This is a genomic window from Halobacteria archaeon AArc-dxtr1, from assembly GCA_025517425.1.
Lineage (GTDB): Archaea > Halobacteriota > Halobacteria > Halobacteriales > Natrialbaceae > Halostagnicola.
In genome coordinates, this window is the sequence record JAOPJY010000001.1 from 606,217 (window position 1) to 663,351 (window position 57,135).

The window sequence follows — 57,135 nt, forward strand, 5'->3', positions numbered from 1 at the left end:
CCTGGCTGGCTTCTTGGTTGTTGTCGTTGGCCTCGCTGGATGCGTCGCCACCGTCGCCGCCGTCACCGCCGAAGATGATGCCGTCGGCGCCATCCGCACCGTCCTTGCCGTCGTTGGTGCTTTCGACGCTCTGGTCGGTCTCCTGGCTCGTTTCCTGCTCGCTGTCGACGACATGCACGTTGAAGGCGCCGTCAGCCTCCTGACTTTGACTACTCTCGTGATCGCTGCTCTGATCACTCGTCTGCGTGTTACCGTCGCCGCCGGAGACGGACTGCTCCTGGCTGCTCTCGTGGGTCGAGCTCTGGTCGCCGAACAGGAAGTTCAGCAGGCCGTTCGCCTGCTGCTCGCGGTCCAGGTCGGTTTCCTGTGAGCTCTCGGCGCTCTGGTAGTTGTCGTCACCGTCCTCGATAGTCTGGGTCTGGGTACTGTCCTGGACCGCGTCCTGATCACTGAACAGGACGTTCCACAGGCCGCTCGCCTGATGATCGCTGTCCAAATATGCCTCCTGTGTGATACTAGCATTTTGCGTGTTGTCCGCACCGGCAGTGACGCCTTGCTGTTGATCAGCGGAGTGGACAATACTCGACTCACCGAACAGGAAGTTCAGCAGGCCGGTACCATCGGTCCGCTCTGTTTCAGCCGTTCGTTCAAGCCCCTGGTTCTGTTCGTTCTGTTCGTTGGCCGAGACAGTCATCGCGGCCCCGCCAACGATCATCCCCGTCATGACGAAGAGGGCCACAAATCCGATTACGGTTCGCTGTAGTTTACGTCTCATATTTTATTACCTCGTTGTGGCAACGCACCGACAGCCGGAGGCGTGATCACTCGTGAAACGAACGTTGGTACCGGTAGCTCGTGACACACCCCGTAGCCCGGGACATACTCAGTGGCTTCCTCGGACCCAGACGGCTGTGACGCGTTGTCCGCTGGCTACCTATCACAGTCGACTATATGAATCGGGGCTATGATTTCGCGATGAATACGCCCATTAGAACCCTCTCTAAACGAATCTCGACTAGTTGTCTTACCTGTCAGAATAGTCATATACCTTCCCAAGACTGTTGTTGCGGTGTGAGATGGTGATTTCCGCTCGATAATTCGCTGTATTTATCTCACTCTCCATAGTGTGTAATTATAAGCGTGGGCTGATTTGCGTCATCGCCGTCCCCGGCTATCGCGGTATTTCGGTTTTGAAACGGTAACTGGGCGTGTCACGTTCTATATCCGTACTGTTCACGAATCGCCGCCCCCGGCTATCGCGGTATTTCGGTTTTGAAACGGTAACTCGGCGTGTCACGTTCTATATCCGTACTGTTCGCGAACTCGTGTTACAACAGCGGAGACCCCGTCCCCGGCTGAGTGGGTTGCGAACTAACCCTGCCAACGCTCCGTCAGGCGATCGAACCGTTTTTGCGACGCCGGCGGGTAGGAGCGGGCGATGGACGTACTGATCGTCGGCGCGGGCGCGATGGGGACCTGGTTCGGCGACGCGGTCGAGGCCACGGTGGCCTACGCCGACGTCGACCCGGACGCGGCCATAGCCGCAGCCGAGGCCACCGACGGTCACGCGGTCGCACTCACCGAAGACGACGATCGACGCTACGACGCGGTCTGTCTCGCGGTTCCGATGGGAGCCGTCGCGGACGCGATCGAGGCCTACGCCCACCGCGCCGAGGGTGCGGTGCTCGACGTGTCTGGCGTGATGGAACCCGCGCTGGAGGCGATGGCGACGCACGCTCCCGACCAGGAACGCGTGAGTCTCCACCCGTTGTTCGCCCCCGAGCGCGCCCCCGGTTCGATCCCGTTCGTCCGCGGACAGGCCGGCCCCGTTTCCGATGCCGTGCTCGCAGATCTCGCGGCGGCTGGCAACGACCTGTTCGAGACGACGGCGGCCGAGCACGACGAGGCGATGGAGACCGTACAGGCGGCCACCCACGCGGCGGTGCTCGCCTTCGCGCTCGCTGCCGAGCCGGTTCCAGAGGTGTTTGAAACCCCAGTGTCGGCACAACTCGAGGCGCTAGTGCGGACGATGACCGGCGGCACGCCCCGCGTCTACGCGGATATTCAACGCACCTTCGACGGCGCCGAGGACGTTGCCGACGCCGCAGCGCGGATCGCCGAGGCCGACGCCGAGGAGTTTGCAACGCTGTACGAGGACGCGAGCCGACGCTGGCACGGCGACGCCGCTGTTCCGGAGTCGGGAGTCGAAAACGCGGCGGAATCTGGGGCGACTTCCAGCGACGACGGGGGTGTCTCGAAGTGACTGACCACCGGCGGGCCGTCCGGGAGAACGCCCAGTACCTGCGCAACGTGCGCCCTATCGATCCCGAGGAGATCTGCGAGTACGTCGAGGGGTCACCCCACCCGGCCGTCGTCAGGCAGTTGCTCCGCGAGGAGGCGCCCGATCTCGACCTGCGAGAGCGCGAGGACGGCACCTTCGTCCCGGTCGGCGAGGATCCGGTACGGCCGCGAACCGACCCAGTCGAGCGGTTTCCGGACCGCTACGTGACACAACTCGACGACTGGCTCGTCGATCGGTACGGCCCCGACTGGGAGCGGGGAGCCTCCGGAGACTTGCTCCGGTCGACGATTCGAGGATTCAAGGCCCAATACCTCGAGGGATCGTCTGTCGAGTACGACGCCGACGCAGCCGCCGGATACGCGATCTACCACCTGCCCGGCTACTACGCGGCGGTACAGTACGCACTGGACGACCTAGCCGACCGCGCCCTCCTCGGGCGTTCGCTGCGCGTTCTCGATATCGGAGCGGGCGTCGGCGGGCCCGCGCTCGGATTGGCCGACTACCTTCCAGAGGATTCCCTGCTGGAGTACCACGCAGTCGAACCCAGCGCCGCAGCGGACGTACTCGAGGCGATGCTCACAGAAACCGATCGAAACGTCCACGCGACGGTCCACCGATCCACAGTCGAGGCGTTCGACCCCGCCGATATCGACGACGACCGAGCGGTAGCCGAGGCCGACACCGACGCGGACGGATCGACAGCCGACGACGGCTTCGACCTCGTGCTCGCCTGTAACGTCCTGAGCGAACTCGACGACCCCGAGGCGGTGCTCCGGTCCGCACTTGACTGGCTCGCCCCGGACGGCACGCTCCTGGCGATGGCGCCCGCCGACAGAGAGACGAGCATCCAGCTGCGACGACTCGAACGGGCCGTCGAGGGCGACTCGGTGGCTGGAACCGATCAGGTCACCGTCTACGGTCCCGCCGTTCGATTCTGGCCCGGCAAAACGCCCTCCGATCGGGGCTGGTCGTTCGACGTGCGACCCGATCTGGAGGTGCCGGCCTTCCAGCGCCGACTCGACGACGCTGCCGGGGGCGACGCGGACCACTCGCCCGGCGAGTTCGTCAACGTCGACGTTCAGTTTTCGTACTCGATCCTGCGCCGGGACAACACGCGGCGGATCGATCTGCAGCCAGATCCGGACTCGTGGGCGACGATGGCGGAGATGGATCGCCACGTCACGAACCGGATCGACCTCGTCGCCGCCAAGTTCAGCCGGTCGCTTTCGAGGCGGGAAGACGACGCCGGCGGCCGGCGACACGGTGGGGACCCCAATCCGCTGTTCAAGATCACCGACGGCAGCGAGGCGGTCGATCACTACGCCGTGCTCACCGACGAAACCGCGCTGAACCGCCCCCTGCTCGAGGCCGACTACGGCGACGTCCTCTCGTTCGAGGGGGCGCTTGTCCTCTGGAACGACGACGAGGAGGCGTACAACGTAGTCGTCGACGAGGAGACGATCGTCGATCGGCTGGTGTGAGTCTCGCAACGGACAGCTGCCCATCGGGGCGCCGAGAGGCCTCGGGGGCCTGTCTGAATGGAGACGCTCTCCATGCAGAAACGCAACACCAATGGGTGACGAACGAAAGTAGCCGAACGAGACGATGACCGTCGCCACAGAGCGGATCGAGCGCCTCGAGGAACTGGCCAGCGTGGCGACGGCCGATGGCGAAGAGGAACGTGCCCGCGAGTACGTCAGACTCGCCCGTCGGGTCGCCGAGCGAAATCGGCTGCGACTCCCACGGACGTTCCGCCGTCGAACGTGCGACCGCTGTGATCGGTACCTACTTCCCGGAACGAACGCCCGTGTTCGTCTACAGAACGGCCACGTGGTCATCACCTGCGAATGCGGCTCGCAAGCTCGATACCCCTACTGAGACACGCACTACAATCAGCCCCGAGCATCGATGGTCCCTGTTTGGCGCCGCCGGCTGGCCGTGTATAAAAGACACGCAGCGAAGAACCGGAACTGACGGCTCGTATCGCGAAGATTCAAAACGGTGCCCTCGTTAGTGCCACCATGGACGAACAAGAACGCAAGCGTCGTGCACACGATCTCGACGTGACCGTCTGGGTCGGCAAAGGTGGTCCCGAAGCCGTCGTCGATGAACTCGATGACCAGTTGGCAGACCGGGATCTCGTGAAAGTCAAGTTTCTCCGAGCCGGCCGAGCCGGCGGCTCGGTCGAAGAACACGCTACGGACCTCGCAGAACAGGTCAGCGCTGAACTGTTCGAGACGCGTGGTCACACCGCAGTACTGTACCGATGACGGGTCTGTCCGTCGCCGGACTCCTGTTGCAAGGCCCCATCGAAACGACACTACAGGATCTGGGGTGGGTCGACGAGGCGATCGCGGCGAGTCTGGCCGGCTTCATTCGGTTCGTGCTCGGGTTCCTCATCGTCTACACGGTCGGTCGGCTCGTCGTGATCCCGCTTCTTGGGCGCGGAATGGACCGTCGATCGCTCGACAAACACGCCCGAAAGCCACTCGTTCTGATCGCCCGCTTTGGCGTCGCGTTCGTCGCCATCGCCGTCGCGTTCGGATTCGCCGGCTACGGAAACTTCTTAGTCTCGATGGCCGGCATCGCCGCCGCCGGCGCGCTCGCGGTCGGACTCGCCCTCCAGAACGTCATCGCGAACTTCGTCGCCGGCGTCTTCATCTACACCGATGAACCGTTCCGCATCGGCGACTGGATCGAGTGGGACGGCCACTCTGGCGTCGTCGAGGACATCAGCCTCCGGGTGACGCGCGTTCGGACGTTCGACAACGAGTTGCTGACGGTTCCAAACGCCGAACTCACCGGTGGGGTGATCAAAAATCCGGTCGACGGCGACCGGCTCCGCCTGAAGTTCGACTTCGGTATCGGCTACGACGACGACATCGAGTCTGCCTCGGAGATCATCGTCCGCGAGGCAGAGAGACATCCGGAGATCATGGACGATCCCGCCCCCTCGGTTCGCCTGACCGAACTCGGCGACTCCGACGTCGGCCTCCAGTCGCGCTTCTGGATCGAACAGCCCTCGCGCGCTGACTTCGTGCGGATCAAAGGCGAGTACGTCCAGACTGTCAAAGAACGGTTCGACGAGGAAGGAATCGACATCCCCTACCCAGTCCGAACCGTCGAGGGTGGACTCGACATCGCCGGCCAACAACAGATCGTCGAGTCGACACCGTAGATTCCCGTACTCCTCTCGGCTCACGTGAGCGTGACGGACACCGTTCGAACGGTGTGAGGTTGTGTTACGTGGACTGAGAGTCTCAACCCCCGAGCCTTGTTACCGGTCGGGAACGCTGATAATATCGGAGTACAACTCTTCGTACGAATAGAACGTTTCAACCTCGTCCGAGAGGCGTGCCTCGTACTCTTCTACCCGTTCGACCACCTCCGGCTCGTAATCGACATCGATCTCGTCGTAGAAGTTGGATCGAACTCCGAGACCGTGGAGAACCCGATAGTGGATCAAATGCGGGAACCGACCCGCAGCGTTGGGCCGCAAAAGCGTATTATCCGCTCTATCGATAAGTGAAAAGCCGTACGTTTGGTAATTTTCGTACTCTGGGATACTGCTCAGATCGTACGCATCGTCACTGGAGACGGAATCCCAGAACTCGGTTCCGCCAGGCGCACACCGGTAGTGTATCTGGACGAACGTGTTAATATTCTCCCAGACGGTCTGTACGTGCGTATTGTACATCTCGCGCGTACCGTCGTAGTTTAGATGCGAACTCCCTTCGATGATGTCTGCCAAATCCAGTGCCAGTAACGCGTTCGACGTGAGCGCCGTCGATTGAATCGGTTCGACGAAACCGAGGGCGTTTCCGACCGCGATACAGTTCCCAGTCCACGCGTTCGGATGGTAGCCGGCTGTAAACTCGTAGTGATCGACCGACCGGCTCAACTCGGCGTCCCCGATGTGTTCGAGAAGTTCCTCAGTTGCCGCCTCCTCGGAGAGATAGTCGGAGGCGTAGACGTATCCGATATCGCGGTAGTCGACGGTGTCGATCTGCCAGAACCATCCCGCAGTACCCGTTGTGATTACGGTTGCCGGGACGATCTCGGAGAGGTCGATATCCGTTCCGGCGACGACTGCCGAGTCAAGCGGGAGGTCGAACTGCGTGAACGACGACGGCAGTTCCCCGATCAGCGTCCGTCTAAATCCGGTGGCATCGAGATAGAGGTCCGCCTCGTAGGTCGCCGTCTCACTCGAGACCTGCTGTATCTGTCCCGCAGAGACCGAGACGGAGTCGATGAGATCGTCGACCAGCGTGATTCCTCGCTCCTCACAGAGAGTTCGAAGAAACCCGTTGAAGCGATCGACATCCAGGTGGTACGCGAAGTGCCAATATTTGTCCAATCCTCTGTCCTCACTCTCGGATGGTTTAAACGGCGTCTTTCGCTGAGAAACCATCTCCGTGTTGACCGTCTCGAACCGGTCCTGGGCGTATCGATAGTGCATCTCCTCGAACTGTTCGGCTGTGTCCGAGGCGAGCGGGTAGTTTCCACTGTCGAACTCGATGTGGAACGGCTCGCAGTCCCGCCACGATTTAAAGTATACCGACGATTTCCAGACGGGAGCGACCATACTGACGAACCGAGCTTCGTCGATCGATAAGTCGTCGTGGAGCACCGAAACCAGTGTGTCGAACGTACTTTTCCCGATGTTCGGAACCGGCGTCGAAAAGTCGTCGATTACACGAATCTCGAGCCCGGTCGTTTTTGCTTCGAGCGCGAGAGCGGTGAGCAAGCCAACATCCCCTCCCCCAACGATCGTTACGTCCCGTATAGGTTGCGTGGAGACACCCATTATCTGCTGTGTGAAGCACACCTGTATAACGTTTTTTCAGGTGTGTTGTCGAGAACGGTTGTTCAGATGACCTACCTCCACCCACTGTCTCCAACGGCGGGATATCGGTCGGCCGACTACGCTCTGTACTGGCGCTCGTCGAAAGGAATGATGAAATATGAATGTGGACGCCCGCGGTTGCCCGGCGTTCCGGCCGGGGGAGTCCCGATTGCCTCCTCCACCCCGCGACCCGTCGAGCGACAGGTGTCCGGCGGTCCACTGCTCGCTTCCGCGCCTGATGGGCTGTCGCCGGCTAACCGCGATGGGGCGTCCCTGCGGACGGCCACCGCGGACCGCTGTCCCCGACGGACGAGGCTTCTGCGTTGGCTCTCGGGGCCCCGGCCGGTCTGACCGGACGCCCACGGGATTCGGCCCCCGCTGAAGACCATACTGCGGGTGTCGAGCAGGGCCTAACTGCCCGACCTAGTCCAATTCAGTATAGACGAGTCACGGTTAAGGGCCTTTCGTCTCTGACCGGTATTCCAGAGAATACACGCAGGAGCGTTCGCGAACGGGAAGCATGAAGTTAAGTACGACGACCGCACAACTCAGGCCATGAGCCTGGGACAGCGCGTCTCGACCGACCACCAACTCATTCGACTGCTCCAGATCGGAGTCGTCTTGGAGGAGGTCGTCGAGTCACGTGCCGCCCACCACCTCGAGTCGCTGCCGCCCGAAGAGCGGGCGGACGTCGACGAAGAGGTACGGGAACTGCTTGCTGACGCTGCCAACGAATCGGCCGATCACCGGGAGCGTCTCGAAGATCTGATCGACGAGTTCGAGGCCGAGACGGTCGGCTACGAGGAGATCAACGCCCTCGTCGATGCACGATACGGTCCGCCGGAGGACACCGACGGCGTGCTCTACGATCAGCTCTGCAACGAGGAGACAGCCTACAAGTTCTACGACGACCTCATCGCCGCAATCGAGTCCTCGGATGTCGAGTTCGCCGTCGACCGAGAGCGACTCATAGCGACGCTCGTATCGATCCGGGAGGAAGAACGCGACGGCGTCGAGGAAGTGACCGAGCTGATGGAGCGACGAGCATGATCGACGCACACTGGAACCCGGACCGACGAGAGGAGGGGCAGCGATGAACACGGCAGACCAGTACCTGAAGGCGATCTATCTCGCCCAGCGGATGGAAGACGGACCAGCATCGACTGGTACACTCGCTGACATCCTCGGCGTGAGCCCTGCAAGTGTAAACGAGATGATTGGGAAGCTCGAGGAGCGCGAACTCGTCGAGCACGAAAAGTACAAGGGAGCGACCCTGACCGACGAAGGCCTGGGGCGCGCTCACGAGGCGCTCCAGACGTACTGCATCATCGAGCGGTTTCTCGCGAACGTTCTCGAGGTCGAAGAGTTTCGCGAGGAAGCCCGCGTCTTAGAGAGCGTCATCGACGAGACAGTCGCCGAACGCCTGGATACGATCATCGACCGACCCGAACAGTGTCCCGATTGCTTCGATCCCGAGGCCGACTGCTGTCGACTCCTCGAGGTTAGCGGACAGGCAGACTAGGTTATTCTTCTGTCTCGTTCGTCGCCTCCGAGCTGGATGTTGAATCGAGCCAGTTCGTCTCAGCGGTCTCAGCGGTCCGTTCGTCCGTCTCCACGGTCGGTAGCGTTCGTACAGCCGCTTCCGGCACCGTTTCCGTCTGAATGGATGTATCGCTCGCGTTGGCCGTCTCTATCCGAGCGTCGGCATCGGTCGGCTGGATTGGATCCAATTCGTCGGCACCCTCTCGGCTGGTGTCACACCTGTGCTCGTGGCTCGCTTCTGTCACCGGCTCGTCGCCAAACTGGAGGTAGCGGTGTCCGACGAGCGCTGCACCAGCCAGCGTGACCGCGACGCCTAATCCGAGTTCGATTGGGAGCGAGCGGCTCGCTTCCGACCAGTCGCCGTCGAACACCGCCGTATAGTACGCTGCGGCTTCTTGACCATGGAGCACCAGGAGTACCTCACGGTTGTTTTCGAAGGCGTTCTCGTTCCAGTTGGCACTGCCGACGACCGCCGTTTCGCCGTCGATGACCACGCTCTTCGCGTGAATCTTTTCGAATCGGTCATCGGGCTCGACGAGTCGGACCTCGATCGGAATCTCTTCTGTGGATGCGACTTCCTCGAGTTCGTCAGCGACCGCCTGATTTTCGTCCTCGACGTACCACTCCGAGTCCAGCAGTATTCGGACGTCGACGCCACGTCGAGCGGCATCGACGACTTTCTCGATTAGCGAGAGGTCGGTTCCGCCGAGGCTCGCCTGTTTGAGGAGGATCTCGTCTTCGGCGTCGGCGAGCAGTTCTCGGAGCCGACCCTCAGCATTGTCGGGTGCAACTAACAGTTCGGCCGAGTCGATCGGAACGGTCTCGGGGCCGTACTCGCTCGGAAACGAGGTCTCTGAGGAGCCGTCATCCTCGACGAACGTGGCCTGCTCGCGATACTCCGTGACGGAGTCGGTGTCCCAACCCGCGAAATCCGCGGCGAATACCGTCTCGAGCGCGCTCGCCAGGTCGCCATCTTCCAAAGCCACGCCCCAGCCGCGACTCGCTTCGCCGCCGATTCCGGCGGGTTTCCAGTTCTCGGAGGTGACGACGACCGTGTCGTCTGCGACGGCGTACTTCGGATGGTGAAATCGGTACCGTGCGCCCTCGCCGCCGAGGGCTCGAACCTCGACGCCAGCAGCAGCGAGTTCCTCCAGAATCGATGCCGTTTCCGCTGGCGTTCCACCGACCGGCTGGGAGTCGAGCAAGACGCGTACTTCGACACCCCGCTGGGCGGCGTTTTGGAGAGCGCTTGCGACGGACTCGTCGGTGAACGTGTAGCCCCCGAGTAGAATTCGCTCGTCTGCCGCGTCGATCGCTTCGAGCGCGGGATCCGGCGAGTCGGGAAGCACGAACGTCGTCGCTTCGTCTGCTGTCCCGGTAACGGGCGGCAGACAGGTTGCATCCCGTGGCCACCAGCTTCCGTTGACAGGTGTGACTGTCTCCCCGGGCTCGGATTCCGACTCGGACTGTCCGTTCGTCCGGTACCAGCGGTCTGCGGTCGGCGCGTGCTCGTAGGTGACCGCATCGAGTGTGTGGTTCCCGTCCGACAGGGTCAGGGTGTCGCCGTCGGCTGCGAGACGGAGATGCCCCGTTAGTTCGACGACCGGATCGTCGGTGAGGTCGGCGGTGATCTCCGGGTCCATGGTCAGCGCCACTCGTCCCTCGACGGTCTCATTGGGAAACGACGCGGTCGTATGGCCATCGGTGAGCGTCCAGTTTCCGACTGCCGTCTCGTTCGGGACGTCGAGGACGGCGTACTCCCCGACGTTGCCGTCGGTCGTCGGGTTCGGATACAGTTCGACGATCGCGGGGCCAGCAGGGCGCTCGGTGGGTGGCTGGCGGTTGTGGTCGGTATCGCTGGAGAGAGACGCGTCGGCTGGACACGCCGTCCCCTCGCGGGCGGACTCGTCGGACGGTGGGACGGTCTGGCTCTGTGGAGTCGGTGGTTCGTCGGGTCGCTCGTGGCCTGCGTCCGTCGCGCCCGGACCGACAACGATGCCGAGGAATACAGAGAGAAGGAGAACGGCGCCTAAAAGCGTCCGTCCGGCTGGCCAGAGACGCATTGCCCGATCTGGCCTCGTGATCGGACATAAACTCTCGGCGACGAGAATCGGCTGTCGGGGTCGGTACCGACGTCAGGCTGTCGGTTCGAGAGTGGCCTTTTTCGCTTCGGCCTGGACCAGTGCGGCTCGGTCGTCGGCGTGGTCGGCGACGGCTTCGAGGGCTTCGCGGGTACCGATCTGATTCAGTGCCCAGGCGGCACTCGCTCGGACGGTATCCTCCTCGTCGTCGTCGAGGACGTCTGCCAGGGGAGCGATCGCGCGTGTATCGCCGATTAACCCGAGTGCACGGGCCGCCGAACTTCTGACGATGGGCTCGTCGGAGACGAGTTGGTTTGCGATCGGCTGGACCGCATCAGTCGCGCCGACCTCTCCCAGCGCGCGCATCGCGGGCCGCTGGAGCGTCGGGTTCGAGTCGACGTAGTCGAGCAGGGCGTCGACGATCTCCTCGTCGGCTCGGCCGATCTTCCCGAGGATGCTCATCGCCTTGGTATCGCGGCGGTTGGCCCGCTGAAGCATCGGCTCGATCGCCTCCTCGGGCCCCATTCGCTCTAAGGCGTCGAGGCAGTGTTCTTCCATGAAGTCGGAGTCGAGGGAGTCGAGGGCGAGCAACACCATTTCGACGTTGCCGCGCTTCTCGTGGACCTTGAGTGCGTGCCACTCCGGCGGAAAGTCCTTGACGTGGTCGAGGACGTCGTAGTACTCCTCACGACGGAGCTGTTCACGAACCTGGAGGTCGTCCCAGGCCGTCGCGTCGTCGACCGCCGTCTGCAACGCGTCGGTCGTCTCGAGCAGCGCCGCGATCTCCGAATCGTCCTCGTCGGGGTCGAGTTCGGCCGCCTCGATTTCGGACTCGGCCGTCTCGAGTGTTGTGAGTAGGCGGTCGAGAAGCTCTGTGTCGTCAGTGACCGAAAGCGACGTGCCGAGAACCTCGTTGATATCGGCGAGGGCGACCTCCACGCCCTCGCGTAGCTCCGTCCGTCCCTCCTCGGTCCAGCGGGTGCTCTCGACATCGTCTTTTGCTCCGTTCAAGTCGTCGATTACGTCCTCGGCGTAGGGTCCACGCTGGTCCTCGACGCCAGACTCGATCTCGTCGACGGTCTCCTCAGCTGCCTCGATCGTCTCGTCGACGTCGTCGAGGGTCGCCTCGAGCGAGTCGCGCTCTTCTTCCAGTTCCTCGAGGGCGGCCGTCGGAATCGCGTCGTCATCCGATTCAGCCTCGGCGGTCTCATCTGACTCGTCGTCGGGCTCGGGCAGTTCGATCTCGTCGAACGAATCTCTGAGCGAGTCAAAATCGTCGCGAACGACGTCGACGTCCGCGGCGGCTGGCTCGAGGCGCTCCTCGACGCCGTCGAGATCAGCTTCTGTCTCGGCGGCGTCGAGGGCGTCTGCCGCCGGTTCGAGTGACGCTGCGAGAGGGGCGGCGTCCTCCCGGACGCCGTCGAGATCGGTCCGGATCTCGTCGAACCGTACCCGAATCTCGGCAACGTCGGGCACGGACTCGTCGTCGCTCACGGTCCCACCCGGCGGAGCGTCGCCGTCTTCCTGACGAGTTGCATACGTACTCGTCGTGTCAGGATCGCCCTAAGCGTTTCCATGCCCGTTGACCTACGCCTCGGCGGGCTCCTCGCCGTCCTCGGATCCACCCCCGACGATTATGCTGCCGGGGACGTCCTCGCGCCAGTAGAGCCACGGACTGAACACCAGGTACGCGATGCCGAGCGTCAGGAGCGCGTACGGGAAGGTGCGACCGGCCGCGTAGGGGATCAGGATCGCGAGCGCGTGGACGATCCCCATGATGGCCGCGTCGCGGACGAGCAGGTCGGGGTACCGGACCGGCGAGACCATCAGGTAACAGAAGGCGCCGGTGATCGCGAGTACGAGCCACGGTTCGGCAATCCCGGCCAGAATCGCCGCGCCAAGAATGGTGCCGGCGAGCGTCGTCTGGACACCCTGGGTGTAGTTTTCGGCCGTGTCGTAAGCCGTGTACAGCCCCAGGCGCGCGACCGCCATCGCGACGAACAGTCCACAGATACCGGCTACCAGCAACAACGCGGGAGTGACAGCGTCGAACCCGATCGCGAGGCCGTCGGTGACGACCACGAATGCGAGAACGGCGGGTGCGATGGCGAACGAGACGACGTCGGCAAGCGAGTCGAGGTAGGGGCCGGAGGGCGTTCCACCGTACCGCCTGGCGAGGATCCCGTCGACGCCGTCTGCGATGGCGGCGAGCAACACAAGTCGAGCAGCGAGACTGACGTCGACGAACGCGACGACGACGGCGACGAATCCCAGGACGGCGTTAGCAATCGTCACCGCGTCGGCGACCCCGAACCGGCCGACGAACCGCGGGAGCATTACTCCCGGTTTCTGCCGGCCGACACCTTACGTGTTTTCGTTTGCCCGCCGACAACAACCCGAACGTTCGTCGGGAAGAGAAACTGGAGGACCTAGACAAGAGACCACATCGACCGCGAGCCACCGTCACGTTCCCATCGTCGGTTTCGTCGATCGTACCAGATTGCCCTTATTCCTCCGGGCGCAAGGTCGAGTATGGAACGCCGACCTCTCGAACACGAAACCGACCAGTTGACGACTCGCCGAACAGTCCTCGCGGGGACAGCCGTGGCCGGCCTCGGTGTGGTGGCCGGCTGTATCGGCGGTGAGTCGGAAGCAGACGTCCCTTCCCCGATCACGATCGAATCGGGCCAACCCTGTGATAACTGTACGATGGAGATCGTCAACTACCCTGGACCAGTCGGACAGTCCTTCTACGACGATCCCGCTGCGGTTCTGTCGGGTGGAGGGGAAAACGGTGGTCACATGGACGATGAGATGGACGACGGAAATGGTGGCCACGACGGAATGGAGGACGAAGACAGCGATGGAGAAATGGACGATACAGGGGGTGACGACGAGGAAGACCGTCCAGCCCAGTTTTGCAGTTCGGTCTGTACGTACACATTCCTGTTCGACAACGAGGACGACCAGGAACCAGACGTCGTCTACCTAACGGACTACTCGACGGTCGAGTACACGGTCAGTGACGATGGTGACACCCCTGAGATCAGCAGCCACGTCCAGGCGGACGACTTCGAGCGCGCAAGCGAACTCACGCTGGTCGTCGATAGCGAGGTCGAGGGGGCGATGGGACGATCGATGATCGGATTCTCGGACCCGGATGACGCCGACGAGTTCCAGAGCGAACACGGTGGCGATCGCTACGAGCACGACGACGTCACTCGCGATCTCGTCATGTCGCTTATGTAATCGATCCGTTCGGACAGTGTTGAGTAACTGAATAGCGTCGATCTACCGTTTTACCGCCCACGTCGCGATGGCGAGCGATGCAATCATCCAGACTGCAAGCCCGAGAACGCTGGCCAGCGGCGAGGCCGTTCGAGGACCAGTTCCCGTCGCAGTGACGATAACGCTCTCGAAGACGAGGCCTCGATACGCGCTGAGCGGGCTCACTGCCAGTGCGTGGACTAGCGAGCCGTCACTGATGTAGCCAGCAGTGAGCCCGAAGACGAGTGCCAGGTCGAGACCGACCAGCAACAGGAGTAACGCGACGACCGAGAGCGCGAGCGCGCTTCGGGTTCCGCTGACCAGCGCCGAAACGGCGAGTGCGACGGCGAGGATCACCAGCGCGAACACCACGGTCAGGACGACGAACCGCGCAAACAGCAACGGTGAATCGGCGCCCATGTGTGAGGCGTAGCGCCCGAGCGGTTCCTCGCGGGCCGCAAACACCCACGCACCGGCGTAGAAGAGCGGGACGACCACGGCAACGATGAGGCCGATAGCCCGGCCCAGATAGACCCCGAAGACGAGTTCGCGAGCCGAGACGGGATACGTCCGGAGGACGTCGAGTTCGCCCCGTTGCTGATCACCGACAATCGCCCGGTAGCCAAACGCGATCGCGAGGATCGGGACGAGCAACTCCAGGGGCGTCTGGAGGTCGACGACGGTCGGTACGAATCCCGAGCTGACCCCGCCGACCCACGCAATCCCGATCACGACAGCAGCGAACGCCGCTGCGAGCACGAAAAACGTCCAGGTTCGGACGACGGTTCGAAGCTCGCGAGCGACGATTCGCAGCGTCCGTGACGTTGCTCCAGGTGCGGTGTTCGCCTCGTCCAATTCGCTCGCCTCCTGTGTGGACGCAGTCATGTACTCTCACCGTGGACCTGAACGGTGCGTAAGTCACCCGAAACCGATGCTTCGTAGACCTCACGCAACGAGTCGACACCCAGTTCTGCCCGGATCGATGCCGGCTCGCCGTGCTCGGCAACGGTACCGGCATCGAGCAAGAGCACCTCGTCGGCCAGTTGTTCGACGAGCGCAAGGTCGTGCGAACTCAACAGCACCGCCGTTCCGCTGGCAGCGAGGGCGTTGGCTACCTCGAATACGTGCATGCTCATCCCCGGATCGAGCCCGGATGCCGGTTCGTCGAGGATGACGACTGGTGGATCGCCGATCGTCGCCTGAGCGATCCCGACCAGACGCGTCATTCCTCCAGAGAGCGCCTCTACCTTCCGGTCAGCGGCGTCAGCGAGTCCAACCAGTTCGAGGCGGTCTCTTGCACTGCCGTGATCAGCCCCGACGAGTGAGGCGTAAAACTGGAGCGTCTCGAGAACGGTGAATCCGGGACGAAACGCGGGATGTTGCGGGAGATATCCGATCTCCCGAACTGTCTCGGGGCCGTGGTAGGTAATCGTCCCCTCAGTGGGCTCCTGAAGGCTCGCGAGTGCACGAAGCAACGTCGTTTTTCCCGTCCCGTTTGGCCCGATCAGTGCTGTTACCGTTCCGGCCGGAATAGAGACGGAGACGTCGTGTAAGATCTGGACATCGCCGTAGGCGAATCCGACGGCTGACGCCTCTATCAGGCTCGTCTCCTGGCTCGTTGCTGTCGTCATCGACGCGTTGGCACCCGTCGTAGTGGAGTCATCAGTCATAGCTGGTGTGGCGTTCGTCATGGTGGTGAGTCGCTCGCAGGTGTTCCGTCGCACGTCCACGCTGTTTCTTCCCAGTCGGTCCGCTCTAGCAACTCCGGAACGTTGGGCTCGCACGTCGGTGCTGTATCGACGATGCTTCCAGTTTGCATTCCGGAGACGGACTCTTCGAGCCCGGCCAGAGCGTCGAGAGCGGGCGCACGAGCGAGCGTAGCCGCGCCGTCAGTCGTGTGGAGTCGTCCGTCGACCGCGTCTGTCGGCGAGTACGATCGAGACGGCGGATCGCCGTCGACGATGCTGGTCGCACCCTGCCAGTAGTTCCCGTGTCCATCGTGGCTCCAGACGCGCAGGGGTCCAGCGCCAGCGGTCGCGTGCTCGTCGTTTCCAACGAAATCGTTTCCGACGACCCGATTGGTTGGGAGGAGCGCCCGGTCGTCGGCGCCGAGTTGATTCCCTGCAAGGAGGTTGTCTTCGTAGATCGAGCCGGTCGCATCCATCCGTAGTCCGACGTCGTTTGCCTCGAAGGTGTTCCCTGCGACGTAAGAGTTAGAACCACCGACGTTAGCAGCGACGTCCGAACTCGAAATTTCGTTTCCGACGACTGCGTTCCGTTCGGGTCCGGTCATGATGAACAGACCTGTGTTCATCACATCCGTGATCTGGTTGTCAGCGACCAGCGCACCGTCCGTGTGCATAAGATGGATACCGAGAATGCCCCCGCTGACTGTGTTGTCACGAACGACGATCCCTTCCGATCGATACGGATAGATCGAGTCTCGACCGTCGAAGAAGGTGCTCGATTCGATCACTCCTGGCGAGCGAAACGCCATCACACCGGCAAAGCCATCTTGCCAGTTCTCATTACCCTGGACCGTGACGTTTCGCACAACGGCGTCGGGACTGTCGCGAAGGATGATCCCATTCGACGGTGTTTCGACTGTGACGTCCTCGATCAACAGCCCGTCTGCGACGTGTGCGGAGACGGCGGCGTCCGCGCCCGTGTAGTACATCTGAAAGTCGTCGTCCCAGTCGTCGACGCTCTCTCCGGGGACCTCCTCAGCACCCTGTATCACTGGTCCAACGCCAGTTAGTTCGACGTTTTGGACCGCGACGTCGGGTTCGGTAATCGTCACGACGGACCCGTTTTCATCACCCTGAATTGTGGGCTCCCCCACCCCTTCGAGGGTGATCGGTCGGTCAATCTCGAGTGTCTCGTTGTACGTCCCGTCAGGGATGACGACGGTCGTATTTTCGGGTGCCTCGTCGATTCCTTCTTGGATCGTGTCGACCTCGTCGCCCACGACGGTCGACACCGGACGGTCGGCCCGTTCCGACGCCGACTCGACGAGCGTGTCGGCGTGCTGATGTTGCTCGTCGATCCGGTCGCGGACGACCGCCGCGTCGTTGGTTTCGAACGGTTCGTCAAGCGTCTCCTCCCAGGTTCGGATCTCGCCGCCATGGGCCGCAGCGAACGTCTCAGCGTCGTTGCGATCGGAGAACGGGACCACAGTTTCACCGGACGGCGTTCGAGCGTCACTGCCGACGACGAACCACGCGTCTGTCGCGTCGGTCCACCCGACTGCCTCGTCGGTCGTCGGATAGCCGTCCTCGTTTAGCGCAACCGACGTGTCGCTGTAGTCGGTAACGTACACCGCGAGGGTGTAGCCAAACCGCTGCTCGTGGCCGTCCTGGCGCTGTTCGTCGACGAACGTCTCGACGCCATAGTAGCCCACGACGTACTGATACTGTGAGTAAAACGCCTGCGTCCGGGGCAGCGAGACATCGTCGTCATCGCTAAGTTCCAGCTCGGATTCGAGAGTGAGACCAACGGAGACGGTTTCGTCGAACGGGACCGGCTCTGGCGCGCTCGCACCGGTATCGGCGACGAACAACGCACCACCGCCGAGCAGAACGGCAAGTGCTAAAATCCAGATAACGGCGTGTCGTGACACTCGAAACACAGTCCAACTAGCGGGCTCGAAAAAATATACGGTCTGGTTCAGCTGTCGAATGGCAGTCGACTCACTCACCCATGGGATGGATGGAGCTGCGTTGTTGGGACGCGGGCCAGACAGGGAGCGGACCGAACCGGTGAGAACGAGAATCCTTATGCGCGGCCGAGCGCAATCGCTGTCCAATGACGACGCTACAGTCGCCGGGACCGACGGTGGGAGTCGTCGGTGGCGGACAGCTCGGTCGGATGCTCGGGGAGGCGGCCGCGCCCCTGGGTGTCGAACTGATCGTTCTCGATCCGACGCCGGACTGCCCGGCTGCACCCGTTGCCCGCGATCAGATTGTCGCCGATTTCGACGACGCAGAGGGCATTCGCGAACTCGCGACGCGGTCGGATGTGCTCACCTTCGAGATCGAACTTGCCGACCAGGATTTACTCGAGCGCACGGGCGAGGAGACAGGGACGCCGGTCCACCCCCGCCCCGGCACGCTCCGAACGATCCACGATAAGCTCGTCCAGAAGTTAGAACTCAGCGACGCCGGTGTTCCGGTGCCGCCGTTCCGGGCTGTCGAGGACGCCGCCGACGTCCGGGCCGCGATCGACGAGTACGGCGCGCCGGTCATGCTAAAGGCCCGTACCGGTGGGTACGATGGCCGCGGGAACGTCCCGGTCGCGTCGAAAGCTGACGCCGAAGACGCCCTCGAAGCCGTGGCTGGCCCCGCAATGGTCGAGGCATTCGTCGACTTCGAACGCGAGATTTCGGTTATCGCTGCGAAGGGAGCTGACGAGATCGCCACCTTCCCAATCGGCGAGAACGTCCACGTAGACGAGATTCTCCGGGAGACGATCGTGCCCGCCGGGTCGGGCGAGTCGGTTTCAGAGCGCGCTCGCGAGGTCGCGAGCGACGTTCTCGAGGTGATGGGGGGTCGTGGAATCTACGGCATCGAACTCTTTGAATCGCCGGACGGCGAGGTACTGCTCAACGAGATCGCTCCTCGCCCACACAACTCGGGCCACTGGACGATCGAGGGCGCACAGACCTCGCAGTTCGAACAGCATATTCGGGCCGTCCTCGGGTGGCCACTGGGCTCGACCGAGCTCCGGTCGCCGACCGTCTCGACGAACCTACTGGCTGACGTCGAGGAGCCCCGCCAGGCCGCTCTCTCGAACGTCGACCGCATCCTCGAGGCGCCCGGCGCGAACCTCCACTGGTACGGCAAGCGCGAGGCCAGACCGCTGCGAAAGATGGGACACGTTACCCTCTCGGGTCGCGAGGGAGAGACGACCGACGACCTGCTCGAAACCGCACGCGATCTGCAGGACGCGGTCACCTTCGAGGAATAGCGGGCGTGAGTCGCTCTCGTGGATCGGCGTACGGGTAGTTGCTGCGACCGGGATCGATCGGAACCATACCGTTTCTTTGTCGCCCGGGAGCAACCCCGCGATATGACCGCGAACTCGGTTTCGGACCTGATCGATCGATTGCACGAGGAGGCCAGCCAGGATCGACCGGCGGCGGAGACGCCGGACGTCGGCATCGTGATGGGCAGCGACTCCGACCTTGAGACGATGATGACCGGCGGCCGACGGCGGGGCGCCTACGACGCGTTCGTCGAGGAGTTGGGGTTCGCTGAGCAAACTGACTTCGAGAACCCCCCCGAGGAGCGCTTTACCTTCGAGACGTACGTCACCTCCGCCCACCGGACGCCGGAGCTGATGACAGCTTACGCCGAGACTGCCGAGGATCGCGGGATCGATGTGATCATCGCGGGCGCGGGCGGGAAATCCGCCGACCTGCCGAACATGACGGCCTCCATCGCGTATCCGCTGCCGACCATCGGTGTCCCTGTCCAGGAGAAGTCTGTCGACTCCGTGATCGGGATGCCGACGGGAGCGCCCCTGGTCGCCGTCGACGCCGGCAAATCGTTCAACGCCGCCCTCTCTGCCGCACAGATTCTCGCCCGTCAGCACGAGACGGTTCGCGACCGGCTGGTCGCCTACCACGAGTCGCTTCGAGAAGACGTTGGGCGAGTTTCACGAGAGCTTCACGACGGTGGCATCTCGTCCTACCGATCGGAGTGAATCGGATCGGTGTGTTGGAGCGTCTGCAAACAACACCATTGATCATCTGCAAAAACAGCGCCGATAGCGTCGTGGTCTGGTGAATTCAGCAGGGGTGTCAAGAATCAACCCTTATATGGGTGCGGTTTTAAGCTTCGAACGGTACGGAGATGAACGAATGGATCGCAGTCGGGGCGCTTGCGCTCGTGGGAGTGCTGATTCCGGTCGGCATGATGGTGGTGTCGTACCTCTTGCGACCGAGCGTGCCCGAAACGAGCAAACGCGCCACCTACGAGAGCGGTGAAGTTCCGACAGGTGGGACGCGCATCCGGTTCAATATACAGTACTACATGGTCGCGCTTCTGTTTCTCGTCTTCGACATCGAGACCGTGTTGCTGTTTCCCTGGGTGCTCGTCTACCTGGACGCGATCGAACACCCCGACATCGCGATGATCGAGATTCTCGGTCCGATGTTGGTGTTCGTCGCCATCCTGATGGTCGGACTCGCGTGGGCGTGGCGCACCGGTGCCGTCCAGTGGGCGCGAAGTCCGCTGCAGGTCGACCGCGAGACAGAGACTGATCGACCATGAGTAACCAACCACGCCAGGACATCTACGAGAGCACCGCACCGCAGACCGACACGCGCGACGCGCGGATGGGGGCCGGCCCCGACGATCGGTTCAACTCGAAGCTCAGAGAGGCCTTTGGCGCTTCGCCGTTCATCCTCACGAAGTTCGACCAGTTCATGAACTGGGTTCGGGGAAACTCGATGTTCATGCTGCAGTTCGGGATCGCCTGTTGCAGCATCGAAATGATCCACACGTACGCGATCAAACACGACTTGGACCGGTTTGGCGCCGGCGTTCCACGCGCCTCGCCGCGCCAGGCCGACGTCATGATTGTCCCCGGGACGATCGTTTCGAAGTTCGGGCCGCGCATGAAGCGCGTCTACGACCAGATGCCCGAGCCCAAGTTCGTCGTCGGCATGGGCTCGTGTACGATCTCCGGTGGCCCCTTCCAGGAGGGATACAACGTTGTGAAGGGCGCCGAGGAGATCATCCCGGTGGATATTCACGTTCCAGGCTGTCCGCCCCGACCCGAGGCGCTGGTGTACGGCGTTCTCAAACTCCAAGAGCGGATCAAGAACGGTGAGTCCTCACCGGTCGTCGTCAAACCCTACGAGTTAGAGCGCTTTGGCGACCTACCGAAAGACGAACTCGTCCAGAAGCTCGCAAAAGAGATCGACGAGGACGACCTCGTCATGCGGTATAACTGGGCTGATTCGCCATGAGCACGGGACTGACGCGACCGGCCGCGGCCGACGCCGGCGAGACTGACGAGGAGGACCTTGAGGCGCTGCTTGGCGACCGGGCGATCGGTCGCGACGACCACCTGAACGCGCCCGGGTTCGTCATCAATCCCGACGACGTCCAGGCCGTCCTCTCCGATCTGCGCGAGGAGGCCGGCTTCGACCACCTCTCGTGTCTCACCGCCCAGCAGTACGAAGACCGGTACGAGTCGATCTACCACCTGAAGAAGTACGCCGATCCGACCCAGGAGGTCTCGATCGTCGTGCCGACATCGGTCGACGACCCGACCAGCCAGTCTGCAGAACCGGTCTTCCGAACCGCCGACTGGCACGAGCGCGAGGCGTTCGACCTCGTCGGCATCGACTACGAGGGCCACCCCGACCCTCGCCGGATCCTGCTGCCCGAGACCTGGCAGGGACACCCGCTTTCACTCGAGTACAACCAGACGAAGCCACAGGTCGTCACGCTCGCAGAGCACGCCAATCCGATCCAGCCCGACCACCGAGACGCAGCGTCAGACACGATGTTCTTGAACGTCGGCCCACACCACCCTGCGACTCACGGCGTTCTCCACATCAAGGCGGTGCTGGACGGCGAGACGGTCCTCGACGTCGATCCGGACGTCGGCTACCTCCACCGCTGCGAGGAACAGATGTGCCAGCAGGGGACCTACCGACACCAGATCATGCCCTACCCCGACCGCTGGGACTACGTTTCGGCGGGGCTGCTAAACGAGTGGGCCTACGCCCGCGCGGCGGAGGATCTGGCTGACATCGAGGTACCCGAGTACGCCCAGATCATCCGGACGATGGGTGCCGAGCTCTGTCGGATGGCCTCGCACTTCTTGGCGCTTGGCACCTTCGCGCTCGACGTCTACGGCGACTTCACTGCGATCTTCCAGTACGCCTTCCGCGACCGCGAGGTCGTCCAGGACATCCTGGAAGATCTGACGGGTCAGCGGCTGATGTTCAACTACTTCCGGCTGGGCGGGCTCGCCTGGGACCTGCCCGAACCTCGCGAGGAATTCTTCGCGAAATCCCGGGATTTCCTCGCGGAGCTCCCGGCCAAACTCGACGAGTACGAGTCGCTGTTGACCACCAACGAAATCTTCCAGATCCGCTGTGTCGACACCGGAATTATCGAACCCGAAGTCGCAAAGCAGTACGGCTGTACCGGGCCGGTCGCACGAGGTTCGGGTGTTGACTACGACCTTCGCCGGGACGATCCCTACGGCTACTACCCCGAACTCGACTGGGACGTCGTCACCGAAGACGGGATGGACAACTACTCGCGCGTGCTCGTCCGGATGCAAGAAGTCGAGGAGTCCGCAAAGATCGTCGAGCAGTGTCTCGACCTCCTCGAAGAGTGGCCCGAAGACGACCGCGAGATCCAGTCGAACGTTCCACGCACCCTCAAACCGGACGCCGGCACGGAGACCTACCGCGCCGTCGAGGGCGCGAAGGGTGAGCTGGGTATCTACATTCGATCGGACGGCACCGACAAACCCGCCCGGTTCAAGATCCGCAGCCCCTGTTTCCACAACCTCTCGGCGTTAGAACAGATGGTCGAAGGCGAGTACATCCCCGACCTGATCGCCTCGCTCGGTAGCTTGGACATCGTTCTCGGAGAGGTGGATCGATGAGCACGGTACCACCGACACTCCTGCAGAACGCGGACCCGACCATGCTGCCAGAGCGGATCAGCGATCTGACTCCCCTCGGCGAGTTCGGAGTCGCCGGTGAGCTGATCGCGGCGTTTCTGGCTGCGTTTCTGATCGGGAGTCTGATGCTCACGATGACCGCACTCGCGGGCCCGTGGGCCAAGCGAAAGATCACGGCCGCGTTTACAGACCGAATCGCGGTCAACCAGATCGGACCTGGCGGGATCGGAATCATCATCGTTGATGCCGTCCGGATGCTCTCGAAAGAAAATATCATCCCGGAAGGTGCCGACCGCCCGGCTTACGACCTCGCACCCGTAGTCGTCGTCTCCTCGGCGCTGCTTGGCTTCGCCGTGATCCCGATGGGAAGCGGCGTTCAGTTGGCCGATCCCGAGGTCGGACTCGCGTTCGTCTTCGCGGTCGCCGGCATCGCCTCCGTCGGCCTCGTGATGGCCGGCTACGCCTCCGACAACAAGTATTCCATGCTCGGCGGGCTCCGGGCGGTTGCACAGAACATCGCCTACGAGATTCCGCTCGTCGTCACGGGGATGTCGGTCGTGTTGTTCGCCGGCTCGCTCCAGATGAGCGAGATCGTCGACGCACAGACGGCGACGCTGGCGACCGTTCCGGGCCTCGAGTGGTCGATTCCGGCCTGGTACGCGCTGTTAAATCCCTTCGCGTTTGTCCTCTTTCTGGTGGCGAACTTCGCCGAAGTTGGCCGGAATCCTTTCGACACGCCTGAGGCGCCGACAGAGATCGTCGCGGGCTACCAGACCGAGTACTCCTCGGTCTACTTCGTGTTGATCTATCTCGGGGAGTTCATCCACATCTTCCTCGGAGGGGCGATCATCGCGACGATTTTCCTCGGCGGACCGGCCGGACCGGTGTTGCCGGGCATCGTCTGGTTCCTCATCAAGATCTGGGCGGTGTTCTTGCTCACCCAGTGGCTCCGCTCGGCGGTGCCTCGGGTTCGAATCGACCAACTGATCGAGATCGGCTGGAAAGGACTGCTCGTCCTTTCCTTTGCCAATCTCGTCGTAACCGCAGTACTCGTGGGGCTATTCGCATGATCGGGTTACTCAAATCGATGGCGACGACGATGCGACACGCACTGGACGGCTCGACGTTCACCGTCGAGTATCCCGAAACAGCACCGGACATCTCCCCTCGGTTCCGGGGTGTCCACAAGTTCAGCCAGGAACGGTGCATCTGGTGTCGACAGTGTGAGAACGTCTGTCCGAACGACACCATCCAGATCGTGATGGACGACAAGCGAAACGGGGAGCAGTACAACCTCCATATCGGGCAGTGTATCTACTGCCGGCTCTGTGAGGAGGTCTGTCCCGTCGACGCGATCTTGCTCACGCAGAACTTCGAGTTCACGGGAGACACCAAACACGACCTGGTGTACAACAAAGAGCAGTTGAAAGCAGTGCCGTGGTACAAGGACATCGACCCGCTCGAATCGCGCGAGCCCGACCGGGGCGCGTGGATCGGCGACGGTGAGGGGGAGGTCGACTATCAATGATGGACGCGATCGCGTTCGGTCTATTCGCGTTCCTGACCCTCGCCAGCGCACTCGGCGTCGTCCTCTTTCGTGACCCATGGCACTCGGCGCTCATGCTCGGCCTCGCTCTCTTGAGCGTCGCCGTCCACTACATCATGCTCGCGGCGGAGTTCATCGCGATGATGCAGGTGCTCGTCTACGTCGGCGGCGTCCTCATCCTGATCACGTTCGCGGTCATGCTGACCCAACGTGACGAGGATCCCGCGGCTGGGGAGGTGAGTCAGTCGTGACCACTCGCCCGCAACTCCGACTGGGTCGACACCTGCTTCCTGGCGTCCTGGCGATCGCGCTGTTTGGCGTGATGGCACTGGCCGTCCTGAACACCGAGTTCGGTGAGATCGCTGGCTATCCCGACGTCGGGATCACGTCGGCGCTTGGCTACGCCATGTTTGACCTGGGACCGCTGCAAGCAGAACAGGGCGTGCCCGGAACCGAGCCGTTCCTCGTCGCATTCTTGCTGGTCGCCGTCCTCTTAGACGCGGCGCTGGACGCTGCACTCGTCCTCGCAAAGCGCGAGGACGGCGGAGAAGCGGTCTCGCCACTCTCCCTCCGGTTTGACGAGCCGACAGACGGTGTGGCGGCAACCGACGGCGGCCAGTCCACCGCCAACACGAGCGCCGGGACGGCGGACACCGGGCCAGCAGACGACACGAGGGCGACAGGAGGTGACCACAAATGACCGTCGCCATCGAGTACTACGTCTTGCTGTCGCTCGCGCTGTTCTGTATCGGCCTCTTTGGCATCTTAACGCGGCGCAACGCGTTGATGTTCCTGATGTCGGTCGAACTGATGGTCAACGCGGCTGCGATCAACCTGGTCGCATTTTCGCTGTACCACGGCGACCTTACGGGCCAGCTGTTCACGCTGTTCGTCCTGGCGGTAGCTGCCGCGGAGGTCGCCGTCGGACTCGGCATCATCCTGGTGTTGTATCGTAACTTCCGTGACGTCGACGTCACGGTCCCGACGACGATGAGGTGGTAACTGATGGAAGGTCTGTTTACATACGCACCGGCGATCGCACTGCTTCCGCTCGCGGCGTTCGTGCTCGTGCTCGCGGTCGGAAACTACCTGCCGAAACGGGGTGCCCTCGTCGGGATCGCCGCGACGGCCGGCTCCCTGGTGCTCTCGCTGGCGATGCTCGCGGCGGTCGCTGCCGGCGAGACGTTCCACGAGACCTACTTCGAGTGGGCCGTCGGCGACGGCGTCGGCGAGGCTGCGGGCAGCGAGATTGCCTTCACCTTCGGCATCTTGATCGATCCGCTCTCGGCGCTGATGCTCGTGATCGTCTCGCTCGTCGCAGTGCTCGTCCACGTCTTCAGCCTCGGCTACATGAACGCCGAGGGTGAGAGAGGGTTGGCGCGGTACTACGCCGAACTCGGGCTCTTTACGTTCAGCATGCTCGCGTTCGTCTTCGCGGACAACCTGCTGATGGCCTTCATCTTCTTCGAGCTGGTTGGCCTCTGTTCGTACCTGCTGATCGGTTTCTGGTTCCGCACCAAGAGCGCGCCCTCGGCCGCGAAGAAGGCGTTTCTGGTCACCCGATTCGGGGACTACTTCTTCCTGATCGGCGTCGTGGCGATCGCCGCGACCTTCGGTACCCTCCAGTTCGCCGGCGACGAGTCGTTCGTCACCGCAGCCGAGGCCGCAATCGCCGACAGCGATCAGCTGTTCGGATTTGGCGCCCAGACCTGGGTGACGCTGACCGGGCTGGCGGTGCTCGGCGGCGTGCTTGGCAAATCTGCACAGTTCCCGCTACACACCTGGCTGCCCGACGCCATGGAAGGGCCGACGACGGTCTCGGCGCTCATCCACGCGGCGACGATGGTCGCCGCCGGCGTCTACCTCGTCGCGCGGATGTTCGGCTACTACGCCCTCTCGCCGACCGCGCTTGGCATCATCGCCTTCGTCGGCGGCTTTACCGCCCTGTTCGCGGCGACGATGGGCGTCGTCAAAGACGACATCAAGCAGGTGCTCGCCTATTCGACGATCAGTCAGTACGGATACATGATGCTCGGCCTCGGCGTCGGCGGCTACGTCGCCGGGGTCTTCCACCTCATGAACCACGCCTTCTTCAAGGCGCTGCTGTTCCTGGGCGCGGGAGCCGTCATCGTCCTCATGCACCACGAACAGGATATGTGGAAGATGGGGGGTCTGAAGGAGAAAGCACCCGTCACCTATTACACGTTCCTCGCGGGGGCGCTCGCACTCGCGGGCATCGTCCCGTTCTCGGGCTTCTGGTCGAAAGACGAAATCCTGTACGACGCGCTGATCGTGGGGCTCAACGAGCCGGTCATCATGGCCGCGTACGCGATGGGACTACTCGCGGTCTTTTTCACCGGCTTCTACACGTTCCGGATGGTCTTCCTGACCTTCCACGGCAAGCCTCGGACCGAGGCAGCCAAGAACCCCCACTCGCTGGGCTGGTCGATCAAGGCCCCGCTCGTGACCCTCGGCGTGCTTGCGCTCGTTGCGGGTGTCGCCAACCTCGCACCCGTCGCCAAACTGGCGAACCTGGATATCACGTTCTTGGAGTACTGGCTCGACGGCGAGTACGGTGCAATCGAGGGGCTGACCTACGGCGCCTACACGGAACTGTTGGGCTACGAGACGAGCTACATCGGCGGCGAACAGCTCACGGTCCTGATCGCGGCCGGGCTCTCGCTCGCGCTTGCGTTCTCGGGTGCCGGACTCGCCTGGAAGCTCTACAACGTTCCCGAGCCCGAACGTCACACCGAGCGTCTGGGTGGTGCCTCCGACCTGCTCCGGAGCAACTACTACCAAGACGAGGTGCAGGTCTGGCTCGCCCGAAGCGTGACGGTTCCAGTCGCCCGGGCAGCCGACCGGTTCGACCAGACGGTCGTCGACGGCGTCGTTAACGGCGTCTCGACGGCGAGTCTCCGGGGTAGCCGCTCGATCTCGCGGCTCCAGACTGGACTCGTAACCAACTACGCGGCGCTGCTAATCGCCGGCTTCCTCGCACTTCTCGTGGTCGTCGGCCTGTACGGAGGGTGGTTCTAATGCTGATCGAGTTACTGATCGGAGTTGCACTGCTCGGCGCGCTGGTAACGTTCCTCGCGCCGAACCGGATCGCCGGTAAGCTGGCGTTTGCGATCAGCCTCGTCCCGGCTGCGATCAGCCTGTGGATGGTGTCGGCGTTCGACGGCAGCGGAAACGCCTTGCTCGACGGTGGCGAACTCGCCTTCGAGACCCAGTTGCCCTGGATCGCCGTCGGCGACTACTCGATCTCGTGGTTCGTCGGGTTAGACGGCATTAGCCTGCCGCTGGTCGTCCTCACGACGATCCTCACGACGCTGGCGATCGTCAGCTCCTGGACGCCGATCGACGAGCGTGAGTCGCAGTTCTACGGGCTCGTGCTGTTCATCGAGGCGAACCTGATCGGCGTCTTCGCGGCGCTCGATTTCTTCCTCTGGTTCGTCTTCTGGGAGGCCGTTCTCATCCCGATGTACCTACTGATCGGGATCTGGGGCGGCCCCCGACGGAAGTACGCCGCGATCAAGTTCTTCGTCTACACGAACGTGGCCTCGCTCGTGATGTTCGGTGCGTTCATCGCGCTGGTGCTCGGACTGGGCGACTCGGTTACGAGCTTCGCGATGCCCGAGATCGCTCAGGCGATGCTCGCAGACGGCATCCAGGCGGAGGTGCTGGGGCTTGGCGGGACGACGCTCGCCTCAATCATCTTCGTCGCGCTCTTCCTGGGCTTCGCGGTGAAGGTTCCGGTCGTCCCCTTCCACACCTGGCTGCCCGACGCCCACGTCGAGGCGCCGACGCCGGCCTCTGTGTTGCTCGCCGGCGTCCTGCTGAAGATGGGGACCTACGCCCTGTTGCGGTTCAACTTCACGATGTTCCCCGACGAGATCATCACCACCTTCGCCCCGGCGATCGCCGCGATTGCCGTCATCAGCGTCATCTACGGCGCGATGCTCGCACTCGCCCAGACCGACTTAAAACGGATCGTCGCCTACTCGTCGGTCTCCTCGATGGGGTACGTCATCCTCGGCCTGATCGCGCTGACCCAGTTCGGCGTCGGCGGGGCGACGTTCCAGATGGTCAGTCACGGCCTCATTTCGGGGCTGCTGTTCATGGCCGTCGGCGTCATCTACAACGCCACGCACACCCGGATGGTGACGGACATGTCCGGGATGGCAGACCGAATGCCGATCGCAGCCGGGATCCTGATCGCTGGCGCGTTCGCCTACATGGGCCTGCCGCTGATGAGTGGCTTCTTCGCCGAGTTCACGATCTTCTTTGGGGCCTTCGGCTCCGAGATGATCGCGTACGCACCGGTCGTGACGGCGCTTGCGATGTTCGGCATCGTGATCGTCGCGGGCTACCTGCTGTTTGCGCTCCAGCGTACCGTCTTCGGCCCGTACGAACTCGAAACCGACTACGACGTGGGACGCGCGCCGATACACGACATCGCCCCGATGGCCGTCCTGCTCGGGTTGATCATCGTCCTCGGCGTCGCTCCCGAGTTGCTCTTCGACATGATAACCGACGCAGTCGACCCGATCATCGACGGAGGTGACGTCTAATGCTACCGATCGAACTCCCCGAGTGGGCCGCGATGGCGCCCGTTCTCATCCTGCTGGCGACGGCGCTCGCGCTGTTCGTCATCGATAGCGTTCGCCCCCACCGAACCGACCGGGGGCTGCTGGCCGGACTGACCGCGGCCGGTTCGCTAGCCGCGCTCGCAGTCACCGTCTGGTACCTGCTCGCGGGCGTCGGTACGTCGCCGGTCGCCGGCGGCACCGGCCCGATCGAGCTCTTTGCCGGTCAGCTCGTCGTCGACCAGTTTGCCCTCTTTTTCCTCGCGATCGTCACGATCGTGACGGCACTGGTCGCGATCGCAAGCTACGACTACATGGCTGGCCACGCCTACCAGGCCGAGTACTACTCGCTTCTCGTGCTCGCGGCGACCGGGATGGCGACGATGGCCACCGCGAACAGCCTGGTGACGATCTTCATCGCCCTCGAACTCGCGAGCCTCCCCTCCTACGCGCTCGTCTCGATTCTCAAGGACAACCGTGGAAGCGTCGAAGGCGGACTCAAGTACTTCCTGATCGGTGCGCTCTCCTCGGCGATCTTCGTCTACGGCATCAGCCTCGTCTACGGAGCGACTGGCTCGCTCCAGCTCGATGCGATCGCCGCCGGCATCGACGGCGACTACGGTCCCCTCCTGGGACTCGGTATCCTGATGCTGATCGGTGGCTTCGCGTTCAAGACCGCGAGCGTTCCGTTCCACTTCTGGGCGCCGGATGCCTACGAGGGCGCGCCCGCACCGATTAGCGCGTTCCTCTCGTCAGCCTCGAAGGCTGCCGGCTTCGTGATCGCCTTCCGTGTCTTCACGACGGCGTTCCCACTCGAGGGCACCACGGCGGCGATCGGCGTCGACTGGACGTTCGCGTTCGTCGTGCTCGCGATCGTGACGATGACCGTCGGCAACTTCGCCGCGGCGGTCCAGGACAACGTCAAGCGAATGCTGGCGTACTCCTCCGTGGGCCACGCCGGCTACGCACTGATCGGGCTGGCCGGACTCGGTGCCGGCGTCGACGAGCTCGTCCTCGGGGCCGCAATGTTGCACCTGCTCGTCTACGGCTTCATGAACACCGGCGCGTTCCTGTTCATTGCCTTAGCCGAACACTGGGGCGTCGGACGAACGTTTGCCGACTACAACGGACTCGCCAAACAGGCGCCGGTCGCCTGCGCGGCGATGGCCGTCTTCATGTTCAGCTTGGCGGGCATCCCGCCGTTTGGTGGCTTCTTCAGCAAGTATATCCTGTTCTGGGGCGCCATCGACGCCGGCTTGCTCGTCGTGGCCGCCGCGCTCGTCATCAACAGCGCACTGTCGCTGTACTACTACTCGCGGCTGGTCAAGGCGCTGTTCATCGAAGAACCGATCGCCGAGCGAGAGTCGCTCAGTCAGCCGGTCGGCCTCTACGCGGCGATCGCGCTCGCGGCCGTCGTGACGATCCTGCTGCTTCCCGGCTTTGGGCTGGTTGCAGACGTCGCGATCGACGCCGCTGCGCTCGTCGTCTGATCCCCACGCTTTTACCCTCCGAGGAGGTATCCGAGGTATGGTTTTCCGGCTCGTGCTTGGCTGTGGCACCGTCGGCCAGCGGATCGTCGAGCGGTTGTCCGACCGGGATGGACGGCTCCTGGTCGTCGCCGAGGACGAGAGCGTCGTCGAGACGCTGCGCGACGAGAGCATCCCGGCGCGCTACGGGCGGCCAACAGAGCCCGCGACGATCGAGACGTTCGATCCGCCGGACGTCGTCCTGGTCGCCGGAGACCGGACGGATCACAACCGGCGTGCACTCGAACACGCTCGCGAGCGGTTTCCCGAGGCAGCGATCGTCGCCTACCTCGGCGGGAACGCGACGCCAGCCGATCGAGACGCGTTCGGCTCCCTCGCAGATCGCGTCGTCTCGCCAGACGGCTCGCTCGCCGCCGAGGTCGTCGACCGGGTTGCGAGTCCCGCCGCCGAGAGCGCAATCGAACTGCGCGACCGGCTCGCTCGTCTCGACGGTCGCCTCGCCGTCGTCACCCACGACAATCCCGATCCGGACGCGATCGCGAGCGCGGTGGCGCTGGTCAGTCTGGCCGAATCGGTCGGCGTTTCGGCCGAGGCCTGTTACTTCGGCGAGATCTCTCACCAGGAAAATCGGGCGATGGTCAACGTCCTCGACCTCGACCTTCGGTCGCTCGCCCCCACTGATTCGCTCGGGGACTACGACGCGTTCGCGCTGGTCGATCACTCTCGGCCGGGAGTCAACGACCAGCTTCCCGCAGAGATCCACATCGACATTGTCATCGATCATCATCCACCTCGCGGACCGGTTCCCGGCGCGTTCGTCGATCTGCGCGATTCGGTCGGCGCGACGAGTACGATCCTGACAGAGTACCACGACCGGTTCGGCGTCCCCTTCGACCGCCAGACGGCGACGGCGCTTCTCTACGGCATCCGCGTCGATACCAACGACTTCATGCGCGAAGTGTCTGCGGCGGACTTCCACGCTGCGGCGACGCTGTGGCCCCACGTCGACCCGGGGACGTTAGAGCGCATCGAGCAGCCGACGATCGAAGGGGAGACACTAGAAACCATCGCCCGAGCGATCAAGAACCGCGAACAGCGGGGTCCGGTCGCCGTCGCGAGCGTTGGACGACTCCCGAATCGGGACGCACTCCCCCAGGCTGCAGATCAGCTCCTGGCGATGGAGGCGGTCGAGACGACGCTCGTGTTCGGCTTCGACGGCGAGATGGTGTACGTCTCCGCGCGGTCACACGCGAGCGACGTCGACTTAGGCGAAACACTCCGGGACGCATTCGACCCGATTGGGAGTGCCGGCGGACACGCCGACATGGCCGGCGCACAGCTCGAACTGGGAATTCTTGCGAGCGTCGACGACGACGCCGAAGTCGCCTCGATCTTCACCGTCGTCGAGGAAGTCATCACGGACCGGTTCTTCGAGGCCCTGCGAACCCAGCCGGGGACACCGGTCGGCGCCTACGATCGCACCAGCGCGTGGTTGTTCGAGCCGGAGGTCGCCGGCGAGCGGTGAGGAGGGGGAGGCTTTTTCGCATCCCGCGCGTGTGTTCGGATATGGACGTCGCGTCGGAAGGCACAGCCACAGTTGCGGAGTACATGACGGCAGACGTCGTCACGGTCTCTCCCAGTGCCACTGTCGGCACGGTCGCCGAAAAAATCGCCCAAAGCGACGAGCACAGCGGGTTTCCAGTCTGTGACGGTCGGCGCGTCGAGGGATTCGTCAGCGCCCGCGACCTGCTGCTGGCTGGCGACGACGAGACGATCGGTCGGGTTATGACCGAAGATCTGCTGGTTGCCCACCCTGAGATGCGAGTGAACGACGCCGCTCGTGTGATCCTCCGGTCAGGGATTCAGAAGCTCCCCGTCGTCGACGATTCCGGACTGCTCGTGGGAATCATCTCGAACGCCGACGTCATCCGGAGCCAGATCGAGCGTGCCACGCCCGAGAAGGTGGGAAAGCTGATCCGGACGCTCGAGTCGATCCACGGCGTCGAACTCTCCGAGGAACGCCGGACAGTGCCGCTGGCGGCGCTGACGCCGACACAGGGGCGCGTCTACGCAGACGAGTTAGAGGGGCGACGGTACGAACTCGAGCACGGGCTGGCCGAACCACTGGTCGTTATCGACAACGGGGGGACGCTCTATCTGGCCGACGGCCACCACCGCGCGCTTGCAGCCGACCGCCTCAGCATCGACGGTATGGACGCCTACGTCATCGTCATCGACGAGCCAGTCGATCTTGGGATGGCCAAGACAGCGACGAAAGACGGGCTAGCAGACATCAGTGACGTCGAAATCGTCGACTACGCACGTCACCCGCTGGTAGAGACGACCGAACGTCTCCAGCCCAGCGAGGAGTCTGGCTGACACGCAGAACGCTTTTCTTCGGGCCGACGAACCGTTCAGTATGGCACTCGACATCCTCGCCGTCATCCTCGGCGTGGTAGGGACGCCCGCACTCTTTGGCGCGGTCTACTGGGACGCAGGACGAACTGACGTATCGCGACCGTTGCTCTGGGCTAGTGTCGCCGCCGTCCCGCTTGCGGTCGGTGTCGCGATGCATCTGTTCGCGACCGTCCCGACTACTGGCGTCATCATGACCGCGAACACGGGGCTGGTACTCTACGGCTTCGAGCGTGAGCTGTCACTCGGGGACGAAGAGCCGGCCGAACCCGGCGAGTTGCCCCACAAGTGACCGCGCTCACGATCGGAGCCGCAGATCTTCTCTCGTCGCCCGGATGAGGAGGTGTAACGGCGGGAGCCACCCCTCATCTTGGACCCGTCATCGCCGGTCTATCCGCCGCCATTTTCACCCGGAACTGACTCAATCTCCGTGCGGAAAAGCACCCCACGACGCGGCGTGAGGGGAACGTTTATTCCACTCATGAACGATGATGTTGGTAGACATGGGAGACGACGACACAGACGTACAACTCGAGGCACGGCTCGCCGAACAGGAATCGTTCGAACCGCCGGCGTCGTTCGTCGAGCAAGCCAACGTCGCCGACGCGGAGATCCGCGAGGAGTTCGACGAGAACTGGCCCGACTGCTGGGAGCGGGCGGCCGATCTGCTCACCTGGGACACGGAGTACGACACTGTACTCGAAGACGACGACGCGCCGTTCTACCGGTGGTTCACGGGTGGCGAACTCAACGCCTCGGCGAACTGCCTTGACCGCCACGTCGAAAACGGCGCGAAAAACCGGGCAGCGATCAAGTGGGAGGGCGAACCCGGCGAGACACGCACCTACACCTACGGCGATCTGTTAAACGAAGTCGAGGCCTTCGCGGCGGCGCTGCGGGACCTGGGCGTCGAGGAAGACGACGTGGTGACGCTGTATCTCCCGATGATCCCCGAGCTGCCGATCGCGATGCTGGCCTGCGCCCGCATCGGCGCACCCCACTCCGTGGTCTTCGCCGGCTTCTCGGCGGACGCACTCGCGACGCGAATGAACGCCGCCGACAGCGACGTGGTAGTGACGTGTGACGGCTACTATCGCCGCGGGGACGCCCTGAACCACAAGGAGAAGGCAGATGAGGGACTGCGAAGCGTCGAGGGTGACGTGACGAGCGTCGTCGTCGACCGCCTGGGCGACGAACTGAATCACTTCCTCGGTGCAAACGCCTACGACTACGACGAACTCGTCGACAAACACGAGGGAGCCTCCGTCGAGCCGGTCAGCCGCGACGCCGAGGACATGCTGTTCCTGATGTACACCTCGGGGACAACGGGCAAGCCAAAGGGCGTCAAACACACCACGGGCGGCTACCTCTCCTACGCCGCCTGGACGAGCCACGCAGTACTCGACATCGAACCCGAGGACACCTACTGGTGTGCAGCAGACATCGGCTGGATCACGGGCCACTCCTACATCGTCTACGGCCCGCTCGCACTCGGGACGACGACGATGATGTACGAGGGAACGCCGGACTACCCCGAACGCGACCGACTCTGGGAACTCATCGAGAAGAATCGGGTCGACATCTTCTATACGGCGCCGACGGCGATCCGGGCATTCATGAAGTGGGGGACGGAGTACCCCGAGTCCCGCGAGCTCTCGAGCCTGCGCCTGCTCGGCACGGTCGGCGAGCCGATCAATCCCCGCGCCTGGAAGTGGTACTACAAGCACATTGGCGGCGAGGAGTGCCCGATCGTCGACACCTGGTGGCAGACCGAGACCGGCGGGATGATGGTGACGACCCTGCCCGGAGTCGACACGATGAAACCCGGCTCTGCGGGGCCGGCGCTGCCGGGAATCGACGCACAGGTCGTCGACATCGAAGGTGAGCCAGTCGAGGCCGGAAACGCGGGCTATCTCACCGTCAACCAGCCCTGGCCGGGAATGCTCCGGACGCTCTATCAGAACGACGACCGGTTCATCCAGGAGTACTGGGCCGAATACTCCGACGAGGAAGCCGACGAGTGGGTCTACTTCCCCGAAGACGGCGCGAAGGTGGACGACGACGGCTTCATCACCGTCCTGGGTCGGGTCGACGACGTGCTCAACGTCTCGGGCCACCGGCTGGGAACGATGGAGATCGAGAGCGCCATCGTCGGCGTGCCCGGCGTCGCCGAGGCCGCCGTCGTCGGCGGTTCCCATGAGGTCAAAGGCGAGGCGGTCTACGCCTACGTCATCTTAGAGGACGGTCAGGAAGGCGACGAGGGGATGCGCGAGGAAATTATCGGCGGCGTCGAGGACGCGATCGGTCCGATCGCCCGCCCCGAGGAGGTAATCTTCACCCCGGAGCTCCCCAAAACGCGCTCCGGGAAGATCATGCGCCGGCTCCTCGAGGACATCGCGAGCGGCGAGGAACTGGGTAACACTTCGACATTGCGGAATCCGGAGATCGTGGAGGATATCGCTAACCAAGTTAGCGGAGACTGAGAAGCGATCGACGAAAATCTGAGTTAGACGTCGCGGTCGACGACGAACTCCGTAAACGCTGCGAGCTGTTGTGCGGCCTCGGGCTCTAGGTCGAGCGCTTCGAGACTTTCGCGGGCGCTTGCAGCCAGTTCGAGCGCGCGCTCGCGGGCGTACTCGATACTCCCGGCGTCCTCGATGATCGCGAGCGCCTCAGTCACCTCCTCGTCGGTATTCGTCTCTGCGGAGAGGATCTCCTGTAATCGGGCCGCGTCGGCGGGATCGCTTTCCTCGATGGCGTGGATGACCAGCAGTGTCGTCTTGCCCTCGCGGACGTCGTTACCGAACTCCTTGCCGAAGTCGCCAGCTCTCCCCAACGAGTTCTCGACGTCTAAGATGTCGTCACCGACCTGAAAGGCGATCGAGAGCGTCTCGGCGTAGTCGGCGACTGCCGCTTCGACCTCAGGGGGTTGGTTCGTGATGATCGCCGCGAGGCGGGCGACGATCCGGCCCAGACAGCCCGTCTTGCAGGCACACATCTCCAGGTACTCCTCGCGGCCGATCCTAACCTCGGGCTCGTTGTGCCAGCAGATATCCATCCCCTGGCCGAGGTGTGTGCGGTTGAGTTCGGCCATCAGCATCTCGTAGGCCGCAAGTCGCTGCTCGGCGGGCAGATTGGCGGGGTTGTGCATGAGAATCTTCAGCGGCAGGAAGTACATCGCGTTGCCCGCGTTGAGGGCGACGTCCTGGCCGTGGACGTGGTGTAGGGCCGGCTCACCGCGGCGAATGGCGGCCTCGTCTTCGACGTCGTCGACGACGATCGTTCCGTTGTGGAGGATTTCTGGGATCGTCGCGTAGGGAAGGTACTCCTCGGGGTCCTCGCCGAAGGCCTCGACGAAGACGAGCAGGAGGACCGCTCGCCAGCGCTTGCCGCCTCGGTCTAGCAGATTCCAGATTGGATCGGACAGCGCCTGCTGGATGCCGTCGGGGTCGTACTGATACGTTGGCTCGCCGAAGTACGACTCGAGGTACGCCTCGTCGACCTCTCGTGGTAACACTTCGGCGATCGCGTCGTCGATCGCAGGTCGCCATTCGGCGAGCGTGTCCCGCATACACTGAGTCGAGACGGACTGTCCTCAAAAATGTTCAGTTACGCCGCGCAACACTCGATCGAGGTTACACGACCGGTTACTCCCCGTCCTCATCGTCGTTTTCACCGTTGGTCGCGTCATCCCTACCGTTCGCCTCGTCGTGATCGACCGCGCCGTTTTCCTGATCCTGACCGTTACCGGTCCCCTCCTCGAGCTCCGGATCAGCATCGTCCTCGGGGTCGCCAGGGCCACCACAGCCGGCGACGAGGGTGGCCGACGCCGACGCCGCCGAGATGCCGGTGAGTCGAAGGACGGTGCGTCGAGTCAGTGCGGTGTCCGAACGCATGGTTCGTTTCTCGGCGCTGAAGCGGGTAAGAGATGTGCCGGCAGTCGCGCGTCGCTGGCCAGGACAGCGCCACTGAGAAGAGATCAACCACTTGGTGCCCGAAGCGCGACTACTCCGCTTGCCCACCCTCGCCGTCTGTCGCAGGCGCTGCCTCTGCGTCGTCGATCGCGGCCTCGGCCTCCTCAAGTTCGGCCTCGTCGATCGCGGCCTCTGCGAGGATCTGCTCGCCGTCGATGTCGTGCTCGTCGGCGATCGCCAGCAACAGCGCGCGCTGCTCGCTGACCGAGTGGTCGAGTCGTTTGACCGTGTCGTGGGTCTCGTCGACCTCCTCCTCTAGGTGGATGATCCGCTGTTGGAGTTCCTGGACCTGCTTGTACATCTGTTCGGCGCGGTCGGAAAGACCCTGAATCTTCTTTGCAGTGCTGCCAAGTCCCATATCCATTGCTGTGGGTTCCACGTAGTTGGCTGTTTCCTCTCGTCGGTGGACGTACCCACGACCACCTGCCTCACGCGTCTCTGGTGACCACTCCCCCGACAGAGCGCCTCCCGTCGGGATCTGCATCTCCCATACGCATTAGTGTGTGCCGTGAGAGGGAGCGAATATGGATGGGGACGGTGGCTCGACGGGTTCTGGAGGCAGTGTTTCGCCACCTCCTGGGAGCGATCTCTCGCCGTCGGAAACACCGAACGTACGAGCGGAGGTGACGGCCCACGAGGAAGGAACCGAACTCGAGCGGACGATTGGCCTCGTCGGCGGCCTCGCGATCGGCGTCGGGACGATGATCGGTGCGGGTATTTTCGTGTTCCCCGGTATCGCGGCCGGCGAGGCTGGACTCGCAGCGACAGTGTCGTTCGGGATCGGCGCCGTCATCGCGATGTTGGTCGCATTGCCGGCCTCTGAACTAGCGACGGCGATGCCCCGGTCCGGAGGTGGATACTTCTTCATCTCTCGCGGGCTGGGGACTGCGTATGGGGCGGTGGTCGGACTGGGGCTCTGGCTCGGGCTCGTCTTCGCATCCGCGTTTTATCTGGTAGGACTCGGCGAGTACGCTGGGGCGGTGCTCACTGAACTCGGTCTGGGACTCGGGGTCAATCCCGCTGTCCCCCTTGGACTCGCGTTTGGCGTCGTCCTCACTGCGGTGAGCCTGACCGGAACCGAACACACCGCGCGGATTCAAAACGTCGTCGTCGGGGTATTACTCATAATTCTCACCGCCTTTCTCACGTATGGCTCTCTCGATGCCCTCGGCGTGTTCGGCGCCGAGTCGACGCCTGAGCGGTTCGTCCCTGCCGGCGGATACCTTCCCGTCTTGCAGACGGCCGCCCTCGTGTTCACCTCCTATCTCGGTTTCGCACAGGTGGCGACCGTCGCCGGAGAGATCAAATCGCCCGACAGGAATCTGCCGTTGGCAATGGTCGGCTCGGTGCTCTTGGTTGGCGTCTTTTACGTCGTCACGATCTTCGTCGCGACAAGTGCCTTCGGAAGCGATCAACTTGCCGAGTTCGGCGAAGTCGCCATGGTCGAAGTCGCCAGGGAGTTCATCGGGCTCCCAGGAGCAGTTGCGATCCTCGTGGCCGGATTGCTAGCAACGATTTCGAGTGCGAATGCGTCGATTCTGAGTTCGTCGCGGACGGTGTACGCCTTGAGTCGGGACGCGTTGCTTCCCGAACGGGCGGGGGAGGTCAATCTGCGGTACGGTACGCCACACGTCGCCTTGCTCCTCGCGGGCGGTCCGATTCTTGCACTGACGGCGACCGGGCGAGTGGAACTGCTCGCGGAGGTGGCGTCGTTTCTCCACCTAATCATGTACGCACTGATCTGCGTCGTGTTGCTTGTCTTGCGCCGACGTGACCCCGATTGGTACGACCCGTCATTTCGAGCGCCTGCTGCGCCGTACCTGCCCGCAGTTGGCGCCCTGGCAAGTCTCGGGCTGATCGTGTTCATGGCGCCGGCGTCGATACTCGTCGGCACGGGAGTTATGACACTGGCGTACGTCTGGTACCGCTACTACGCTGCAGACGTCGAACTCGAGGGGAAGTTCTAACATGGACGAGCACATCAATCAAGACCAGCCGACCGCCGACAGAACCGACGCGGAGGCCGACTCGGAGCTACCAGACGCGAACGCAACCACAGAGCGGCCGCGTGTGTTAGTCCCGGTCGAGGTCCTCGAAGGCGAGTCGATTCCCGAAGGGGTCCACGAGTTACTCGCAAACGCCGTCGTCGTTCTACTTGGCTACCATGTTCTCCCCGATCAAACGCCGCCTGGCCAGGCCCGCCACCAGTTCGAAGAGCGGGCACAGCGTCAACTTGAGCAGTTTCAGGCCGACTTCGAAGCGGCGGGTGCTGTCGTCGAGAGCCGACTCGTCTTCACCCACAAGGCCCAGCAGACGATCGACCGAAAGATCGCCGAGCACGACTGCTTAGCGGTGCTCGTTCCGAACGCGGGCGAGCCGCCGGAGGACGTACTGGTCGCGGTCAGAGGGACGACGGGTGTCGCCCGAATCGGACGGCTGGTCGCGGGGCTGTTTGCCAACACCAGCGTCTCGCTTACGCTCTATCACGCAATCTCCGACGGCGAACAGCGAGAAGATGCGGAGACGTTACTAGACGGCGTCAAAAGTCGACTCATCGAACGTGGTGTCGAGCGCTCGTCGATCGGTATCCGTGTCGACGACGACGGTGATGGGATTGACGCGATTGCCGATGCCGCCACAGCGTACGATGCGGTCATCATGGGGGAGTCTGATCCGTCGGTCGCGACGTTCGTCTTCGGTATGCCCTCAAAGAAGGTGGCGGATCGGTTTCTGGGTCCCGTACTCGTCGTCCAGCGAGAACGTCCGAGATAACCGACGGAGGGTCCCTGCAGTTAGCTACGGAGTCGCGTCGCGATGAGGTCCTCGAGGTCCTCTCGCAGTTCGTCGACGGCGACTTCCTCCAGGACGGGGACGAAAAAGCCCTCCACAAGCATGTTCCGGGCCGAGCGCGGGTCGACACCGCGGGAGGTCATGTACAGCAGATCCTCCTGATCGATCTGACCGACCGTCGCGCTGTGAGACGCTTCGGTGTCGTGGTTGTTGATGATCAGCTTCGGCGAGGCGTCGGCCTCGGACTCGTCTGAGAGCATCAGCGTGTTCTCGCGCTGGTAGGAGCTCGTGTCCCAGGCGTCGCGGCCGACGTCCTGGACACCCTCGTAGACCGAGCGGGCGATGTCATCCGTGACGCCACGGGTGACGAGGTCGGCCGTCGTGTGTTCGGCGCGATGCCAGACCTTCGCATCGATATCGAAGTGCTGGTCGTTGTGGCCGTAGAACGCCCCGACGATCTGGGTCTCTGAGGAATCGCCGTTGAGTTCGGTCTCGACGCTCGATTTCGTCAGTTGGGTACCGATGTTTGCCTCGATCCAGTCGATCGTGGCGTAGGTGTCGGCGTCGCCGCGCTTGAGCGAGAAGTGGTAGGCATCCTCCGAGAGGTTCTGGAGGTTGCCGTACTGAACGGAACTGTTCTCGCCGGCGACGATCTCGACGATCCCGCTGTAGTACTGTTCGTCCTGCTGCTCGCCGGTCGACTGCCGTTCGAGAATCGTCACCGACGACGACTCCTCGGTGACGACGAGTGTGTAGTTGAACAGCGAGCGGGAGTTCTGCTCAGTACGGATCGTGACGTCCTCGGCGTCGACTCCCTCGGGGACGTAGATGACGGTCCCGGTGCTAAAGAGGGCGGTCGAAAGCGCTGTGAGGTAGTTCTTCTGGGGATCGACGATGCTGCCGAAGTGCTCTTTCAGGAGCTCCTCGTGCTCGGAGACCGCGTCGGCCCACGAGAGCACGTCGGCCTCGTCGGGACCGACCTGATCTTTGTCCTCGGCGGCGTTCAGTGGATCGACCAGTGACTCGAAGTCGAGATCGTGGAGGTTCGTCCAGTCGCGACCCGGCGTGCGGATCACGTCGGGCATGTCGAGGTCCTCGAGGGCCTCGAGGGCCTCGAGACGAGTCTCTAAGAGCCACTCGGGCTCGTCGAGACCGCCCGAAATCTGGCGCACCTGTTCTTCCGTCAGATTCGCGTGTACTTGCGTTCCTGCACTCATATTATCCGAGGCTCCCCTCCATCTCGAGTTCGATCAAGCGGTTGAGTTCGACCGCGTACTCGATCGGCAGTTCCTCCGTAATCGGCTCGATGAAGCCGGCGACGATCATCTTCTTGGCGTCGTCGTCGTCCAGACCGCGGCTCTGGAGGTAGAAGATGTCCTCGTCACCGATCTTCCCGACCGTCGCCTCGTGGGCGACGTCGACCTTCGACTCCTCGATCTCCATGTACGGCATGGTGTCGGAGGTGGACTCGTTGTCGAACATCAGCGCGTCACACTCGACGGCGGTGCTCGAGTTCTCCGCGCCGTCGGCGATGTGGACGAGGCCGCGGTAGTTGGTGCGGCCGCCGTCTTTCGAGATCGACTTCGACTCGATCGTCGACTTCGTCTCGGGCGCGTTGTGGTAGACCTTCGCGCCGGTGTCGATGTTCTGCCCCTCGCCGGCGAACGCGATGGTGATGTGGGTGTCCGTCGCGCCGCGACCCTTGAGGATCGAACACGGGTAGAGCATGGTTGCCTTCGAACCCATGCTGCCCGAAACCCACTCCATCGTGCCGTTTTCTTCGACGATGGCACGCTTGGTGTTCAGGTTGTAGGTGTTTCGCGACCAGTTCTGGACCGTCGAGTACTGGACGTGAGCGTCCTCCTTGACGAAGACCTCGACGCCCCCGCTGTGGAGGTTAAACGCCGAGTACTTCGGCGCCGAGCAGCCCTCGATGTAGTGGACCTCCGAGCCCTCCTCGGCGACGATGAGCGTGTGCTCGAACTGGCCCATCCCCTCGGAGTTCATTCGGAAGTACGCCTGCACTGGCATCTCGACCGTCACGTCCTCGGGGACGTAGACGAACGAGCCGCCAGACCAGACGGCGCCGTGGAGCGCGGCGAACTTGTTGTCGCTCGGTGGGACGCAGGTCGTCATGAAGTACTCCTTGACGATCTCGGGGTGCTCCTGGACCGCGCGGTCCATGTTCATGAAGATGACCCCCTTCTCCTCCCACTGATCTTGCATGTTCTGGTAGACGACCTCGGACTCGTACTGGGCGCCGACGCCCGAGAGCGCCTCGCGCTCGGCTTCCGGAATGCCGAGTTTGTCGAAGGTGTCTTTGATCTCATCGGGAAGGTTCTCCCAGTCGTCGGTCCCCTCGCGGGCCTCGACGTCTGGGCGGATGTAGGGAACGATGTCGTTGATGTCGACTTCCGAGAGATCCGGCTGTCCAGGCCAGTCGGTCGGCATCGGCATTTCCTGGAAGAGTCGGAGCGCGCGCAGGCGGCGCTCTAACATCCAGTCCGGTTCGTCCTTATCGTCGGAGATGAGGCGGATCGTCTCCTCGTTTAGCCCCTTCTCCGAGACAAGGGCAGCTTCGTGTTCGTTTTTGAACTCGAAGCGGTCTTCGGTGTTGGTTTCTTTGAGGTGGTCTTGTTCGGAACTCATAGTTGATGTAGTCGTATTTACGGCTGTAGCGTTATTACGGTTGTTCTAGCTGGATTTGGTTACGCGGCGCCGTAGACCTCGTCACGGACCCAGTCGTACCCCTTGTCCTCGAGCTCGGCTGCCAGCGAGGCGTCACCGCTTTTGACGACCTTACCGTCGAGCATGATGTGGACGTGGTCGGGCTCGACGTAATCTAAGATACGCTGGTAGTGGGTGATCTGGAGGATGCCCGTACCGACGTTGTCGCGCAGGGCGTTGATCCCGTTCGAGACGTCCTGCAGTCGGTCGATGTCCAGCCCGGAGTCGATCTCGTCTAACACGGCGACCGAGGGCTCTAAGATCGCGGCCTGGAGCACCTCGTTCTGTTTTTTCTCCCCGCCGGAGAAGCCCGCGTTCAGGTACCGCTGGGCGAACTTCTCGTCCATGTCGAGCTGTTCCATCTTCTCCGAAAGGATCTCCTGGAACTCGGCGACGCCGACCTCGCCGTCGTCGACGTTCCCCTCCATCGGGGAGGTCTCGAAGCCAGCTTCTTCTTCCGCTTCGTCGTCCTCACCCTCGTCTTCCTCGAACAGCTCTTCGCGCTCGTCGATCTTGGCGTTGAGTGCAGTTCTGAGGAAGTTCGTCATCGTGACGCCGTCGATCTCGGCTGGATACTGGAAGCCGAGGAAGACGCCGAGCGCGGCGCGCTCGTTCGGTTCGAGGTCGAGGAGGCTCCAGGTGCGCTTGTCCTCCGGAATGTCGACCTCGTCGCCGAACTCGTTTTCTCCCAGGTGAATCAGGACCTCTCCCTCAGTGACCTCGTAGGCCGGGTGGCCGGCGACGATCTTCGCCGTCGTCGACTTCCCGGACCCGTTCGGTCCCATCAGTGCGTGGATCTCACCCGTCTCGACCTCGAGGTCGACACCGTGTAGGATTTGCTCGTCTCCCTCTGCGACTTTTGCGTGCAGGTTTCGAAGCTCTAGGCGTGCCATAGTACGATTCTCTCTGTCGTCAGAAACGTGGGTCGACCCAGTAATAACAGTTTCGTATCTGAGTGGATCTACTCTCGATGCGAGAATAAATTTTCTGTGATCGAAAACGATCTTCCGCTTTCGGACAGCCGAGTTCACCACCAGGGAACGGCAAGTCGACGACGGACACTCACATGAAACTCTCCAGTCCGGTCTGCTCCTGGCCCGATTTGACCTCCTCCCAGGAGACGTCGAGCGCCTCGAGAATGCGAGCAATCGGTCCTTTCAGCGTCTTCTCGAGCATCGTGTCGTAGTCGACCGCGAACGCCTCCGGAACCTGGTCTTCGTACTCGAAGCAGATGACGTCTGGATCACGCTTGAACGCCCCGTAGATCGGGTCGCGCTGGGGATCGAGTCCATCTTCAGTTTCCTTCTGACGGAAGAACGCCGGGTCGATTCGGTCGAGATAGAGGCGTTTGGGCTTGCTCCCGCGCTGGAAGTTCGTTCCGAGCAACCGGTTGGCGTACTTGGCACCCCGAACCTGGGCCGTGTCTGTGTCGTAGTCATCGAGTCGCTTACCGATCCCGCCCGGAATCGCGAGTTCCTCGAGGGAGATATCACCCGCGCGGACGTCCTCGATGACCCCGTTGACGTACTCCTTGGCGCCCTCGACGTCGCCCTCGCGGACGATCATCTCGATGACGCGGTGTTGGACCTCCTTGGTAATCGGGGCGATATCGGAGCGCTTGTACTCGAATCCGGTAATATCGATGTCGTCGACGTCTTTCCCCTCTTTCCAGGTGATGTGGCCGGCGTAGCGCTTCTTCGTGCCGGCCTGGAAGAACCGCCGGTACAGCTTCTCGAACTCGATCTGGAAGCGGTGGACTTCCGCGTCGAGTTCCTCGCGCGCGAAATCGTCGTACCGCTCGTTTAGGTACTCCTCGATTTCGAACGACTGTTCTATGGCCTCGGCTTTCTCGACCTCGGCACCGAGCTCTATCATCACGCTGTCAGTGTCGCCGTACGCAACGGTGTAGTCGAGTTCGTTCGCCGCCGTTTCAGTGAACTCGATCACCTCACGACCGGTAGCCGTGATCGCCGCGGCGGCCTCCTTGTCGTAGAGGCGGAATCGATCCCATCCCGAAACGCCGTACAACGATTGGCCGACGAACTGGAATTTCCCGTTCCGACCAGCAAGCAGCGTGTGATTGTCCGCGACGGTGACGCAGTAGACGCCGTTCTCAGCTGTACTCTGTGAGGAGCTTCGGTGCATTCGGAGCGTGTTCTTCGTCCCTTCGGTGACATAGACTCGCCACGAACCGCTGTCGCGGTTGTAACTCGCTGTCAGTCCGAGGTGGGTACAGAGTCGAAGCACGTCGTCTCGAAGCGTCTCGCTGGACGTCGTGTACCGCCACGAGTTGACCTGTCGGTCGCCATCCCCGTCGATGAGGACATCTAGGAAGCGTCGCTTCTGACGCCGGCTACAGTTGAATACGAGTTTTGGGATCTGCTTCTCGAAGCTCCCCTCGCCACAGAGTGACGTCAGGAGCGTGCCGAGCAGTTTCGATGTAACCGTGTAGGAACGATCGTCGACGTAGTAGTCGAATCCCATCTCGTCGAGGAGATCACCGATCGTCGCGTGGTGGTCGACGCCGCCGTCAGTAATCGGCAGTTTGTCCTGTGCCAGTTTCACTGTCGTCGCGGACCCGCGGAAGTTCTCGCCGAACTGCTTGTCTTCGGATGTGTAAACGTTCCCCTCCGTTACGAACCAGGCCAGCAAGTCGAGGAAGTCGTCGCCGTCGTAGGTTCGTGGAATCCACTTTCGGCCAGATTCGCGGTGAACGAAGCTCATCTCACAGACTTCCTCGATGTACTCGCGGTGCTCCTCGAACTCTGCTGCCGTAAAGACATAGCCGGTCTTACCGACGTCAGCTTTGGGAACACGACGAGGCGTCCAGCCGAGTTCCGCGGTAAACGTGTGACCGTGGACGGATGGCCGAACCCATACCTCATACTCGCCATCGATCACCCGGGTGAGATCAACCGTCTCGAGTTCTTCGCCGGTCGGCCCCTCCCAATCGTGGGGAAGCTCGTAGTTCGTCGCTCGGTCGAGATCGCCAGCCTCCACGAAGCTGTACCCGTCCTCGGAGATCCCGTTCGTCTCGTTCTTACGGACGAGCATCCGGTGATTCGGCGTGATCCGGAAGTCGATTTTGCTCGTCTCGATGTCGATCAACTCGTTGTTGTAGTCGGGATACGCGTGTGTTTCGACGACGGGTTTGACCTCCACCGTTTCCGTCTCGGGATCGAGTGAGTAGACCTCGTCGCCGACTTCGAGGTCGGTGATTTCGCGGACACCAGCAGGGGTCAGAACCTCAGTGTCCGGCGTGAAACAATTCATAATAACCTTCACCGCCCCCTGCTGGCGGTCGTACTGCTCGTAGGCTCGCGAGCCGGGATCGTGCTCGTTTCGCAGTTCCTTCTTCTCCTCGCGCTCGGCGAGCAGTTCCGTGATCATCTCGCGCATGATCCCGTCGGGCTCCGTTCGGAAGTGGGTCTCTTCGGGCTCGGTTGGCGCAGTGTAGGTCTCACCGTCGTAGCTGTCGGGATCGACCTGCGTCTCCGGCGAGGCGTTGATCGTCACCATACACATCGGATACAGCGACTTTAGGTCCAGTACGGTGACGTTCTCCTTGACGCCCGTGATGGGGTCGAAGACGGCACCGCCCTCGTACTCCTCGCCAGCTTCCTGTTGCCCTTTCGAGGGCAACGCGAATCGCCCGTGGGCCTCGTGGAGGACGTACATGTCGACCGCATCGCCCGGCGTCGGCGCATCCTCTAACTTGCAGCCGACGAACGAGCGCACCTCGTTCCAGAAGGGGATAATCTCCTGTTGGCGGTCGAGCTCGACGCAGAGTTCGACGTCCCGAAGGTTGTACTCGAGCAGCCGCGTCGGGTCGTCCTCCCAGAGGTCCCCGATCTTGCCAGGATACCGTTCCTTGCCGACCCCTAACTCGGCCTCGCCGACGGCGTCGAGCCGGTAGGAGTCGAGTTCGGAGAAGACCATCCGCTGGTAGCCATAGAGCAGGTCGAAGACGACGCGCCCCTTGATGTCGGGACCGCCCCAACCGCTACGCCAGACCTCGTCGACTCGGGAGAGTCGGTCGATTTCGAGGTCGTACTCGTGGTGTGGACCCGCGAGTTCCTCGAGACGGTCGAGGAAGTACGGCGCGTCGAAGTCTTCGAAGTTCCAGCCCGTCATAACGTCCGGATCGGTCTCGACGACATAGTCGACGAACGCCTCGAGCATCGCCCCTTCCTCCTCGTAGCTGCGGACCTCGTGATCGATCTCGCCCTCGATCGGTTCGTAGTCTCCAATCTCGGCCGGACTCTCGCCGTCGCCGACCGGGGCCTCGTAGAGCCACATCACGTACTCGTCGCGGTAGGAGTCGTGGCTGGTGAGACAGACGATCGGCTCCTCGCCGTCTTCGGGAAAGCCCGAGCGGTCGTCGACCTCGATGTCGAAGGTCAGCACTCGCGGATCGGCGTCGACGGCGACGGCCTCCAGTTCGGCGTGAGGGACGACCAGCGAGCCGTCGTCGGCGCGGCGTTCGGGGACGCGTACGCCGCTTCTGATGTCTTTGTCGATCAGCAGTCGGTTTGGGAAGAGGATGTCCGCCTCGTAGTGCTCGAAGTCATCCCGAACTTGCCCGACATCCCGGGGCGTCTGGCCAAAGATTTTCGTCAACTTCTCCCCCCGGATGCTCTCGTAGGGCTCGCCGTTCTCGTCGACCTCCTCGCTACCGGTGAGGCGGTCGTGGGATTTCTCAGGCGGGCGATCCAGGCTCTCCGTCGGGGCGTAAAAGTACGGCTGGAAGCCGACGACCTGGACGTGCTCTAGCTCCCCACCGGCAGTTCGTCCGAAGACGTGAACGATCGGCTGCTCCTCGTCGCCGTAGCCCGCGATGGTGTAGTCGACCTGCATCACGGCGAGTTCGACCGCTCCCTCGGCTTCGGGAAGCGTCTCCTCGACGACATCGATTACCTCAGCTGCTGCTCCACCCCGGCCCGCGACGGCCGCAGCTTCCTCTGCTGGGCGCTCGTCTTCGTCGGCGGCGAACTCCGCGAGCCCGGTCTGTCCCGCCTCTGTCATGGATTCCGGATTCGAAGCCACCGGATAAAAACCCCTGCAATCGGTCGCCGTCGACGAACTGTTGGCGAACCGCCACGCGGCAATACCTGCGGGGGCACAAGACATTTAACTTGGTAACACATAGCATGGGGCGAGGTGATTGACGTGTCCACCCAAGCCGACGACGATCTGGCGGCCGAGCGAGAACCGTGTCAGAAACCCGTGGGAACTGCAACGATCGAGCGCTACGAGACCGAAGAGAGCGTCGTCTTCTATGACGCCGAAAACCCGCTCGCGTGGGTGGAAACGACCCGAGCGATGTCGCTCGAAGAGAACGCCTGAGCAATTCACAAGCCAATCCTTTTGCCCGTACTCCGCGACTGTTCGCTCGTGCTCCCCGACGAACCGAGCGAACACGAGCCAGAGGAGTACGATCCTGAGGCCGCATTCAAGGATCCCAACGCCGACGGACTCACCATTCCGAGCGTCGGTACCGAGAGCGAGTCCGGCGTCGACATGTCCGCCTCCGACGCCTCGAAGGCGGTCGTCCAAACGTTCTGGACGCTGGTCATCACGATCAACGCCGCCGTGCTGTTCGTCTCACTCGGTTCAATGTTGCTGGTCATCCAGGGGATGGTAACTCGTGGGGGCCTGCTCATCCTCGGTGGCATCGCGTTGTTCGGGCTTGCCTACCGCCGCTACAAGAAGTACGAGACCGCAGACGACGAGGGCGAAGACGATCCGGTACCCGACGACCGTCCATCCGATTCCGAGGCGGACGGACCTGTGGCCTCCGAGGGCGCAGCCGCTCCGGATTCAACCGCGGCGCCGGAGACCGAAAGCGATACTGTAGCCGACGAACAAGACGACCACCCCGAATGAGAACCGTTCGCGACGACGACGGAACCCGATACGTACTCCTCTCACGGTCGAGCAGCGCCAGCCGGGTCCGGGACCCCGAAACCGGCGACGAGTGCTACGTCCAGAACGACCGGCTCGAGGACGTCGACGACTCTCCCTTGGAAACTGCAGCCCGAGCGGTGGACGGACCGGTACGGAAGCTTCTGACGAACGTCCACGACGAGCGCACCCTCGGGCTCCTCCTCGAACTCGCCGAACGCGGACCGACTGGCGTGCGAACCCTCCTTTCGACGACGGACTACTGCGAAAGCGATCTCCACGGAACGCTCACCGTTCTCGTCGCCGCCGATTTGCTCGCCGAGACGACCGTCTCCGGAGAACGGGGCTATCAGGTTTCAGAACCCGCTCGAGAGGCGCTCGCCGTCGTTCGGAGTGCCGAGAGCGACGCAGACCCACCAGCGGCTGACAGCGACCCAGAGAGCTGACCAGCGTGAACACTAGAGCCGATTGACCACCAGGGCCACTTAGTCAGAGGAGAGCAGCGCCGTCTCTGGTGGCTGTCCCCGCTCGATGCGCGATCGGTTCGACGTCGCATCCTTTTCGACCCGGACGAGTTCGTCGGCTGCCCCGACTAACTCCTCGTCGTGGCTGACGACGATGATCTGCTCGACGCCGAGCTCGCGCATCGACTCGACCAGCGAGACGAGCTGGGTGACGTGGCCCGAGTCGAGAAAGACCGTCGGTTCGTCCAAGATCAGCGGCGGCATCGGCGCCGCACCCTCAACACCCTCTCCGAGCAGACGATAGATGGCACACCGGAGACTGAGATTAAAGAGGGCGCGCTCGCCGCCCGAAAGCTGCTCGGGCTCGAGTGCCTCGCCGTCTTTCTGGTAGACGGTCAGCCGGTACTCGCCGTCCAGGTCGATCGCGTCGTAGGAATCGTTTCGGTAGACCAGCTCGAACGTCTCGTTTAGCAGCCGTTCTAATGTTTCGACGTTTCGCTGTCGCAACTCGGTTCGGAGATCGCCGTACGTCGTCTGCAAGGTTTCGGCTTCCTCGTACAGCGACTCGAGGCGATCACATCGCTCCTCGACCGCGTCGAGGCGATCCTGGAGGCGCTCGAGTTCGTCGATCTTCTCCTCGACACCGCCGATCCGCCCCTGGATCTCGTCGCGGCGCTCCTCGAGGTCCGTGAGTTTCTCGTCGACGCGCTCGAGATACGATTCGGCGTTCTGTTTGTCCGTTCGGGCCGCCTCGACGCGCCCCTCGTCGAACTCGGACTCGAGGTCTCGCTTGCGATCGCGTTTCGCGGCGAGTTGCTCACGGCGCTCGTCGTTCATCGTCTTCCAGTCGGCTCGGCGCTCGCGGATCGTCTCAATCTTGCGTTTGGTCTCGTCTCGCTCGGCGGCGACCTCGCGGACGCGACGCAAGGTCTCGAGCGCCTCCCGAATCTCACCGCGCGTTTCGTTTATCTCGCCGAGATCGCTGCGGGCATCGTCGATCGCTTCCGCGAGCTCGGCCGCCTCCTCACGGGCGTTCTCGGCCGCCTCCTCGTGTTCGTCGGCGTCGGCTCGGCGCGCCGCGCGCTGCTCGCGGCGCTCGTCTATGGCCTCGCGTTTCTCCGCGAGTAGCTGGGAGACGTTCTCCCGGTTCTCTTCGAGTCGATCGATCCGGCGCTCGGCGTCGACCAGCGCCTCTGCGGTCTCGATCCGGTCTGTGATCGCCTCGCGTTCGGCCTCGCGCGCTTTGCGCTCGTCTTCGAGTTCGGCCAGTTCGTCGCGGCGCTCGTCGATGACATCGACGTGAGGGGAGTCGGCGACCGACTGGCCACACTCGGGGCATTTACCCTCTTCGAGCAGTCGCTCACCCTCCTCGATGGCGTTTCGGACCGTCCGGATCTCCGCGGTGAGCTCGGTGATGGTGTCCGTGATCTCCGCGTGGTCGTCCTCGAGCGAGGCGAGGTGTGCCTCAGCCTCGCCGAACGCGACCGGAGCGTCGGCAAACTGCTCGCGAGCGGCGTCGATCTCGTCGTCGAACTCCGCGAGTCTCGTCTCGCGCTCGTCGATCGCGTCGGCGTCGTCTGCCACTCGCGCGTCGAGGTCGGCTGCCTCCTCGCGGGCGGTCTCGGCCTCGGACTCGAGCTCAGCGGCCTTCTCGCGGAGTCGGTCGGCCTCGCTGCGTCGCTCCGTGATCGACACCCGAACGTCCTCGAGTTCGTCTCGGAGCGTCTCGTCACGGGTTTCGAGCTCTTCGATCCGGTTCTCGAGAGTGGTGTCGTCGGGATCATCGAGGGCGGTCTCTGCGAGCAACGAGTCGCGCTCCGCTTCGAGCGCTTCGTCTCGGTCCCGGTGTGTGCGAAGCGTCTCGGTTGCGTCCTCGCGCTTTTGTTCTGTCTCCGTAATCTTCGACCGTAGCTCCTCGATCTCAGTTGCTAACGTCTCGATCTCCTCGCATGTCTCCTCGTGGCGTTCGAGAACCATCTCGGCGTTCTCACGCGTCTCGACGGCCTGCTCGCGCTGGCTCTCGAAGTGGTCGATTTCGGCGACGACCTCGGCGTGGCTCGACTCGAGTTCGTTTAACTGGTCGTGGAGGTCCTGTTCTTCTTTGCGCTCGACCTGCGCCCGAAGGTCCGCGACGACCTCTCGCTGTCCGTCGAAGACAGTCTTGACGCCCAGGCGTGCGTCGCTCGCCCGCTCGCGGTACTCCTCTAAGGCGCCCAGCTGGAGGAGGTCGTCGATCATGTCCTGGCGTTCACTCGGCGAGGCGTGGATCAGCTTGTTCACCTCGCCCTGGCGGACGTACGCGCAGTTGACGAACGCCTCGGCGTCCATCCGCAAGAGCTCGGTTACCTCTCGGCGGACGTCACGAGCGCCCTCGATCGCCTCGTCAGGGGTCTCGAGGACGCACTTGGTCGTCGTCGCGCGGTCTCCGCGGAGCTTGAGTCGGCGCTCGACGTGATAGTCACGGCCGTCGTGGGTGAACCAGAGTTCGATCCCGCACTCGTCCTCGCCGGTGGTGATCACGTCGTCGAGAGTGCGATCGTCGAGCGCTTTCGAGCCGTACAGGGCAAAGAAGACCGCCTCGAGCAGCGTCGACTTGCCGCTGCCGTTGACGCCGTGGACCACCGTGACGCCGCGCTCCAAGGAGAGGTCGGCCTCGCCGTAGCACTTGAAGTTCCGCAGGCGAACGCGATCGACTTTCACGCGAAATCACCCAGCGAGGCGTGGCCGGAGTCGTCGTCAGCTGTCGTCTCGCTCTCTCCGTCCCGAGACGCCGTGTCGCGTTCGGAAGGGTGACCCTCGTCAGTCTCATCGGTGTCGCTCTCGGTGGGGTCGGCATCCGAGTCGTCATCGGCGTCGCCGTCTGCGAGTCCCGTCTCGCCGTCGGAATCGCTACTGCCGGCCGTCGACAGGGAGTCGTCGGCTGCCTCCGGCGCCGGCTCGAAGGCGTCGCGATCTCCGTCGTCGAGCAGCTCCTTGACGCGGCGCTCGACGGTCTCGCGGACGTTCGAGTCGGGGAGCGTGTCGTCTCTAACCGTCCGGTCGATGTCACGGGCGGCGTCGCTGAGTCCGAGGTCGCTGACGCGCTCCCGGACGGCGTCGTCCGGATCCGCGAAGTTCACCCGGACGCTCTCGTCCTCGTCGGGCAGGTCGCGTCGATCGTTAACGCGGGCGACCAGTGCGCCGCGGTCGGTCGCACACTCCTCGACCGCGGCGGGGGTGATCGGCCGACCCTCGCCCTCGACGGTGACGATCGCTACCGCCTCGTCGAGGTCGTACTCGCGAACGCGCTCGAGGACGCGGTCGACGCCCTCCTCGCCCGCTAACGTAACGTCGACGAACGCGAACTCCCGCGTAGCAGGGACGCTGCGCCGGGAGATCGCGACCTCGTCGTCGACGTCGATCAGGTTGTAGCCCCGATCGTCGCGCTCGTCGGCGCTCGCGCGTTCGGTGGAGCCACAGTAGGTGACCCACGTGTCGCGCACTTCGGCGGTGTCGGGTGTGTGGTTGTCCCCCAGCAGGACGGCGTCGAAGTCGACGGTCGACTCGGCCAGGAGGCGGTCGGTATCCCAGTCTGCGTGGGGAAACGGCTCGAATAGCCCGTGGCTAACGAGAAGTGCACTCTCGGCCGCCTCGGGAACCGGCTCGAACTCGTAGGTGAGGTCCTCGCGCCGGGAACGGGGAACGAAGTCGAGCCCGTAGACGGCGACGTCGTCGACCAGTTCGGGGGCGGCTCCGAGACGAGTCGCCAGTCCCAGATCGGCGAAGAGATCGAGCCACTGGGAGTCGCGCTTTCGCTCGTGGTTACCGACGACCGCGAGGAAGGGTATGTCGGCCTCGTCGAGCGTTCGGAGAATCGAGACGGTTCCTTGGAGGTCTGGGAGGCCGGGTCGGCGATCGTGAAAGAGATCGCCGGCGTGGACCACTGCGTCGACGTCGTCGGCGACGGCGTCTTCGACGACGCCCCGGAAGGCCTCGAGGAAGTCCTGCCGTCGCTCGGGCGCGTTGTACTGCTGGTACCCGATGTGGGTATCGCCCGTGTGTATCACCCGCGTCATCTACGCCACCCTTGGAGAGTGGGCCCTAAATGGATTCCGCGACCGGAGTGAAAGTACTCTCTGCGTGATCGTCTTCGAGAGCGTGTGTGGCGGCAGACGTCTCAGTTCTCGATGTCGAGCGCGTAGAGGCGCTTGCGGGCGTCAGAGAACGAAAAGCGCGAGGAGACGACGTTCTCCTCGTCTAAGCGATTCAAGGCGTAGCGGACGGTCCGGGCGGGCAGCAGCGTCTCCTCGGCGATCTGCTGTTGGGTCATCGTGTCGTTGTACTCTAAGACCTTCGCGACGAGTTTCGCACTCGGCGGGAGATCACGGACGTCGTCCCACGTTCCGCTGGCGGTCGGCTCCTGGTGGAGCGGCTCTGAGGTACTCATCGTAGTACCACCTATCCAATACAGAGTGATAATATTTTCTGTTTCGGATTATACCTAGTAGTAATTCTCTTTCGAGAGTGTATCTACCCGAAGCCTCTTATGAACCAGCGCCCAAAGCACGGTTGATGAGCGACACCGTGGACGACGTCGACCTCCCATACGACGAGGACGAGGCGTCCCAACAGGAGAAAATCCGGGCGCTCGAGGAGCGACTGGAAATCCTCGAGTCCCAAAACGAGGAGATGCGAGACAAACTCCTCGATGCGAACGCCGAGAACAACAAGTACCAACAGAAGCTAGAGCGACTGACACACGAGAACAAGAAGCTAAAACAGTCGCCGCTGTTTGTCGCCACTGTCCAGGAGATGACCGACGACGGCGTCATCATCAAACAGCACGGTAACAACCAGGAGGCGGTGACCGAAGTTACAGACGAGATGCGCGACGAGCTAGATCCCGACGCCCGCGTCGCGGTCAACAACTCTCTCTCGATCGTCAAGACGCTCTCTAACGAAACCGACGTCCGTGCCCGCGTCATGGAGGTCACCCAAAGTCCCGAGGTCTCCTACGAAGACATCGGCGGCTTAGAGGAGCAGCTCCAGGAGGTCCGCGAGACCGTCGAGATGCCCCTCGAGAAACCCGACATGTTCGAAGACGTCGGGATCGACCCACCAAGCGGCGTCTTGCTCTACGGCCCACCCGGCACGGGGAAGACGATGCTCGCGAAAGCCGTCGCGAATCAGACCGACGCCACCTTCATCAAGATGGCGGGCTCCGAGCTGGTCCACAAGTTCATTGGCGAGGGGGCGAAGCTGGTTCGAGACCTCTTCGAGGTCGCCCGCGAGCACGAGCCCGCCGTCATCTTCATCGACGAAATCGACGCCATCGCCGCCAAGCGCACGGAGTCGAAGACCTCCGGCGACGCCGAGGTCCAGCGCACCATGATGCAGCTCCTGAGTGAAATGGACGGCTTCGAAGAGCGCGGTGATATCCGTATCATCGCCGCGACCAACCGCTTCGATATGCTCGACCGAGCGATCCTCCGCCCCGGCCGCTTCGACCGCCTCATCGAGGTGCCAAAGCCCGACGAGGAGGGCCGCGAGATCATCTTCCAGATCCACACGCGAGGAATGAACGTCGCCGAGGACGTCGATTTCGCCGAACTCGCCGTCGAGGCCGAGAACGCCTCGGGTGCGGACGTGAAAGCGATTTGTACCGAGGCGGGGATGTTCGCGATCCGCGACGATCGGACCGAGATCCGGATGGAAGACTTCCGTAACGCCTGGGAGAAGGTCCAGGCCGACTCCGAGGAAGACGGCGAGGTCTCGAAGACGTTCGCCTGAGTTGCGCCGCCGAGGGCGCCCGTTTCTCCTGTCATTCGAACGCCGTACCCGTCTCGTTCGACCGGCAGGCACAGCCCGATCCCCTTCCGAACGGGACTTTCGGACCGTTTTTACCGGCTGACTGGCTACTCCCTGGTAATGACTCGGATCGTCGTGGTTGACAACCACGGTCAGTTCACACACTTAGAACAGCGAGCGCTGCGAGACCTCGGCGTTGAGGCGGCACTCGTCGACAACGACACACCACCGGACGAGGTCGATGCCGACGGCGTCGTCCTCTCGGGTGGTCCCGACATGGACCGGATCGGTCGGTCGCCGGAGTATCTCGATGCAGACGTTCCTGTCCTCGGTATCTGTCTGGGCATGCAGCTCATCGCCACGGAACTCGGCGGCCGAGTTGGCGGCGGTGAGTACGGTGGCTACGCCGACGTCACCGTCGAGGTCACGGACGAAGCGGATCCGCTCATCGGTTCGCTCCACCCCGAGACTCGCGTCTGGGCGAGCCACGCCGACGAGGTCAAGGAAGTCCCCGAGGGCTTCGAGCGGACGGCGAGAAGCGACGTCTGTGGTGTCGAGGCGATGAGTGACCCCGATCGCAACCTCTACGGTGTCCAGTGGCACCCCGAGGTCGCCCACACCGAGGAGGGCGAGGCAGTCTTCGAGAACTTCCTCGAGATCTGCGAGTCTGCATAACCCCTCTGAGACGAGATGGTTTTCGCGGTGGTATCGCCCCGAGAGGGGGTACTGACATCGACGTTAGCTGGTATCACTCCTGTCGCGGAGCGAATATATGGGTTCGCCTCCAAACCAGGTAACGTAATGCAACCACATGCCTCAGATCTTGTTCGATTCAGTTCGACGCGCGCCGACTATCAATCGACGGCAGTATACGCAGGTGAGCAGCGATGACCAGCGTCCTCGTCACCGGCGCGACCGGCAACCAGGGCGGTGCGGTCGTCGAGCACCTCCTCGCGAGCGACGCCGCGTTCGACGTGCACGGTCTGACCCGCGACGCCGACGGTGACGTAGCCCAAGAGCTCGCAGACCGCGGCGTCACGATGGTCGAGGGCGACCTGAACGATCCCGACTCACTGCGCCCCCATCTCGGGGACGTCGACGCCGTCTTTCTGGTGACGAACTTCTGGACGGAGGGGTACGAAACCCAGGTCGAACAGGGCAAAAATGTCGCCGACGTCGCCGCCGAAGAGGGCATCGACCACCTCGTCTTCAGCGGTGTCGGCAGCCACCACCGCGAGACCGGTGTCCCTCATTTCGACTCGGCCTGGGAGATCGAACAACACATTCAGGAGCTCGACCTCCCGACAACCGTCCTCCAGCCGGTGTTTTTCTTCCAGAATTTCGAGGCGTTCGCCGAGGACGCCGTCGAGGACGGAACGATCGCGCTTCCACTGGCCGAAGGCGTCTCCTTACAGATGATCGACGTGACTGATGTCGGGCACGCGGCCGCAGTCGCGTTCGAGTCCCCCGACGAGTTCGTCGACGAACGGATCGAACTCGCCGGCGACGAACTGACACTCGCCGAAACCGCCGAGGCGCTCTCGGCTGTCACGGGCGTCGACGTCGAACCGTATCACGTTCCGATCGAGGACGCCTACGACTCCTTCGGCGAGGAGTTTACCGTCATGTGCGAGTGGTTCAACGAGGTCGGCTACGACGCCGATCTCGACGCACTCGAGGACCGCTTTGGCTTCGAGTTCACGGCTATAGAGGAGTACCTGCGCGACAACGGCTGGGAGGACAAGGAGGAAATGGCCGCCGTTCCCGGCTGGGTCAAAGCCCTCTAAGCGGACACCGGCGCGTCCGCTCTGTGGGCATAGAAAACGGAAGTGGGCGGACGACGATTACGCGTCGAAGAGTTCGTCGACCGCGTCGCGTGCTGTCTGTGCCGCGTCGTCTGCGACCCGGTCTGGATCGTGCTCGTCGTCGGGCGCGTTGAGGTAGACGTCGACCTCGAGAACGCCGTCTTCGAAGCTGACAGTCACGTCGTAATCGCGGACTGCAGACTGCTTGTACGCCGAGAAGATGATCCCCTCGGCGGCCTCGGCCGCCGTTTGGACGACGGTCTCGGGTGCTGGCTCCGCCTCGTCTGTGGCTGCGTCGGCACCACCCGGATCGGGTCCGCCGTCGGCGGCCGCGTTCGATCCCTGGTCTGTCATCGCGATCTCCTTACGCGCCGCCTGGGCCGCCCGGGCCGGCCGGACCGCCGCCCATGCCGCCTGCGCCACCGAGTAGCTCCTGGAGTTCCTCCTGAAGCGACTCGAACTGCTCCTGGACGCGCTCTTCTTGCTTCTCGAGCGTCTCGAGGCGGACCTCGAGGGAGTCGACTTTCTCCGAGAGATCGTCCTCGGCTGCGTCGTACTCGGTCTCGACGAGCAACTCGCCAACCTGGCGGTACATGGTCGTCTCTGCGTCGATCTCGTCGAGTTCCTCGAGGGCGTTCTCGGCGTCGGTCAGCGAGGACTCGGTCTCCTGTTTCTGGGCGGCGACCGTCTGGGCGGTCTCCTGGAGATCCTGCAGATTCTCGATTTTCTCCTGTGCTTCCGGCGGCAGGTTGCCTTGCATACTTCGGCCGACGCCCTCCGGACTGATAAAGCCAAGCTTTGTGATCGGAACGCAGGCCGAGTCACTGGGACACGGCGTCGTCCACAGTCGACGTTCGGACAATCGCGTACCCGCCAAGCAAGAAGAGCAGACCCCAGATTAGGAAGGCCACGTCCCAGAGGAGCGTCGGACCCGGACCGTCTGGCCAGACGTGGTGA

At 63.0% G+C, this 57,135-nt stretch carries 54 protein-coding genes and 1 other RNA gene (1 of these 55 only partly in view); 33 read left to right on the forward strand and 22 right to left on the reverse strand.

What is annotated here, in order from left to right:
- Positions 1–775 (reverse strand): hypothetical protein (locus OB905_03130; GenBank protein ID MCU4924979.1); only part of this gene is annotated, 775 nt, incomplete at its 3' end.
- A gap of 663 nt (positions 776–1,438) precedes the next feature.
- Between OB905_03130 and OB905_03135 the strand changes: the two genes are divergently transcribed.
- The 5 genes from OB905_03135 (at position 1,439) to OB905_03155 (ending at position 5,480) form a co-directional block, all read left to right on the forward strand.
- Complete coding sequence (locus OB905_03135; protein MCU4924980.1) at positions 1,439–2,263, forward strand: prephenate dehydrogenase; 825 nt, start codon at positions 1,439–1,441, stop codon at positions 2,261–2,263.
- Positions 2,260–3,783, forward strand: a complete 1,524-nt coding sequence (locus OB905_03140) for a class I SAM-dependent methyltransferase (GenBank protein MCU4924981.1) — start codon at positions 2,260–2,262, stop codon at positions 3,781–3,783. Before OB905_03135 ends, OB905_03140 begins: the two co-directional genes overlap by 4 nt.
- A 124-nt stretch (positions 3,784–3,907) precedes the next feature.
- Entirely contained in the window at positions 3,908–4,180 is a 273-nt protein-coding gene (locus tag OB905_03145) for a ribonuclease P (protein MCU4924982.1), read from the forward strand.
- Positions 4,181–4,323: 143 nt separating this feature from the next.
- The gene (locus tag OB905_03150; protein MCU4924983.1) at positions 4,324–4,572 is read left to right on the forward strand and encodes a YhbY family RNA-binding protein; all 249 of its coding nucleotides are present in this window, start codon (positions 4,324–4,326) and stop codon (positions 4,570–4,572) included.
- Positions 4,569–5,480: a mechanosensitive ion channel family protein gene (locus OB905_03155; GenBank protein MCU4924984.1), complete on the forward strand. Its 912-nt coding sequence runs from the start codon at positions 4,569–4,571 to the stop codon at positions 5,478–5,480. Before OB905_03150 ends, OB905_03155 begins: the two co-directional genes overlap by 4 nt.
- A 99-nt stretch (positions 5,481–5,579) precedes the next feature.
- Here the strand turns inward: OB905_03155 and OB905_03160 are convergent, their stop codons facing one another.
- Together OB905_03160 and ffs are read right to left on the reverse strand one after the other, a co-directional pair.
- Positions 5,580–7,109, reverse strand: a complete 1,530-nt coding sequence (locus OB905_03160) for a tryptophan 7-halogenase (GenBank protein ID MCU4924985.1) — start codon at positions 7,107–7,109, stop codon at positions 5,580–5,582.
- A gap of 161 nt (positions 7,110–7,270) precedes the next feature.
- Positions 7,271–7,582: signal recognition particle sRNA (gene ffs, locus OB905_03165), an RNA gene on the reverse strand.
- Between the two features lie 121 nt (positions 7,583–7,703).
- On the opposite strand from ffs, the gene OB905_03170 reads away from it, so the two are divergent.
- Together OB905_03170 and OB905_03175 are read left to right on the forward strand one after the other, a co-directional pair.
- The gene (locus tag OB905_03170; protein ID MCU4924986.1) at positions 7,704–8,198 is read left to right on the forward strand and encodes a ferritin-like domain-containing protein; all 495 of its coding nucleotides are present in this window, start codon (positions 7,704–7,706) and stop codon (positions 8,196–8,198) included.
- 43 nt (positions 8,199–8,241) lie between these two features.
- Complete coding sequence (locus OB905_03175) at positions 8,242–8,670, forward strand: metal-dependent transcriptional regulator (protein MCU4924987.1); 429 nt, start codon at positions 8,242–8,244, stop codon at positions 8,668–8,670.
- Between the two features lies 1 nt (position 8,671).
- Here OB905_03175 and OB905_03180 read toward each other — a convergent pair whose 3' ends face one another.
- The 3 genes from OB905_03180 to OB905_03190 all read right to left on the reverse strand — a co-directional run bounded on the left by OB905_03180 (position 8,672) and on the right by OB905_03190 (position 13,108).
- On the reverse strand, positions 8,672–10,753 hold the full coding sequence (locus tag OB905_03180; protein MCU4924988.1) for a phospholipase D-like domain-containing protein: 2,082 nt from the start codon (positions 10,751–10,753) through the stop codon (positions 8,672–8,674).
- Positions 10,754–10,825: 72 nt separating this feature from the next.
- Positions 10,826–12,265 (reverse strand): HEAT repeat domain-containing protein, encoded by a 1,440-nt coding sequence (locus OB905_03185; GenBank protein ID MCU4924989.1) that lies wholly within the window; start codon positions 12,263–12,265, stop codon positions 10,826–10,828.
- 93 nt (positions 12,266–12,358) lie between these two features.
- The gene (locus OB905_03190) at positions 12,359–13,108 is read right to left on the reverse strand and encodes a protein sorting system archaetidylserine synthase (GenBank protein MCU4924990.1); all 750 of its coding nucleotides are present in this window, start codon (positions 13,106–13,108) and stop codon (positions 12,359–12,361) included.
- Between the two features lie 195 nt (positions 13,109–13,303).
- On the opposite strand from OB905_03190, the gene OB905_03195 reads away from it, so the two are divergent.
- A complete protein-coding gene (locus OB905_03195; protein ID MCU4924991.1) occupies positions 13,304–14,020 on the forward strand; it encodes a nitrous oxide reductase accessory protein NosL in 717 nt (238 codons plus the stop codon).
- 42 nt (positions 14,021–14,062) lie between these two features.
- Here OB905_03195 and OB905_03200 read toward each other — a convergent pair whose 3' ends face one another.
- From OB905_03200 to OB905_03210, 3 genes are read right to left on the reverse strand one after another with little or no spacing between them, the layout of a single operon-like run.
- A complete protein-coding gene (locus OB905_03200) occupies positions 14,063–14,923 on the reverse strand; it encodes an ABC transporter permease (protein MCU4924992.1) in 861 nt (286 codons plus the stop codon).
- Positions 14,920–15,669 carry an ABC transporter ATP-binding protein gene (locus OB905_03205; protein MCU4924993.1) on the reverse strand — a complete coding sequence of 250 codons (750 nt, stop codon included), beginning with the start codon at positions 15,667–15,669 and terminating at the stop codon, positions 14,920–14,922. The genes OB905_03200 and OB905_03205 overlap by 4 nt, the downstream gene beginning before the upstream one ends.
- Before the next feature lie 56 nt (positions 15,670–15,725).
- A complete protein-coding gene (locus OB905_03210; GenBank protein ID MCU4924994.1) occupies positions 15,726–17,657 on the reverse strand; it encodes a right-handed parallel beta-helix repeat-containing protein in 1,932 nt (643 codons plus the stop codon).
- 185 nt (positions 17,658–17,842) lie between these two features.
- Between OB905_03210 and OB905_03215 the strand changes: the two genes are divergently transcribed.
- From OB905_03215 to acs, 17 genes are all read left to right on the forward strand, one after another.
- A complete protein-coding gene (locus tag OB905_03215; protein MCU4924995.1) occupies positions 17,843–19,003 on the forward strand; it encodes a 5-(carboxyamino)imidazole ribonucleotide synthase in 1,161 nt (386 codons plus the stop codon).
- Positions 19,004–19,105: 102 nt separating this feature from the next.
- Complete coding sequence (locus tag OB905_03220) at positions 19,106–19,741, forward strand: AIR carboxylase family protein (GenBank protein ID MCU4924996.1); 636 nt, start codon at positions 19,106–19,108, stop codon at positions 19,739–19,741.
- A 149-nt stretch (positions 19,742–19,890) separates the two neighbouring features.
- Positions 19,891–20,310: an NADH-quinone oxidoreductase subunit A gene (locus OB905_03225; protein ID MCU4924997.1), complete on the forward strand. Its 420-nt coding sequence runs from the start codon at positions 19,891–19,893 to the stop codon at positions 20,308–20,310.
- Positions 20,307–21,011, forward strand: coding sequence for an NADH-quinone oxidoreductase subunit B (locus tag OB905_03230; protein MCU4924998.1), 705 nt, complete (start codon positions 20,307–20,309; stop codon positions 21,009–21,011). The genes OB905_03225 and OB905_03230 overlap by 4 nt, the downstream gene beginning before the upstream one ends.
- Entirely contained in the window at positions 21,008–22,672 is a 1,665-nt protein-coding gene (locus tag OB905_03235; GenBank protein ID MCU4924999.1) for an NADH-quinone oxidoreductase subunit D, read from the forward strand. Before OB905_03230 ends, OB905_03235 begins: the two co-directional genes overlap by 4 nt.
- On the forward strand, positions 22,669–23,760 hold the full coding sequence (locus OB905_03240; protein ID MCU4925000.1) for an NADH-quinone oxidoreductase subunit H: 1,092 nt from the start codon (positions 22,669–22,671) through the stop codon (positions 23,758–23,760). Before OB905_03235 ends, OB905_03240 begins: the two co-directional genes overlap by 4 nt.
- A complete protein-coding gene (locus OB905_03245; protein ID MCU4925001.1) occupies positions 23,757–24,218 on the forward strand; it encodes an NADH-quinone oxidoreductase subunit I in 462 nt (153 codons plus the stop codon). The genes OB905_03240 and OB905_03245 overlap by 4 nt, the downstream gene beginning before the upstream one ends.
- The gene (locus tag OB905_03250) at positions 24,215–24,487 is read left to right on the forward strand and encodes an NADH-quinone oxidoreductase subunit J (protein MCU4925002.1); all 273 of its coding nucleotides are present in this window, start codon (positions 24,215–24,217) and stop codon (positions 24,485–24,487) included. The genes OB905_03245 and OB905_03250 overlap by 4 nt, the downstream gene beginning before the upstream one ends.
- Complete coding sequence (locus OB905_03255) at positions 24,484–24,936, forward strand: hypothetical protein (protein ID MCU4925003.1); 453 nt, start codon at positions 24,484–24,486, stop codon at positions 24,934–24,936. The genes OB905_03250 and OB905_03255 overlap by 4 nt, the downstream gene beginning before the upstream one ends.
- On the forward strand, positions 24,933–25,238 hold the full coding sequence (nuoK, locus tag OB905_03260; GenBank protein MCU4925004.1) for an NADH-quinone oxidoreductase subunit NuoK: 306 nt from the start codon (positions 24,933–24,935) through the stop codon (positions 25,236–25,238). Before OB905_03255 ends, nuoK begins: the two co-directional genes overlap by 4 nt.
- 3 nt (positions 25,239–25,241) lie before the next feature.
- On the forward strand, positions 25,242–27,275 hold the full coding sequence (nuoL, locus tag OB905_03265; GenBank protein MCU4925005.1) for an NADH-quinone oxidoreductase subunit L: 2,034 nt from the start codon (positions 25,242–25,244) through the stop codon (positions 27,273–27,275).
- Positions 27,275–28,810 carry a NuoM family protein gene (locus tag OB905_03270; GenBank protein MCU4925006.1) on the forward strand — a complete coding sequence of 512 codons (1,536 nt, stop codon included), beginning with the start codon at positions 27,275–27,277 and terminating at the stop codon, positions 28,808–28,810. Before nuoL ends, OB905_03270 begins: the two co-directional genes overlap by 1 nt.
- A complete protein-coding gene (locus OB905_03275) occupies positions 28,810–30,315 on the forward strand; it encodes an NADH-quinone oxidoreductase subunit N (protein MCU4925007.1) in 1,506 nt (501 codons plus the stop codon). Before OB905_03270 ends, OB905_03275 begins: the two co-directional genes overlap by 1 nt.
- Before the next feature lie 37 nt (positions 30,316–30,352).
- Positions 30,353–31,837 carry a DHH family phosphoesterase gene (locus OB905_03280; GenBank protein ID MCU4925008.1) on the forward strand — a complete coding sequence of 495 codons (1,485 nt, stop codon included), beginning with the start codon at positions 30,353–30,355 and terminating at the stop codon, positions 31,835–31,837.
- 41 nt (positions 31,838–31,878) lie between these two features.
- The gene (locus OB905_03285; protein MCU4925009.1) at positions 31,879–32,691 is read left to right on the forward strand and encodes a CBS domain-containing protein; all 813 of its coding nucleotides are present in this window, start codon (positions 31,879–31,881) and stop codon (positions 32,689–32,691) included.
- A gap of 40 nt (positions 32,692–32,731) precedes the next feature.
- Positions 32,732–33,019: a hypothetical protein gene (locus OB905_03290; protein MCU4925010.1), complete on the forward strand. Its 288-nt coding sequence runs from the start codon at positions 32,732–32,734 to the stop codon at positions 33,017–33,019.
- Between the two features lie 211 nt (positions 33,020–33,230).
- Positions 33,231–35,210 (forward strand): acetate--CoA ligase, encoded by a 1,980-nt coding sequence (gene acs / locus OB905_03295; GenBank protein MCU4925011.1) that lies wholly within the window; start codon positions 33,231–33,233, stop codon positions 35,208–35,210.
- A gap of 23 nt (positions 35,211–35,233) precedes the next feature.
- Here acs and OB905_03300 read toward each other — a convergent pair whose 3' ends face one another.
- The 3 genes from OB905_03300 to OB905_03310 form a co-directional block, all read right to left on the reverse strand.
- A complete protein-coding gene (locus OB905_03300; GenBank protein MCU4925012.1) occupies positions 35,234–36,298 on the reverse strand; it encodes a polyprenyl synthetase family protein in 1,065 nt (354 codons plus the stop codon).
- A 76-nt stretch (positions 36,299–36,374) separates the two neighbouring features.
- On the reverse strand, positions 36,375–36,623 hold the full coding sequence (locus tag OB905_03305) for a hypothetical protein (GenBank protein ID MCU4925013.1): 249 nt from the start codon (positions 36,621–36,623) through the stop codon (positions 36,375–36,377).
- Positions 36,624–36,732: 109 nt separating this feature from the next.
- A complete protein-coding gene (locus OB905_03310; GenBank protein ID MCU4925014.1) occupies positions 36,733–37,059 on the reverse strand; it encodes a DUF5798 family protein in 327 nt (108 codons plus the stop codon).
- 166 nt (positions 37,060–37,225) lie between these two features.
- Here OB905_03310 and OB905_03315 point away from each other — a divergent pair, with 166 nt between their 5' ends.
- Positions 37,226–38,668, forward strand: a complete 1,443-nt coding sequence (locus tag OB905_03315; GenBank protein ID MCU4925015.1) for an APC family permease — start codon at positions 37,226–37,228, stop codon at positions 38,666–38,668.
- 1 nt (position 38,669) lies between these two features.
- Positions 38,670–39,473 carry a universal stress protein gene (locus tag OB905_03320; GenBank protein MCU4925016.1) on the forward strand — a complete coding sequence of 268 codons (804 nt, stop codon included), beginning with the start codon at positions 38,670–38,672 and terminating at the stop codon, positions 39,471–39,473.
- A 20-nt stretch (positions 39,474–39,493) separates the two neighbouring features.
- Here the strand turns inward: OB905_03320 and sufD are convergent, their stop codons facing one another.
- The 4 genes from sufD to OB905_03340 all read right to left on the reverse strand — a co-directional run bounded on the left by sufD (position 39,494) and on the right by OB905_03340 (position 47,243).
- On the reverse strand, positions 39,494–40,708 hold the full coding sequence (sufD, locus tag OB905_03325; protein MCU4925017.1) for a Fe-S cluster assembly protein SufD: 1,215 nt from the start codon (positions 40,706–40,708) through the stop codon (positions 39,494–39,496).
- 1 nt (position 40,709) lies between these two features.
- A complete protein-coding gene (sufB, locus tag OB905_03330; protein MCU4925018.1) occupies positions 40,710–42,140 on the reverse strand; it encodes a Fe-S cluster assembly protein SufB in 1,431 nt (476 codons plus the stop codon).
- Positions 42,141–42,199: 59 nt separating this feature from the next.
- Entirely contained in the window at positions 42,200–43,111 is a 912-nt protein-coding gene (gene sufC / locus OB905_03335; protein MCU4925019.1) for a Fe-S cluster assembly ATPase SufC, read from the reverse strand.
- Positions 43,112–43,280: 169 nt separating this feature from the next.
- Positions 43,281–47,243: a Hint domain-containing protein gene (locus tag OB905_03340; GenBank protein MCU4925020.1), complete on the reverse strand. Its 3,963-nt coding sequence runs from the start codon at positions 47,241–47,243 to the stop codon at positions 43,281–43,283.
- Between the two features lie 135 nt (positions 47,244–47,378).
- On the opposite strand from OB905_03340, the gene OB905_03345 reads away from it, so the two are divergent.
- The 3 genes from OB905_03345 to OB905_03355 are packed head-to-tail and all read left to right on the forward strand — an operon-like array spanning position 47,379 to position 48,568.
- Positions 47,379–47,564: a hypothetical protein gene (locus OB905_03345; protein ID MCU4925021.1), complete on the forward strand. Its 186-nt coding sequence runs from the start codon at positions 47,379–47,381 to the stop codon at positions 47,562–47,564.
- A 48-nt stretch (positions 47,565–47,612) separates the two neighbouring features.
- Positions 47,613–48,104, forward strand: coding sequence for a hypothetical protein (locus tag OB905_03350; protein ID MCU4925022.1), 492 nt, complete (start codon positions 47,613–47,615; stop codon positions 48,102–48,104).
- A complete protein-coding gene (locus tag OB905_03355; GenBank protein MCU4925023.1) occupies positions 48,101–48,568 on the forward strand; it encodes a hypothetical protein in 468 nt (155 codons plus the stop codon). The genes OB905_03350 and OB905_03355 overlap by 4 nt, the downstream gene beginning before the upstream one ends.
- A gap of 39 nt (positions 48,569–48,607) precedes the next feature.
- On the opposite strand, the gene rad50 is transcribed toward OB905_03355, so the two are convergent.
- From rad50 to OB905_03370, 3 genes are all read right to left on the reverse strand, one after another.
- Positions 48,608–51,286 carry a DNA double-strand break repair ATPase Rad50 gene (rad50, locus tag OB905_03360; GenBank protein ID MCU4925024.1) on the reverse strand — a complete coding sequence of 893 codons (2,679 nt, stop codon included), beginning with the start codon at positions 51,284–51,286 and terminating at the stop codon, positions 48,608–48,610.
- On the reverse strand, positions 51,283–52,641 hold the full coding sequence (mre11, locus tag OB905_03365; protein ID MCU4925025.1) for a DNA double-strand break repair protein Mre11: 1,359 nt from the start codon (positions 52,639–52,641) through the stop codon (positions 51,283–51,285). Before mre11 ends, rad50 begins: the two co-directional genes overlap by 4 nt.
- 101 nt (positions 52,642–52,742) lie before the next feature.
- Positions 52,743–53,012 (reverse strand): winged helix-turn-helix transcriptional regulator, encoded by a 270-nt coding sequence (locus tag OB905_03370; GenBank protein ID MCU4925026.1) that lies wholly within the window; start codon positions 53,010–53,012, stop codon positions 52,743–52,745.
- A 125-nt stretch (positions 53,013–53,137) separates the two neighbouring features.
- Here OB905_03370 and OB905_03375 point away from each other — a divergent pair, with 125 nt between their 5' ends.
- The 3 genes from OB905_03375 to OB905_03385 all read left to right on the forward strand — a co-directional run bounded on the left by OB905_03375 (position 53,138) and on the right by OB905_03385 (position 56,160).
- Entirely contained in the window at positions 53,138–54,355 is a 1,218-nt protein-coding gene (locus OB905_03375) for a proteasome-activating nucleotidase (GenBank protein MCU4925027.1), read from the forward strand.
- A gap of 138 nt (positions 54,356–54,493) precedes the next feature.
- Positions 54,494–55,048, forward strand: a complete 555-nt coding sequence (locus tag OB905_03380) for a GMP synthase subunit A (GenBank protein ID MCU4925028.1) — start codon at positions 54,494–54,496, stop codon at positions 55,046–55,048.
- A 212-nt stretch (positions 55,049–55,260) separates the two neighbouring features.
- A complete protein-coding gene (locus OB905_03385; GenBank protein MCU4925029.1) occupies positions 55,261–56,160 on the forward strand; it encodes an NmrA/HSCARG family protein in 900 nt (299 codons plus the stop codon).
- A gap of 57 nt (positions 56,161–56,217) precedes the next feature.
- Here the strand turns inward: OB905_03385 and OB905_03390 are convergent, their stop codons facing one another.
- The 3 genes from OB905_03390 to OB905_03400 all read right to left on the reverse strand — a co-directional run.
- A complete protein-coding gene (locus OB905_03390; protein MCU4925030.1) occupies positions 56,218–56,532 on the reverse strand; it encodes a DUF3194 domain-containing protein in 315 nt (104 codons plus the stop codon).
- Positions 56,533–56,542: 10 nt separating this feature from the next.
- Positions 56,543–56,938, reverse strand: a complete 396-nt coding sequence (locus tag OB905_03395; GenBank protein ID MCU4925031.1) for a prefoldin subunit beta — start codon at positions 56,936–56,938, stop codon at positions 56,543–56,545.
- A 61-nt stretch (positions 56,939–56,999) separates the two neighbouring features.
- Positions 57,000–57,135 carry the final stretch of a DUF2243 domain-containing protein gene (locus OB905_03400; GenBank protein MCU4925032.1) on the reverse strand. Its footprint extends 377 nt past the window's final position, so the window shows 136 of its 513 coding nt (coding positions 378–513); its start codon lies beyond the right edge, outside the window; its stop codon occupies positions 57,000–57,002.

Bases quoted from the DNA above. Each gene is read 5' to 3' on its own strand.
- OB905_03320 (MCU4925016.1), top strand. From the start codon at position 38,670: ATGGACGAGCACATCAATCAAGACCAGCCGACCGCCGACAGAACCGAC.
- OB905_03270 (MCU4925006.1), top strand. From the start codon at position 27,275: ATGCTGATCGAGTTACTGATCGGAGTTGCACTGCTCGGCGCGCTGGTA.
- OB905_03275 (MCU4925007.1), top strand. From the start codon at position 28,810: ATGCTACCGATCGAACTCCCCGAGTGGGCCGCGATGGCGCCCGTTCTC.
- OB905_03180 (MCU4924988.1), bottom strand. From the start codon at position 10,753: ATGCGTCTCTGGCCAGCCGGACGGACGCTTTTAGGCGCCGTTCTCCTT.
- OB905_03340 (MCU4925020.1), bottom strand. From the start codon at position 47,243: ATGACAGAGGCGGGACAGACCGGGCTCGCGGAGTTCGCCGCCGACGAA.
- OB905_03135 (MCU4924980.1), top strand. From the start codon at position 1,439: ATGGACGTACTGATCGTCGGCGCGGGCGCGATGGGGACCTGGTTCGGC.
- mre11 (MCU4925025.1), bottom strand. From the start codon at position 52,641: ATGACGCGGGTGATACACACGGGCGATACCCACATCGGGTACCAGCAG.
- OB905_03285 (MCU4925009.1), top strand. From the start codon at position 31,879: ATGGACGTCGCGTCGGAAGGCACAGCCACAGTTGCGGAGTACATGACG.
- OB905_03355 (MCU4925023.1), top strand. From the start codon at position 48,101: ATGAGAACCGTTCGCGACGACGACGGAACCCGATACGTACTCCTCTCA.
- acs (MCU4925011.1), top strand. From the start codon at position 33,231: ATGGGAGACGACGACACAGACGTACAACTCGAGGCACGGCTCGCCGAA.
- OB905_03150 (MCU4924983.1), top strand. From the start codon at position 4,324: ATGGACGAACAAGAACGCAAGCGTCGTGCACACGATCTCGACGTGACC.
- OB905_03310 (MCU4925014.1), bottom strand. From the start codon at position 37,059: ATGGGACTTGGCAGCACTGCAAAGAAGATTCAGGGTCTTTCCGACCGC.
- OB905_03375 (MCU4925027.1), top strand. From the start codon at position 53,138: ATGAGCGACACCGTGGACGACGTCGACCTCCCATACGACGAGGACGAG.
- OB905_03385 (MCU4925029.1), top strand. From the start codon at position 55,261: ATGACCAGCGTCCTCGTCACCGGCGCGACCGGCAACCAGGGCGGTGCG.
- nuoK (MCU4925004.1), top strand. From the start codon at position 24,933: ATGACCGTCGCCATCGAGTACTACGTCTTGCTGTCGCTCGCGCTGTTC.
- OB905_03190 (MCU4924990.1), bottom strand. From the start codon at position 13,108: ATGCTCCCGCGGTTCGTCGGCCGGTTCGGGGTCGCCGACGCGGTGACG.
- OB905_03215 (MCU4924995.1), top strand. From the start codon at position 17,843: ATGACGACGCTACAGTCGCCGGGACCGACGGTGGGAGTCGTCGGTGGC.
- OB905_03390 (MCU4925030.1), bottom strand. From the start codon at position 56,532: ATGACAGACCAGGGATCGAACGCGGCCGCCGACGGCGGACCCGATCCG.
- OB905_03195 (MCU4924991.1), top strand. From the start codon at position 13,304: ATGGAACGCCGACCTCTCGAACACGAAACCGACCAGTTGACGACTCGC.
- sufB (MCU4925018.1), bottom strand. From the start codon at position 42,140: ATGAGTTCCGAACAAGACCACCTCAAAGAAACCAACACCGAAGACCGC.
- OB905_03395 (MCU4925031.1), bottom strand. From the start codon at position 56,938: ATGCAAGGCAACCTGCCGCCGGAAGCACAGGAGAAAATCGAGAATCTG.
- OB905_03300 (MCU4925012.1), bottom strand. From the start codon at position 36,298: ATGCGGGACACGCTCGCCGAATGGCGACCTGCGATCGACGACGCGATC.
- sufD (MCU4925017.1), bottom strand. From the start codon at position 40,708: ATGAGTGCAGGAACGCAAGTACACGCGAATCTGACGGAAGAACAGGTG.
- OB905_03230 (MCU4924998.1), top strand. From the start codon at position 20,307: ATGAGTAACCAACCACGCCAGGACATCTACGAGAGCACCGCACCGCAG.
- OB905_03280 (MCU4925008.1), top strand. From the start codon at position 30,353: ATGGTTTTCCGGCTCGTGCTTGGCTGTGGCACCGTCGGCCAGCGGATC.
- OB905_03225 (MCU4924997.1), top strand. From the start codon at position 19,891: ATGAACGAATGGATCGCAGTCGGGGCGCTTGCGCTCGTGGGAGTGCTG.
- OB905_03220 (MCU4924996.1), top strand. From the start codon at position 19,106: ATGACCGCGAACTCGGTTTCGGACCTGATCGATCGATTGCACGAGGAG.
- OB905_03155 (MCU4924984.1), top strand. From the start codon at position 4,569: ATGACGGGTCTGTCCGTCGCCGGACTCCTGTTGCAAGGCCCCATCGAA.
- OB905_03175 (MCU4924987.1), top strand. From the start codon at position 8,242: ATGAACACGGCAGACCAGTACCTGAAGGCGATCTATCTCGCCCAGCGG.
- OB905_03240 (MCU4925000.1), top strand. From the start codon at position 22,669: ATGAGCACGGTACCACCGACACTCCTGCAGAACGCGGACCCGACCATG.
- OB905_03170 (MCU4924986.1), top strand. From the start codon at position 7,704: ATGAGCCTGGGACAGCGCGTCTCGACCGACCACCAACTCATTCGACTG.
- OB905_03290 (MCU4925010.1), top strand. From the start codon at position 32,732: ATGGCACTCGACATCCTCGCCGTCATCCTCGGCGTGGTAGGGACGCCC.
- OB905_03380 (MCU4925028.1), top strand. From the start codon at position 54,494: ATGACTCGGATCGTCGTGGTTGACAACCACGGTCAGTTCACACACTTA.
- OB905_03250 (MCU4925002.1), top strand. From the start codon at position 24,215: ATGATGGACGCGATCGCGTTCGGTCTATTCGCGTTCCTGACCCTCGCC.
- OB905_03200 (MCU4924992.1), bottom strand. From the start codon at position 14,923: ATGACTGCGTCCACACAGGAGGCGAGCGAATTGGACGAGGCGAACACC.
- OB905_03245 (MCU4925001.1), top strand. From the start codon at position 23,757: ATGATCGGGTTACTCAAATCGATGGCGACGACGATGCGACACGCACTG.
- nuoL (MCU4925005.1), top strand. From the start codon at position 25,242: ATGGAAGGTCTGTTTACATACGCACCGGCGATCGCACTGCTTCCGCTC.
- OB905_03370 (MCU4925026.1), bottom strand. From the start codon at position 53,012: ATGAGTACCTCAGAGCCGCTCCACCAGGAGCCGACCGCCAGCGGAACG.
- OB905_03305 (MCU4925013.1), bottom strand. From the start codon at position 36,623: ATGCGTTCGGACACCGCACTGACTCGACGCACCGTCCTTCGACTCACC.
- OB905_03235 (MCU4924999.1), top strand. From the start codon at position 21,008: ATGAGCACGGGACTGACGCGACCGGCCGCGGCCGACGCCGGCGAGACT.
- sufC (MCU4925019.1), bottom strand. From the start codon at position 43,111: ATGGCACGCCTAGAGCTTCGAAACCTGCACGCAAAAGTCGCAGAGGGA.
- OB905_03145 (MCU4924982.1), top strand. From the start codon at position 3,908: ATGACCGTCGCCACAGAGCGGATCGAGCGCCTCGAGGAACTGGCCAGC.
- OB905_03205 (MCU4924993.1), bottom strand. From the start codon at position 15,669: ATGACGACAGCAACGAGCCAGGAGACGAGCCTGATAGAGGCGTCAGCC.
- OB905_03315 (MCU4925015.1), top strand. From the start codon at position 37,226: ATGGATGGGGACGGTGGCTCGACGGGTTCTGGAGGCAGTGTTTCGCCA.
- OB905_03160 (MCU4924985.1), bottom strand. From the start codon at position 7,109: ATGGGTGTCTCCACGCAACCTATACGGGACGTAACGATCGTTGGGGGA.